Here is a 57,671-nt window from a genome sequence, read left to right on the forward strand (position 1 = left end):
TAATATGCTATTGGAGATGCAATTACAAATGCAACCAATACCAACTTTAAAAAATCTTTGGTTAATAATTGTACAACAGATTTTACACTGGCACCTAAAACTTTACGTATCCCAATTTCTTTCTTCTTTTGCTCTGCAACGTAAGACACTAAACCAAACAATCCTAAACAACTAATTAAGATGGCCAAAATACTAAAGGCTATAGATATTTTAGATAATTTTTGCTCTTCTGCGTATAACCTTTCTGTTTCTTTATCTACAAAAACATACTCAAACGGTGCATACGGATTCACCTTTTTCCAGTTGGCCTCTAAACCGCTCAAAACACTTTTTATGTTGCTGGTTTCTAACCTTGCAACGATCCAGTCTGGCTCTGTTTCACTATATATAAGCATAGGAGAAATTGCCTGTTTAAAATCTTCAAAATGAAAATTCTCTGTTACACCTACTACTTCATATTCTTCTGTTTCACTACCATAACTACTTATAATTTTTGCTGCTAAGGCGTTTTCTATATCAATATTAAAAGCCTTTAGCGTTGCCATATTTACTAATATACCTGTGGAGTCTGTTGCTCTAAGCTTACGACCTTTAATAATTTTAGTGCCAATTGTTTCTAAATAATTAGGAGTAATACCATTGTAATATACAGAAGTTAGGTTATCATCATCCTGACTAGGTAAACGCATTGCCAAATCGCCCATAATAGATCTAGATGGATAATTGTTACTCCCTGTAACAGAACTAACACCAGGTACTCCTTGTAACTGTGATTGTATGGCACTATAGTTTTGTTGTAATTCTTGGGTTCCTAAACGTATAGCTAACAAATTGTCTTTGTTAAAGCCTAAATCTTTTTGCTTGGCAAACTTTAGTTGTTGTGATACTATTATAACACTTACTGTTAAAACTATTGATACTACAAACTGAAAAACAACCAAACCACGCCTTAACAAACCATTATTAGACTGTAATTCTGTTGCCCCTTTTAGCACTTTAGATGGCTTAAAAGAAGACAATACCAATGCAGGGTAAATACCTGCTATTAAACCTGTTAACAAACCCATAGATCCCAACAATAATAAAATTTTAAGGTTTAGTATGTGTTCTGGCTCTATGTTGCCACCTGTTAATACATTAGCTACCGGAAGCAATAATAAAACTATAGGTATGCTAATAAATACTGCTAAAAATGCAATTAAAATAGACTCACTTAAAAATTGCTTTACCAAAGAACTTTTTTGCGCTCCAATGGCTTTTCTTACCCCTATTTCTTTTGCTCTTTTACTTGCCCTTGCAGTACTTAAATTAATAAAATTTACACAAGCAACTAGTTGTACTATAAAGGCTAAAAATAGCAACGCATACAAATACTCAATGTTAGAAACTTCTTCAATTTGCTTGTCTATTCCTTTAGAATGTAAATGAATATCTGTAACAGATTGTAGTAACAATTTTTTATCAAACCCCATATCTGCTAAATCGTTTCCTCCACGATCTAATATAAACTGCGGCAACTTTTTTTCTAAACTAGCCTTACTAACATTGGCACCAAGTTTAATATAAGTATATGCAAAGTTTTGTGTTGCAAAATTAGTTATGTTATTAGCATATTCACCAATACCAGGCGAGTTCATACACAGTATGTAATTAGGATTTAAGTGAGTTGGGTTAGCTGGTTCATTAAAAACTCCAGTAATGGTTGCGTTAAATTGATCTTCTCCTGCACCAATAACCAATGTTTTATTTATAATTTGATTTTCATCTTGAAATAATTTTGAAGCTAATTTTTTAGATAAAACAATACTATTTGGCTTTTCTAAGGCTGTGGCTAAATTACCTTCTGCAGCTGTATAATTAAAAAATTTAAAAAAAGTAGAATCGGCTACATACCCCTTACTCTCATAATAACTTTGGTTATTTTTAGGGTTACGAATAAGTGCTTCTTCTCCAGACCCAAAATAAACAACTCTACAAGCATCTACCACCTCAGGAAAATCTTCTTTTAAAGCAAAAGCTATTGGCGGACTACTTGTAGCTACGTCTGCATTTATACTGTTATTGCCTTTTGTTTTTATTTTAGTACGTATTCTGTATATAGAAGCTGCATCTTTATGTTGCGTATCATATCCAAATTGTGCATTAACATAGGATATTATAATTAAACAACATATTGTACCTACAGTAAGACTAAGAATATTTATACCTGTTTGTAACGGATTTTTTTTAAGACTACGCCACGCTATTTTTAATTGATTTTTAAACATAACTTTTTATTTTTTTGATTGATGATGTGTTACTCTGTACGCAAGCTTTTTACAGGGTTATTTACAGCTGCTTTTATTGCCTGAAAACTTACAGTTAACATAGCAATTGTAATGGCTCCTAAGCCTGCCAAAGCAAACATCCACCATTGTATGTTTATGCGGTAAGCATAACTTTGTAACCAGCTAGACATTGCCCACCAAGCCAACGGTATGGCTATAGCAATAGACAAGAGTACTAGCCTAATAAAATCTTTAGAAAGTAGGTTTACTATATTAGCTACGCTAGCTCCTAGAACTTTACGTACACCAATTTCTTTACTTCTTTGTTCTGATGTGTATGCGGCTAAGCCAAACAAACCTAAACAAGAGATAAGTATGGCCAATATTGCAAATAGTTTAGATAATGTGCCTACCAACATTTCGCTTTTAAACTTTTGGTTAAATGCATCGTCTACAAACTCATACTCAAACGGAAAAGCTGTATTGTTTTTTTGCATAACACCTGCCATTGCTGCTATTGCTTTTTTAGTATCTGCAGATTTAGCAATACGCACATACATATATTGTGCCTCTGTAGGTGCGTTAAGAAAAATTACAGGATCGCTCTTCCCGTACATATCACCATATAAAAAGTCTTTAACTACACCAACAACATTGTATTTGTCTTCTCCAAAATAGATGCTTTTACCTACTGCAGATACTGGGTCTATTAGTTTGGCAAACGACTCTGTTATTATAAAATTTACACTGTCTAGTTCTGGTTTTTGTTTAAAGTTTCTTCCATCAATAACCTCCATACCTGCAGTAGAAAGAAAATCTGAATTTATATACCTAAATGATATAAGCATTTCATTGTTTTCATCTGCCATACCAGACCAAGTTGCTCCAGACCCATTATTACCTATAGATAATGTGTTGTAACTGTTTAAACCTACATTACTTATTAAGCCAGAGGCAAGCATCTGTTGCTTTATAGCAGTATAATTTTTAACCATATCACCCCTTACACTCATTGTAACAAGGTTTGCTTTATTATACCCTAACTGTCTGTTTTTTACATGTTGTACTTGCTTATATACCACTATAGTGCATATTATTAATATTATTGATGCTGCAAATTGGGTTACCACAAGGCCTTTTCTAATAAAAACAGATCCTTTTTGGTTGCTACTAATACCTTTTAAAACTGTTACAGGTAAAAATGAAGACAAATAAAATGCTGGGTAGCAGCCTGCAAAAACACCACAAAAAACAGTTATACCAAGTAAAACTAACCAATGTATAGGGTTGGCTAACCCCATTACCAATTGTTTTTCTATAATGATATTAAATTGTGGCAATACTAAAAATATTAGTAATACGCTTACTAATGTAGCTATTGCAGAAATAACTAAAGATTCTGTTACAAACTGAAAAATTAAACGTTTGCGACCAGCTCCTAAAACTTTACGCACACCAACCTCATTAGCTCTTTTAGCACTACGTGCCGTAGAAAGATTCATAAAATTAATACAGGCAATTATTAAGATAATCCAAGCAATTACAGAGAATAAATTCACATACACTATTCTACCACCAACTTGCACTCCGCCTTCAAAATTATCACGTAAACGCCAGTCTAGCATACTATGCATAAAGGCATAAGTATCACTATCTTCTACTTTTGTTTGTAAAAACTTTTTTACAGCTGTATTTACAACTGCTGCATCTACTTTTTGGTCTAATTGTATATACGTGTCTACAGAGTTATTTCCCCAAGCATTTAAATAATCTTTGTCTTTAGCGTATGCATCAAAAGACGCTAGCCAATCAAAATTTACAGTAACATTTTTAGGAAAATCTACAACAACACCTGTAACGGTGTAACTGTATTTATTGTCTAGTTCTATGGTTCTACCAACCGCATTATTGCCAGCTCCAAATAATTGTGATGCTGTTTCATTGGTAAGTATTATGGCGTCTGTATCTTCCAATGCTGTGTTTGCATCTCCTTGTATAAATTCTAGACTAAAAATGTCTAAAAAATCTGAATCTACATAACTCCCTTTTTTATATAAAGATTTATCTCCTTGTTTAAAAAGGCGTTCTTCATCTCTATACCTAGTAGCATTTATAATTCCAGGAACTTCCTTTTTTAAAGCTTCTGCTAAAGGTCCGGGAGTAGAAGTAAATGTGCGCCACTCACCATTATATTGTTGGTTTGTTGGCAAGTAATACACCTGTTCTTTATTAGGAAAAACTGCGTCGTAGTTTACCTCATCTTCTACCCATAAAAAAATAAGACTGGCGCAGGTAATACCCATTGCTAATCCAAAAATATTGAGAAAACTATAGCCTTTATTTTTTAATAGACTCCTAAACGCAATTTTAAAATAATTTTTGAACATGGTGATTGGCTATTTTGATTGATTGATGATTTTGATTGATGATGAACTCTACTTATTTTGATGCCACTGCCTCAAAAGGTTTGTTGTGACTTTCGGTTACTATTTGGCCGTCAAAAAGGTTTACTACTCTGTGTGCGTAGTGCGAGTCTCTGTCTGAGTGTGTTACCATTACTATTGTTGTGCCTTCTTGGTTTAACTCGGTTAACAGGTTCATTACCTCTATTCCGTTTTTAGAGTCTAGGTTACCTGTTGGCTCATCTGCAAGTATTAGTTTTGGGTTTGTAACTACTGCTCTGGCAATGGCTACACGTTGTTGCTGACCACCAGATAATTGCTGCGGAAAGTGTTTTTCTCTGTGTGCAATTTTCATACGCTCTAAAACTTCTGTTACTTTTTGTTTGCGTTCTGCTTTGTTCATTTTTAAATAGATAAGTGGTAGCTCTACGTTTTCAAAAACGGTTAGTTCATCTATTAAATTAAAGCTCTGAAAAACAAAACCTAAGTTACCTTTACGCAAACCTGTACGTTGGTTTTCTTTTAAGCCTCCTACTTCATGGCCTGCAAATTGGTAACTACCTTCTGACGGATTGTCTAACATACCTATTATATTTAGTAAGGTAGATTTGCCACAACCTGATGGCCCCATTATAGCAACAAATTCTCCTTGACCCACATTTAGGTTTACACTGTTTAGTGCTAGGGTTTCTACTTCTTCTGTTCTAAAACTTTTTTTAAGGTCTTTAATTTGTATCATTTTGTTGATTGATTTTTTAATGTGATTATATCTTGTGTTAGGGATTGTAGTGTAAATCCTTTTTTATTTTTCTTAAAAAAGATTGCAACGTAAAGCCCGCCCGTAGGGAACACCCTATTTTAAAACTATTTTTTCTGCTTCACCAAAAGTGTCGTAATTAGAGGTTATTACTTTTTCACCAGCTTGCAGCCCTTCTAACACTTCGTAATATTTAGAGTTTTGTTTGCCTATTCTAATGTTACGTTTTAATGCCTCTGTACCATCTGGGTTTACTACAAAAATCCACTGGCCTCCTGTGCTCTGAAAAAAACTGCCTTTAGATACTAAAAGTGCATCTGATGAGGCTCCTAATTGTAGTTTTACATTAAAGCTTTGTCCTGCACGTATATTTTCTGGTTTTTCTGCTGTAAATACTAAGTCTACCTTAAACTTACCGCCACGAACCTCTGGGTACACTTTACGCAAACGCAGGTTGTATGTTTTACCGTTACGCTCAAAAGAGGCGTTTAAATCTCTTTTTACACGGTCTATATAATGCTCGTCTATTTCTGCTTCTATTTTATAGTCTGTTAGTACGTTTATTTGTCCTATACGCTGACCTTGGTTTATGCTTTGACCAATTTCTGCATCTAAAAACCCTAATTGACCATCTGCTGGCGCACGTACATTTAAATGGTCTAAACGCTCATAAACCATAGATAAAGTTTTTTGCATTCTGCTTAAATCTGTATCTAAACCTGCAAGTGATGTGTTACGCATTTTATCATCTTGCTCTGTTTGTATTTTTACAATGTTGTGCTGTTTTAAAGATAACTCGTAATTTTCTTTTGCGGTTAAAAATGCTTCTTTAGATATTAATCCGTCTTTATATAGCTCTTGGTTTTGCTCGTAATTACGTTTTAAACGTGTTAACTCGTATGATGCTGTTGCTAAAGACTTACGCCCTTCTACTTGCCTAGAGTCAAAGGTTAATTTGGTAGATCTTAAATCGTTTTGTTTTAGCGCTAAGTTACTTTCACTAGCTAAAATTTGTTCGTAAAGGTTACTGTTTTCTAGCTTTAGAATAATGTCGCCTTTTTTAACCATAGCGCCTTCTTCTATCAGCTTTTCGGTTACTCTACCACCTTCATAAGCATCCATATAAATAGTTGCTATTGGCGCTGCGCTACCGTTAATGGTTATGTAATCGTCAAACTTACCTTGTGTAACTGCACTTACAGATAGTTTGTCTTTTTCTGTTCTAAAGGTAGACACAGAACTGCTCCATATTATTTTATATGCTGCAAAAGCTACTACTAGCCCAATTGCAATATATGCGTAGTGTTTTGGGCGTAATCCTTTTTTCTTTTCTAGTTGAATATCCATCTATATTGTTCTTATTAGTTGATGTTAAATACTGGTAATCCGTTGTAAAAATCTAGTGTACTTTGGTTTACTTTTAATCTTATTTGCACTTGTAAATTCTCGTTTTGTGCTGTGGTATACAGTACTTTTGCTTGGTATAGCTCTACAGCAGAAATCATTTCTTTTTCGTACTTTTTTTGTGCTATAGAAAAACTTAGTTCTTGTGCTTTTAACTTTTTTAAGCTCTGTAAATTTTCTACTTCTAAAGCATTTTTTTCTTGTACCAATTGTTGTATTAATTTGTACAACTCTTGTTCCTGAATTTTTAAATTATTTTCTGCTTGTTGCAACGCTATTTTTTGTTGTTTAATTTCTGATCTGCCAGACCATTTATTGCTAATAGGAATGTTCATAGACAAACCTATAGACCTAGATGCGTTGTCTCTTATTTGGTTTTTAAATGATATTATTTCGTTAGTAATATCGTCTACATTGGTTTCATAATAACCTGTGCCATAGCCTGCAAATAAAGATAATGACGGGTACAAACCTCCTTTTGCAATAGCTACTTGCTTTTGAGCTGCCTTTACTTTTAATTGCCCTGCTTTTATACTTGGCAAAAATGTTTGCGCCTTACTATAAACTGTATTGGTTTGCAGCGTAGTATCTGCTACTTTTTTTAGGTCTAAAGCATCTGCTTTTAAGGTTATGGTAGACACATTTTCTAAATTCATTTCTTGTATTAAATTTAGTTTAGCTGCTGCCAATTGGTTTTCTGCTTGGGTTACGGCTAACTTATCTGTTAACAAAACAGATTCTGCCTCGTACATATCTGCCTGTGCAATTAAACCTAACTCTAATTGTTTTTTTACAAATGCATAATTTGTATCTGATATACTTACTTGCTCTTTAGCAATTTTTAAAGCGCCTTGAAAAAAACGAATATCATAAAAGGCAGACATTACTCTAAATGCCAACAAATACTTTTGCTGTTCTGCATCTTCTTGTACTGCTTTATAAATGTACTTTGTTGCTTTTATACTATTTATTCTCTGAAAACCTCTAAAAATATCTAAAGAAGAATTTAAATTGTAATTGTTAGAGAAAAAATCTGTGTCTATTATATTATTGTTATTTGGATCTACAGATCTACCATATCTAATATCATAACTTGCAGAACCGTTTATACTTGGCAGCAAATTACGCACAGCTTGCTTGTGGGTTTCTTTGCTTGACGCAACTGTATATTCCTGATTTTTTAATTCTAAATTATGCGTAACAGCATAACTTATACACTCATCTAAAGACCAACTTTGTTGTGCACTACTTGGCAAGCTTACCAACAGTACTAAAAATAGAATATGTTTAATTTTTACGTTCATAATTTTTATTGTGTGCCAAAACTAAAGCCATTGTTATGCCAAAAACACAATGTATTGATTTACAGTTGATTAAAAGTTTTTGAGTGATAAAACTAAAATACAAGTGTAAAATATATATACAAATAATGTCTAATTTTTTTACACTTATAAAATTGTAATGTATAACATTTGTAGTTTTAATGCATAAACCTTCCTCAACCCAAACAACTTTATAATGCAAAAAGGTAAAGTATTAATTGTAGATGATAACAAAAGTGTACTAAGTGCTTTAGAAATTTTATTACAGTTTGAATATGAAAAAGTAGATACCTTAGGAAATCCTAACTTATTATCTTCATTTGAAAATTTAGCTGATTACGACATTGTTCTTTTAGATATGAACTTTTCTGCCGGTGTTAACACTGGTAATGAAGGTTTGTATTGGAATAGAGAAATTAAAAAACGTGCTCCGCATATTTCTGTTATTATGATGACAGCGTATGGCGCAATAGACCTTGCGGTACAAGCATTAAAAGAAGGCGCTACAGATTTTATTTTAAAACCGTGGAATAATGACAAGCTACTAGCCACATTAAAATCTGCTTACCAATTACGTAAATCTCAAAAAGAAGTTTCTAAACTAAAAGAAAAAGAGAGTTCTTTAAAACAAGTTATTAATCAGAATAAAAACTACATTATTGGTAACTCTAAAGCATTAACTTCTGTATTAAACTTGGTGCAAAAAGTAGCTAAGACAGATGTAAATGTGCTAGTTACTGGTGAAAACGGTACAGGAAAAGAATTAATTGCAAGAGAATTACACAACCTATCTGACCGTAAAAATGAGGTTTTTATTGGGGTTGATATGGGCTCTATATCTGAAACCTTGTTTGAAAGCGAACTTTTTGGCCACACAAAGGGTGCTTTTACAGATGCCAAAGAAGATAGGGCTGGTAAGTTTGAAGCTGCAAATGGTGGAACTTTATTTTTAGATGAAATTGGTAATCTTAGCTTACAAACCCAGGCTAAATTATTATCTGCAATACAAAACCGTGTTGTAGTGCGTGTAGGCTCTAATAAACCAATACCCGTAGATATTAGGTTGGTTTGTGCTACAAATTGTAATTTAGAAAAAATGGTTGCAGATGGCTTGTTTAGAGAAGATTTACTTTACCGTATAAACACCATACACGTAAAAGTACCTGCACTTAGAGAACGAGATGGAGATATACTTATTTTAGCAGAATTCTACTTAAACAAATTTATGTCTAAATATGGTAAGCTTGGTTTGCGTATAAATAACCAAGCACAAGAAAAATTACTTGCTTATAGCTGGCCTGGTAATATTAGAGAGTTACAACATACTATGGAAAGAGCTGTTATTTTATGCGATGGAAATGTGCTTAAACCAACAGATTTTATTTTAAACGAAAAAGGAACTCCTACCTTAGACACCGCAAATGTTACTTTGTCTGAAATGGAATTATTACTTATTAACGATGCTTTAAAAAAGCACGATGGTAATTATAGTGCCGCTGCAAACCAATTGGGCATATCTAGGCAAACATTATATAACAAAATTAAAAAGACAGGAAATGGCGAGTAAAAGCTTCTATTTTCAATTAGTGTTAAGGGTTGTTTTTATTACACTTTCTGCTGTTGGACTAGCCTATTTTGGCTTACAAAAAAATTACATAGTTTCTGGTGCTTTTTTTATAGCATTGATTTTGCTTACCGTTTTTTTAATTAACTATGTAAACCATACCAACCGTAAAATTGCCTATTTTTTTCAGTCTATAAAAAATGAAGATTTTACACTACGTTTTCCTGAGTACGAAAATGTAAAATCTTTAAAAGAACTAAATCGTAGTCTTAATATGCTTAATGCTATGATACATAAGATACACGTAAAAAATCAGGTTCAGGAGAAATACTACCAGGAAATACTAAAACACGCAGACATTGGTATTTTAACTATAAATGATAAAGGACATATACTTTTTGCCAACCCTAGAGTAGAACATTTGCTAAACTACAAACCACTAAACCACATTAAGCAATTGCAACAGGTAGATACTAATTTGTATAATTTATTTGCCAAACTAGAGCCTTTTCAGCGTAAATTAATAGAGTTAACTAACGAAAGAGAAAAAATACAACTAACCTTAAAATCTACTACTGTTACACTAGACAATAAAAATTTATTACTAGTTGTAGTACAAGATATACAAAGAGAATTAGAAGAAAAAGAAGCAGATTCATGGGAAAAACTTATACGAGTTTTAACCCACGAAATTATGAATACTATTGCGCCCATAACATCAATATCTGAGTCTATTTTAAATTATTACAAAAAAGAAGACGGATTAATATCTCTTGAAGAATTAACCGAAAAACACATACAAAACACCTCTAAAGGCTTAGCTGTAGTAAAAGAACAAGGTAATAACCTAATGGACTTTGTACAGAGTTACCGTAGCTTTTTAAGTATTCCGGCTCCAGACAAAAGCTTGGTTAAAGCAGAACAATTAATACATAAAGTGTTTGTTTTAATTGATCAAGAAAACCAGAATACCAATATTAATTTTGCTTCTAATTTAACTACAGAAAACTTAGAGTTTTTTATAGATGAAAAACAAGTAACACAAGTACTTTTAAACTTATGTAAAAATGCAGTACAGTCTATAGGTGAGCAAAAAAACGGAAGCATAACGGTTACCGCTGGTATTACAGATGAAAAAGAAAAATTTATTACCGTTGCAGATAATGGCCCAGGTATACCACCAGAGTTAATAGATGAAATTTTTATTCCGTTTTTTACAACCAAAAATACAGGAACCGGAATTGGACTTAGCTTATCTAAACAGATCTTAAGATTACACGGCGGAAGCTTAAAATTAAGAAGTACTCCAAACCAAGAAACTGTTTTTACGCTGTTGTTTTAAGTAGGATATTACCCTCTTTTAAATAAGTAATTAGATGGTATAAATAATTTCTGTTTTAACCTCTTATAAGATTATCAATCATAATTATTTTTTTCTAGTTCATTAGTAAAGAAATCATCAAATTCTTTAAAATGTATTTGAAACACATTTTCTATTGTATACTTTAAACTTTCATCCGATTCACCACTATTTAATAGTTTAAATAGCCCTTCTTTACCATATTTACTATAAGCTAAATGACATAAAAAAGCACCTGCTGAATACATTATTGATGACTTTGAACCAATAATTGTATGCCTTTTATCTTCATCAAATAAATATTCTCCTATACTTATTTCTTTTGTAGATATATACTCTTGTAATAACTCTATATGCTTTTCATAATTTAACCCCATAGAGCCACCTTTATATGTAGCAAAGCCTTCGTCAATAACTGAATGAATTTTTGGAAATTTCTTATTTAAATAAATATGTGTTACCTCATGTGCATAAAATTCGGTGTCGTTTCCTGAGAAAAAAATATTTTGATAGGAATAAGCAAGACCTCCAATTTTTTTTGTATAAAACATCATATCAAGATAATCATAGCCTAAAAGGCTATATATCTCATTAGTATTTTTACAAATTATATATTTATAATTAATTTTTTCTTGCTCTAAAAATATAGATAAATCAGTTTCAAATTTTTTCTGTTTATCTATGTTTTCATAATTAAGAATTCGTTCTCCTGAATAATAATAAGTTATGTTGTCAATTTGTATTTTTTTCCACTTACTTAAATTATCTGATATTACATTTTTAAAAACGAAATCACCCTTATCATTTTTAATCGCATAAACATTATATACATAATCTAAAGAAAAAAAACCTTCTGGTTTGCCTATAACCGCTATTTTTATTTGATATTTATCTAATGCTATTTTTTGTAAACCAACTACCGTAGGTTTATATGCTGGATAATTATTATTTACAGTAGTATAAAGATCATGGTATGGATAATCAAATATTAATGTGTCATTTTTATCCCAAAATTTACGGTAATCGATAAATTCTTTTGAGTTTATACAATCTTCTAATTTCTTAATAATTATTTTATTTTCCTTCTGAATATCTGAAAATGCCATAACGCCATAATCAACATTAATTACCCTTCTAACTTCTTTGTTTTTTTCATTATTAGTTTTTGAAGAACAAGAGAGTAATAAAAACATAAAAATTACAGATAAATACTTCATGAAAATTAAGTTTGCGGTAATAAATATTGTTTCAATTTTTAAACTAGCAAATGAATTTATTATTCTAAACTTGGCTTTTTACGATTTGCTTTTTTTAAGGCCGATTTCTTTTTAGTGTTCAATCGTTTTTCAATAGCAGATCTAGATGGCTTTGTTTTTTTACGCTTTTTAGGGACAATTAAGGCCGACTTTACTAGCTCTAAAAAACGTTTTATAACCAAATCTTTGTTTTTATGCTGACTCCTAGAATCATCACACTGCAACAACAAAACATTTTCTTTTGTGAGCCTGTTACTTAATTTTAGTAACAGTCGTTCTTTTTCTTTATCTGTAACTGCCGTAGAGTTTTGCAAATCGTACGTAAGCTCTATTTTGGTAGAGACTTTATTTACGTGCTGGCCACCAGCACCACTACTACGCACTGCTTTAAACTGTAATTCTTGTATTATTTGTGCTGAATTCAAAATCTACTCTAGCCTTTTATTTATTATATCTAATGCAACATTTAAAAATATACTTTTACCAACCTCTATGCTGTTGTTGTGCGTAAAGAACAAGCTTTGCTCATCAGTTACACCTTCCATTAAATAATAAGCTCCCATTGCGTAGCAATTAATTACACGTACCTGTATTCCTGAAGTTTCAGACACTTTAAACTCATGTGCATATACAATAATGTCTTTTTTTACATCAGTGTGTTCTTTAATTGCTGAAACAGGTACAAGGTTTGCCTCTGCAAATAAACTAGCCACATATAATGACTTTGGATTGTTGTATAGGTCTTCTGTTTTTTGATTTGCTAAAACAACTTGATCTTTTACAACTAATATCCTATCTGCAAATGGCAACACTTCTTTTTCATCATGGGTAGCAACAATGCACGTAATTTTTTTACGCTTTAAGTAACTAAATAACCTTCTGCGTAAACTATTTTTTCTAAAATTATCTATGTGGCTAAAAGGTTCGTCTAACAATAACAACTCTGGTTCTTGTGCCAATACCCTAGCCAATGCCACACGCTGTTGTTGTCCACCACTTAATAACTTTACTTTTGTTTTTGCAAAGCTTGTCATTTCTACCATTTCTAAAAGCTCTTCTGTTCTAGCTTTTAATTCCTCTGGATAAAACACAGATAAATACTGACTCACATTTTCTTCTACCGTAATAAAAGGCATTAAATCAAAATCTTGAGACAAGTATTTCATATACTTTTCTCCCGGAATTAAATTGTAATCTGGACCTAAAACCTGGTTTTCTTTCCAAAAAATAGTCCCTTCTTTTAACTGAAGAAGTCCGTATATAATTTTTAAAAGTGTGCTTTTTCCACTGCCACTTTCTCCTAAAACTGCTAAGTATTCGCCTTCATTTACTGTAAAGTCTATGTTTTTTAGAACTGGCGTTGTATTATATGAAAATGATATATTGTTTACGTGTAACATAAATAGATAAAAAAATCCGTTTCTAGTAAGAAACGGATTTTTTTGAAATTAATAGTTCTTATTCTTTAAAATCTTTTAAAACTGCCTTATTTTGCAACTCTTTATATCCCATATTAAATAATGTAAATGCTTGCACATCTACTTGCTCATTAATTATAGCTTCGGTAGATTTACCAGCACCGTGACCAGCATTAATATCTATCCTAATTAATGTAGGGTTAGCGCCTGTTTGTTTTTCTTGCAATTCTGCCGCAAATTTAAAGCTATGCGCAGGCACTACACGATCATCATGATCTCCTGTAGTTATTAAAGTTGCAGGGTATGCCACTCCCTTTTTAACATTATGCACTGGTGAGTACCCTAATAAATAATTAAACATTTCTTTATTGTCTTCTGCCGTACCATAGTCATAAGCCCAACCAGCACCTGCTGTAAATGTATGGTAGCGCAACATATCTAAAACACCTACTGCAGGCAATGCTACTTTAGCTAAATCTGGACGCTGCGTCATTGTTGCACCAACCAACAAACCACCGTTAGAGCCACCTCTAAGCGCTAAATACTTTGGTGTAGTATATTTGTTTTCTATTAAGTATTCTGCAGCGGCTATAAAATCGTCAAAAACATTCTGCTTTTGTTGTTTTGTACCAGCATCATGCCATTTTTTACCATACTCGCCACCTCCTCTTAAGTTAGGAACAGCATATACACCACCTTGCTCCATCCAAACAGCATTACTAATACTAAAACTAGGGGTTAGGCTTACATTAAAGCCACCGTAACCATAAAGTATCGTTGGGTTTTTACCATTTAGTTCTATTCCTTTTTTATAGGTAATTATCATTGGTATTTTTGTGCCATCTTTAGAAGCATAAAATACTTGTTTAGACTCGTAATCATCCGAATTAAAATCTATGTTTGGACTCCAATATTGTTTGTATTTACCTGTTTCTACATTATAACTGTAAGATGATCCTGGTGTATTGTAGTTGGTAAAAGAAAAGTAAAACTCTTTTTCTTCTTTTTTACCTCCAAAACCAGCTGCTGTACCAACACCTGGAAGCTCTATAGTACGTACCAAATCTCCATTATAATTGTATTGTAATACTTTAGAAATGGCATTTACCATATAATTGGCAAAAAAGTAACCGCCACCAGTACCAGCTGTAAGCACATTATCTGTTTCTGGTATAAAATCTACCCAATTATCTGGTGTAGGATTACTAAAATCTGTAACAACTACTTTTTGGTTTGGTGCATTTAAATTGGTTACCAAATATAATTTAGAACCTACATTTTCTAACACATAAGTATCAGATTTTGTGTGTTCAACTACTGTTTTTACCTCATTAGTTTCTAAGTCTTTTAAATATAATTTATTACCAGATGTAGATACTGCTGCTGTAATTTGCAAATATTTACCATCCTCGGTAACACTACCGCCAACATACCTATGTCTTTCTTCTGGTGTGCCACCAAAAACCAGCTCATCTGTGCTTTGTGGTGTTTTTAGTTTGTGGTAGTATAGTTTGTGCTGGTCTGTTTTTGCAGACAACTCGCTCCCTTTTGGTTTGTCATAACTAGAGTAAAAGAAACCCTCATTACCTTTCCAAGATAGGCCGCTGAATTTTACGTCTACCAAAGTATCTTCTACAACGGTTTTTGTTTTTGCATCTAAAACAATAATTTTTCGCCAGTCGCTACCACCTTCAGATATTAAGTACGCTGCCAAAGAACCATCTTTAGAAAAACTTAAACCTGCTAATGAAGTTGTACCATCTTCTGAAAACTTATTAGGGTCTAAAAAAACTTCTTCTTCATTGTCTTTTTTTCTGTAAATAACAGCTTGGTTTTGCAGTCCGTTATTTTTTGAAAAATAAGTATAATCTCCTTCTTTAAAAGGTGCTCCTAGTTTTTCATAATTCCATAATTTTTCTAGCCTTTGCTTTATTTGCTCACGAAAAGGAATTTTATCTAAATACCCAAAGGTTGTTTTGTTTTGCTCTTTAACCCAAGATTCTGTTTCTGTACTACGGTCATCTTCTAACCAGCGGTATGGGTCTGCTACAGTTGTACCAAAATAATTGGTTACAGTGTCTACCTTATTGGTTGTTGGATATGTGATCATAATTGCTTCTTTTTTTGAAGGTGATTTACAGGCTACAAAGGTAATAGCAGTAAAAATAAATATGCTTATTTGTTTCATAAGAATTTGTTTATTTTTAGGTTGAAAAAACTTAACTGTATTGAATTTAGAGCTTTATGTTTTTAAAAATAATACAAAAAAACCTTTAAGAAGCATTCTTCTTAAAGGTTTCTATTTTTTTGTGTTAGGGATTGCAATGAAAAGCCCGCCCGTTAGGAACACCCAAAACTACAACTGCGTATTACAGTAGCTTATTATTGTTAAGGTATTCTGCAATTTGCACGGCATTTGTTGCTGCTCCTTTACGTAGGTTGTCTGCAACTATCCACATATTTAATGTGTTTGCTTGCGACTCATCTCTACGTATACGGCCTACAAAAACATCGTCTTTATTGTGTGCATACACTGGCATTGGGTAGGTGTTTGTATCTGGATTATCTTGTACAACTACACCTGCTGTTTTGCTTAATACTTGTCTTACCTCGCTAACATCTGCATCATTATAAAACTCTACGTTTACAGACTCTGAGTGGCCACCTGCTGTTGGTATACGCACTGCTGTTGCTGTTAATGAAAAAGTACGATCGTTAAATATTTTTTGTGGTTCACGAGATAGTTTCATCTCTTCTTTTGTGTAACCGTTATCCATAAAAACGTCACAATGTGGTAACGCATTTCTGCTAATTGGGTAAGGATATGCCATTTCTCCTTTTATACCAGCCGTCTCATTCTCTAATTGTTTTACTGCTTTAACGCCAGTACCAGAAACAGATTGGTAGGTAGAAACCACTACGCGTTTCATTTTATATTTTGCATGCAAAGGTGCCAAAACCATTACTAATTGTATGGTAGAGCAGTTTGGATTTGCTATAATTTTGTCTTCTTTGGTTAGTTCACTTGCATTAATTTCTGGAACTATTAATTTTTTGGTAGGATCCATACGCCAAGCAGAAGAATTGTCTACTACGGTTGTACCTACTTCTGCAAATTTTGGAGCCCATTCTAAAGACGTATCTCCGCCTGCAGAAAAAATAGCTAAATCTGGTTTAGCTGCTACTGCATCTGCCAAGCCAATAACGGTATGTTCTTTGCCGTTATAGGTCATTTTTTTACCTACAGAACGTTCTGAGGCAACTAATAATAACTCTGTTAATGGAAAATTACGTTCTTGTAATACGTTAAGCATTACTTCTCCTACCATTCCTGTGGCACCAACTACCGCTACTTTCATTTTTATAATATTTAGAATAACAAATGTAGTTTAATGTAGTTTAACCGCCAAGCAACAGTAAGAAGATTAAAATAAATATAACAAATTGTTTTATTTATAACATTATGAAATAAAGCATAAAAAAACCGCCAAGCTTAATGGTGAGCTTGGCGGCTTTATATAGTTAATAGGAAATTACTTTTTTAGTAAATCTCTAATTTGTGCTAATAACTCTTCTTGTGTTGGTCCTGCTGGTGCAGCTGGAGCTGGAGGAGTTTTTGTTTTGTTGTAAGCTTTTACGATTATGAACATTACAAAACCTACTATTAATAAGTTTATAATTGTGTTAATCCAAGCACCGTAAGCAATTACAGCACCACCTGCTTCTTTAGCTGCTGCTAAAGTTGCATATTCTTTACCGTCCATTGCTACGTGAAGGTCTTCAAAGTTCATACCTCCTGCAAAATAACCTACAAATGGCATTGCAATGTTGTTTACAAAACCATTAATAACTCCGCCTAAAGCCGTAGCCATAATAACCGCAACTGCAAAATCAATTACATTACCGGTCATAATAAAATTCTTAAATTCTTTTAACATGTTTAGTGTATTTATTTAGTTAATAGCTGCAAGATACTAAAAAATACAGTTTCTTAAAATTTTCTTAAAAAATAAAAACTCTGTTAACACGTTGAGATATACCCGTAACCAATTCATAAGAGATTGTACCTGCTGCTGTAGCTAGTGCATCTGCAGTGTGCTCTTCATTAAAAACTATAACCTCATCACCTTCTTTACAGTCTATGTTGGTTACGTCTATCATAATCATATCCATACAGGTATTGCCAACTATAGGTGCTTTTTTACCATTAATAAACACAAACCCTTTTTGGTTACCATAAATTCTATAAATGCCATCTGCGTGCCCCAAAGGTAAGGTTGCAGTTACCATTTTACGGGTGGCTTTGTATGCCATATTGTACCCAACACTTTGGTTTGGCTCTAAATTGTGCAACTGAGAAATTACTGTTTTTAAACTTGCTATTGGCTTTAAGTGTGTATCATATTTAGGATCATTACCAAAACCATACAACCCAATACCACTACGTACCATATTAAAGTGTGCCTCTGGATAATTTAAAATACCAGATGTATTACACATATGTTTTATAGGTGAATAGTCAAGCAAATTATCTAACTTAGAACTTATACTTTTAAATTTTTTTATTTGCTGTTCTGTAAATTCCTTTTCATTTATATCTTCTGATGCTGCTAAATGAGAAAAAGCCGAAGCTACCTTTATACTAGTTGCCTCTTTTATTTTTTTTATAATTAGATCTATATCACCCTCTAAAAAGCCTAACCTATTTAAACCTGTATTAAATTTTAAGTGTATTGGATAATTTTTTTTATTTATTGATGAAGCATAGTTTATAAACTGATTTAAAACTCGGTCTGAATAGATACTTGGTTCTAAATTATAAGCTACAATTTCTTCAAAATTTACTTCTTGCGGATGCAGTACTAATATAGGTGTTTGTATGCCTGCTTTGCGTATTGCAACACCCTCACTAGTATATGCAACGGCCAAATAATCTGCTCCTAATTCTGTTATTTTTTTAGCAATTTGCACTTGATCACTACCATAGGCAAATGCTTTAACTACAGCTAAAAACATAGTCTTTGGCTGCAATTTTGACTTTAGGTATTTGTAATTTTGCTCTAGGTATTTTAAGTTAATTTCTAGAACAGTTTCTGTTGCCTTAGGCATTACTATCTTTTTTAGGATCTTTTATCTGCTCTGCATCTACGTCTATAGTTTTTACCTTTTCTTTAAGCATAGCTTTGTAATAAGCAGCTCTACTTAATGGCTCATACTCTTCCGTTTCACCTAGCATTACCAAATTATCATTATTAGATTTTCTAAAACTATAATTGGCTAAGTTACCAGTGCGTGTACAAATTGCATGTACTTTAGTTACATACTCAGCTGTAGCCATTAATGCAGGCATTGGTCCAAATGGGTTTCCTTTAAAATCCATATCTAAACCAGCTACTAAAACACGAATTCCTTTGTTAGCCAAATCATTACAAACTGTAACAATTTCATCATCAAAAAACTGAGCTTCATCTATACCTACAACATCACAACCGTCTGCTAACAATCTAATATTTGCAGCAGCAGGTACAGGAGTAGACCTTATTTCGTTAGCATCATGAGACACTACCATTTCTTCGTGATAGCGCGTATCTACAATAGGCTTAAAAATTTCAACTTTTTGCTTGGCAAACTGCGCACGTTTAAGTCTTCTAATTAATTCTTCTGTCTTACCAGAGAACATAGATCCGCAAATAACCTCTATCCAGCCAAATTGTTCTTTGGGGTTCACCGTATTTTCAAGAAACATTTTGTATTTTTAGACGAAAATAAAGCGTTTTTCGTTCTTATTTGGTAGATCGATTAAAATTATTGAAAATTTTCGCCACACAAGGTTTTAAAATATTAGGGAGATGAAGGAAAAATTAAAACAAGAATTAATGAAAATGTCTACGGACATACTAACTTCCAATGAATTAGATAATGTTTCTGATTTATATGAAACTGCAAAAAATTTATACGAGAAATTAGCAGTGTTAAAATTTATTGAAGAGAAATTACACGATGTAGAAGTAGATGTTACTAAAAATATTATTGCAGAAAAGTTTGAAAAATTAGCGAACGCAGTAATTTATGAAAATACATCTGTGCCAGAAAGTAACCCTCACCAAGAAGATATTATAACTCCTGGCATAACCACTATTATGGATATGATGCCAGAAATGGAAGAGCCAAAAGCTACTGACGATATGCTTAACGAGTTTGCAAAAAAACCCGAGTATAGTAAAAACGACCAGGAACTTTTTGTACCCGAAACAGAAGTTAAAGCTGCAACTACTACAGAAAAAGTTGTGACTAATAGTGTTACTGGTGATATAAAAATTGGTTTAAATGACAGACTTGCATTTGTAAAGCACTTGTTTAACAATAGTAATGAGGATTACCAAAGAGTACTATCTCAACTAAGTACTATTGATACAGAAGAAAGATCTGTTTCTTTTATTGTAAATATGGTAAAGCCAGATTATAACAACTGGGTAGGAAAAGAAGAGTACGAAGAGCGTTTTATGGCAATTATTGAACGTAAATTTGCATAAAGCTCTTTTATGAACATAAACAACATACTTTATTATATTGGCACATTATTGCTTACTGCAATTATGTGCTTTTCTGTTTACAACTATTTCTTTAATTACGATGCAATTTCTGGGTACTTTACACATTTAGGCTATCCTATATATTTGGTTTACCCTTTAGCAATTTCAAAAATATTAGGCCTTATTACCATCTGGACTAATTTTTCTAAAACACTTAAAGAATGGGCTTACTTTGGCTTTTTCTTAAACACAACAATGGCTTTTGCCGCACATTATATAACTGATAATGGCGGTTACCTTTTTGCTGCTATTGCTTTTATAGGTGCAGCATTATCTTATTACTTTGGCAAAAACCAAAGACCTTAATTATTTTTTTATAATGGGAAAACTATATTTGGTACCAACACCAATAGGAAACTTAGAAGATATTACTTTTAGAGCTATAAGAGTTTTAAAAGAAGTAGATTTAATTTTAGCTGAAGACACACGTACTAGCGGAAAATTATTACATCATTTTGAAATAGACACGCAAATGCACAGTCACCATATGCACAATGAGCATAAAACGGTAGATAGTATTGTAAAACGTATACAAGCAGGTGAAAATATTGCTCTTATTTCTGATGCCGGAACTCCAGCTATTTCAGACCCTGGCTTTTTATTAACTCGCGCTTGTGTAGAAAATAACTTAGAAGTAGACTGCCTACCTGGTGCCACAGCTTTTGTGCCTGCTTTGGTAAATAGCGGTCTACCTAATGACAAGTTTGTTTTTGAAGGTTTTTTACCGGTTAAAAAAGGAAGACAAACACGTTTAAAATTATTGGCTGAGGAGACCAGAACTATTATTTTTTATGAGTCGCCACACAAGTTAATTAAAACATTAGGCCATTTTGTAGAATATTTTGGTGCAGACAGACCCGTTTCGGTTTCTAGAGAACTTACCAAAATGTTTGAAGAAACAATACGTGGTACTGCACAAGAGGTTTTAGAACACTACACAGCAAAACCTCCTAAAGGTGAAATTGTTATTATAGTTGGTGGTAAAAAATAAAACACTTCTCCTTAATTTCTAATTTTACTTAACAATTGCTAATTTCCCTAAATACAGGGATGTACGATAAGAATAACTATTATACTTTTACCAAATGACTTTAGATCAATTTAAAGAAAAACTAAAAAACAACCCAACTGCTATTGCTTTTACAGATACAATGCAGGTTATAGAAGATAATTACAGCTTTACACCAACTGCTTTTAAAAATGGTAGCTTAGAGAATAAAGAAGGTGAAAACTCTGGCTCTTGTAAATTATTTGCTTTTGCTTTAAAACAAGAATTATCCAAAGAAGAAACTTTAGCTTGTTTTGGAGACTACTACAGGGAAGATGTGTTACAGAATCCTAACGGAGACGGACACTTAAACATTAGAAATTTTATGAAAACTGGTTTTAGTGGCTTAGCTTTTAACACTGAAGCTTTAGTAAAAAAATAAAGATGAAAATCAATTTTAAAGCAATTACCCATACTATTTTACTTGCTTTTAGTGTAACTATATTAAGTTGTAAAAGCAATACACAAGAAAGTACTACCGAAAAAAGCTCGGTTTTACCAAATGGTATGCGATTAACTGTTTTAAAAACCAATAAAGACCAAACATCTATAGGCATATTAACAGGCACAAACTACGGAACTACGCACACCTACAAATACAATGTTTTACTACATGAACCAGATGTTAACTGGAGTTTTAGTAGCGGAGAACCTAAAAACTTTTTGTTTTGTAAAGACACTACTTATATACACTACGTAAATAAAAATAATTACCCTATAACTGTTACAGATTCTGTTACAAACACCACCACTACAGAAAATAATTATAAGATAGAAAGTATGTATCAAAAACACGTTGATAACAGGTACTTTTTTAATCTTTTTGGTGATGATTTCTGGTTAGACGTTACTCCTAAACGCTACAACGAAATTAAAAATTCTTGTGAAGAATATGCCATTCCTAATGATGGTGAACTTACTGTAGAAAACAAATAACACATCAACCTAAAACAATAAAACCCCACCAAAATAGCAGGGCTTATAAATAGTATACGAGTTGCTTTTTAGTAAGCGCTTCCGTTATGTTTACCTTCTTCCCAACCGTGTTTACCTAAATATTGGTTTCCGCTTTCTACAGCGCCTTCTTCTATAGAAGTGCCCATAGAGTCGTTCCATCTATTTAAGTATCCAAATAAAGAAATAACTCCAAGCATTTCTACAATTTCACCTTCGTTCCAATACTTGTATAAATTCTCTTTAATTTCTGCATTTACAGCATTTGGTACTTGAGATGCTGCTAAAGAAAAATCTAGTGCAGCACGTTCTGCATCAGAAAAAGCAGCATGTGTTTTGTATTCCCAAATATTATCTAATTGTTCTTGTTCTGCTCCGTAACGTTCTGCAGCTCTTATGGCGTGCGCTTGGCAGTACCTACAACCAGTAGCATTACTACTAACCCAGGCAATCATACGTTTTAGCGCAGAAGTTACATTACCGTCATTAGCCATTACTGCTTTATTTAAGTTTATAAAAGCTTTTGATATTGCTGGTCTGTGCTGCATTGTTAAAACCGAATTAGGACAAAAGCCTAAGGTCTCATTAAAAAATTCTGCCAATTCTTTTGTTTCAGAATCATGATTAGGGTCTAAAGGGTTTACTAAAGCCATAGTTATTTTTATATTTAGTTGTATTTTTGAATCTACAAGAAACGAAAAAATATTATGAGTACAACAAATCATATTACAACCAAATGGTTGGGCAACATGGCTTTTGAAAGTAACAACCCGTCTGGGAATAATCTAACTATAGATATTGCCAAAGAAGATGGTGGTGACGGACAAGGTTACAGGCCAAAAGCACTTATGCTTGCAGGTTTAGCAGGTTGCTCTGGCTTAGACGTTGCTTCTTTAATGAAAAAAATGAAGCTAGAGGTAGACGAGTTTACTATTGAAACTATAGCAAACCTTACAGACGAACATCCTAAGTATTATGATGCTGTTACTATAGAGTACCATTTCCACGGTAGTAATTTAGATGAAAAAAAATTACAACGTGCGGTAGATTTATCAGTTGAAAAATATTGTGGTGTTATGGAAATGTTTAGACGTTTTGCAACATTAGACATTAAAACTATTTTTCATCACGCTTAAATTAACTGTTGAGAACTAAAGGTTCTAGAAATAAGTTCTTGCTTAATTTTTTTATCTTGATTCTTTGAGCTTGAACTTTTCTTGATTCCTAAATATAAAAAAACACCACATGCGCTGGACCATAAAACCTAAACCTGATGCTGCTAAAGTAGCCGAACTACAAAATGCATTACAGGTTGATGAAATTGTGGCTAAACTTTTATTACAGCGCGGTATTACTACTTTTGAAGAGGCTAAAAAATACTTTAGACCACAACTATCAGATTTACACGACCCATATTTATTAAAAGATATGGATTTGGCTATTGCTCGCATAGAACAAGCTATTGCCAACGAAGAAAACATTATGGTTTTTGGCGATTATGATGTAGATGGCACAACTTCTGTAGCCCTAGTATCATCTTACTTGCAAAGTTACTACCCAAATGTTACTACTTATATTCCGGATAGATATAAAGAAGGTTATGGTGTGTCTTATGCAGGTATTGACTATGCAGATGATAACGATATTAGCTTAATTATTGCATTAGATTGTGGTGTAAAAGCAGTAGATAAAGTAGCATATGCAAAAGAAAAAGGTGTAGATTTTATTATTTGTGACCACCATAGACCTGGTGCTACACTACCAAATGCTGTTGCTGTTTTAGATGCTAAAAGGAGCGACTGTAATTATCCGTATGACGAGCTTTGTGGTTGTGGCGTTGGTTTTAAGTTGATACAAGCTTTAGGTAGTAAAAGAGGACAAACCATAGAGGACTTAGTGCCTTATTTAGATTTAGTTGCTACTGCAATTGGCGCAGACATTGTACCTATTACAGGTGAAAATAGGGTACTTGCCTATTTTGGGTTACAGGTTATTAATAGTACTCCTAGAGCGGGTTTTAAAGCTATAATTAATCAGATTAAAAAAGATGTACTTACCATTACAGATGTTGTTTTTGTAATTGCACCTCGTATAAATGCTGCAGGGCGAATGGTACACGGCTTGCACGCTGTTAATTTACTTACCGAAACAAATTTGGAACAGGCAGAAGAATTTGCTGCTGCCATAGAACAATACAATGCAGATAGGCGAGAACTAGACCAAGAAATTACCAAAGAAGCTTTAGTACAAATTACAGATAACAAAGAGGAAAAACGCTTTACATCTGTTGTGTATAGAGAAACGTGGCACAAAGGTGTTATTGGGATTGTAGCATCTAGACTTACTGAAACCTATTACAGACCTACTTTGGTTTTTACTAAAAGTGGAGAAAAACTAGCGGCATCTGCACGCTCTGTAAAAGGGTTTGATGTCTACAACGCCCTTGAAGCTTGCGCAGAACACATAGAACAGTTTGGAGGCCATAAATATGCTGCTGGTTTAACCTTATCTGAAGCACAGTATGATGGTTTTAAAACAGCGTTTGAGAAAGTAGTTGCAGAAACTATAGACCCTAATCTTTTAACTCCAGAAATTACTATAGATGCAGAGCTTAATTTTAATGAAATAAGTCCTAAATTAATGCGAATTATTAAACAAATGGAACCTTTTGGTCCTGGTAATATGTCGCCCGTATTTATGGCAGAAAACCTACAAGACACAGGTTATGCAAAAGGCGTAGGGCAAGAAGAAGCACACTTAAAATTAGCTGCTGTACAAAATGGTTCTAGCCAAATTGGAGCTATTGGTTTTAATTTAGGTGATAAATTGTCTTTAGTACAAAACAAAAAGCCTTTTAGCGCTGTTTTTTCTTTAGATGAAAATGAGTGGCAAGGGGTTGTTAGCTTGCAATTAAAACTTAGAGATATTAGATAAAAAAGCCCAAACACCAATTAGATGCCTGGACTTTTTAGAAAAAAACTAACTCAAAACTTAACTTTTATTTTTATTTTAATAATGAATACACAAACTCTGGATGTCCACGTTCTCCATCTGCATTTGTAAGTGCTAAAAACTTAATTTTGTATAGGTTTCCGTCGGTATCAGACATCACATAAAAAACATTATTATAGTGACCTACAGGATTGGGAGGGGCTACATTTCTCCAACTACTTCCTACACTTCTTTGATCATCAGTAAATTTAGAAGCATCAACATTTGCTAACGTAAAATTGTCATAATTTAAATCGGTTTCAACTTCTGTATCTATCATATATACTTGAGCATTGGTTTTTGCGTTATTAACCACAAAATCAGTGTACCCGTAAGAACCAGCCCCTTCTATTTCATTAGTAAAAACAGTAAAATTTAAGTCCCAATTTTCTCTTATAGGCTCAACCTTAATTTCTTTTTCTGTATCAAAACTAAAAAATGTAAAATTATAGTCGCCATCTTTAGAAATGGTTACCTCTTTATGTGTGGTATCATCTAAATCTGCATATTGTAAAACATAATCATCACCATTTCTTAGAATTCTAATTTTTTTCCAACCTCTAGACTCTCCACTAACAGCAACACTTCCTGTACTAGGAACTTCTGTACCAACTTTAAAACCTAAGTTTACTAGGTATACTGCGTTATTGGCATCTGTGCTAGAAATTTCATCTATAGCTGTTTCTAAAATGTTACCATTTGGGGCGTCTATAAATTCAGAATTTGCAGGATCAAAAGTGCCAATAGCTACCTGTGGTTGTAAATCTTGAATTTCTTGTGAAGTTGAGTTTATAGCATCAATATCTGTAACAGAAAGTTTAGCCGTTGCCATATATATTGATCCATTTAGCGCTACTCTAAAATTTTCACCTGAGAAAAATCCTAAATCCCACGTATCTCTTTGTACTACTGAAGATGTATTGGCACTTAAATCTACATACACTTGGTTTGGCTCATTAGGCCCTCCAACATTTGGACCTATTGACGCTCCTTCTATAACAATTTTAATAGCTTCGCCAGGCTCGTCATCCTTACTACAGCTAGTAAAAGCCATAACTGTAGCGCATAGTGTAATAGTTAATAATTTGTTTAACATAATTGTAATTTTAAAATTTAAGGTTATATAATAATTTTAAGTAATAAGATCGTCCGTAGCCTAGCAAAATACCATTACTGGCAGAAGAATGAGTTCCTTCTCCTACAGGGCCATTAACATCTACAGTTGTAACATCTAATAAGTTTCTGGCTCCTAGAGTAACCTGAAAGGATTCATCTAAAAAAGATTTTTTTAAAGAGGTATCTAACCAATTATAAGCATTGGTAGTTGTTTTGGAAAACGTTGGGTTTCCGTTGGCGTCAGTTCCTGTTGCGCTATAGTTTTGTTGTTCTCCCGTGTGTTTTAAAAGTACAGTTACTGCTGTATTCCATTTTTTTATTTGATAGGTACTACTTGTATTTAATTGAAATGAATACAGAAATTTATCATCTGAGTTTACCTCATCATTAGCAACTTGTGATATGCCTTGTAATGTAGCTCCAATATTAAACGTCCAGTTGTTTGTTTTTAAACTATTTTCTGATGTTACACCCCATAATTTATACTCATTAACATTTATGTACTGGTATTGTAAAGGTGTTTGGTTTACAATGGCTAAATCTATTTTATCTTTTACGTCTATGTAGGTAAGTTTTACAGCATTTAAAAGAGATACATCTTTGATCCAACTACGTTTTTTTAAATTTAAAAAAGACGTAAAACCGTTTTCTGGTTTCAAATTTTCATTACCTCTAACATCATGATTACTATCTACAAGATAATAGTACAATTCTTCAAAATTTGGTGTGCGGTAGGAGTTCCCAAGGTTTGTTCTTAACTCAAACCCATTTTTTATAAGATAACGTGCACTTAAAGAACCTAAAAGTTTAGAATTAAAAGTTGAGTTATATTCGTAACGCACACCTGGTCGCAAAAGAATTTTATCAGAAATAGTAACTTCTGATGATCCAAATATGGCATAATTACTTTGAGACTGTTCTTTATCTTGTGCTGTAACATCGCCCGAAGCCTGTGTATCAAAACCTTTAATAAAACGAGTTTCATAACCTAATTGAAAATTATAAAAATCGCTTTTAACTAGATTATTAATACTTCCTTTAGAGAAAAACACACTACTAGATTGGTACACTTCATCAGTTTCATTACTTCTCTGGTTTGTAATTATATAATTATTAAACTCATTTAGATTCCGCTTTTGCTTTTGATAAGATGCAGAAGCCTTATAATTTGCTCCAGAATTTAATCTTCCGTTTATGCTTAAATTATTAACAAATCTATTGGTTGTAAAAATCCTGTCAGTTGCAGATGGGTTACTAGTTTGCGATTGTGTATCTATATTAGCTCTAACAGCTGCATCATAGTAGTTAACCACTTCATTTAGGTACTCAAACTTATAAAAAAACTTAAAGTTATTTTTAGTATAATTTACTAATGCATTAGTGTTTATTTGTGTTTTAGGCAACCAATCATATCCTCTTAATCCATCATTTTTATAATAGTCTTCTCCTTGCCTACCATTATAAAAACCTGCGAACTGATTTCTATTTACTCCTAATCTAGTATACCAATTGTTGTTTATATTATGACCAATATTTAGTCCTTGTATGTGTTTCCCCTTATTAAACCAAGCATACTCATCACTAATTGTTTCCTCTTGTAAAATTGCTTGTACTTTCCAATCACTATCACTAGACTTTTTAGTGATTATATTAATAACTCCAGAAACAGCATTAGCTCCATACTCAACACCCATTGCTCCTTCAACAATTTCAATACGCTCTACATCATCAAGGTTTATTTGTGTTAAATCTATATTATTCCCTAGTCCGCTGTCACTAACAAGAGGAATATTATCAACCAAAATATTGAAGTATTGAGCATCTAAACCAAAAAAAGAAATTGTAGATTTTCCTGTCTGCCCATTTGGAACTACGGTTAGGTTTAAATTAAAATTTAATACATCTGCCAAATTATTGGCTGCCTGGTTTTCTATTTGCTCCCTGTTTATAACAATAACATTATGAACCGATTTTTTTATTGATTGCGGATTATACTGTCCCGTAACAACTACTTCTTCTAACTTATTTAAGTTTATTGAGTCCTTTTTTAACTCTTGTGAGAACACAAAAACAGAGAAAAAAAGCATAAAATAAATAGACAAATATTTACTATTTAGAATCATTCCTAATAATTTTCGGCAAATATATGTGTTATTTTTAATCAATCTAAATAAATTTAATATTTTTGTCAGAACAAAACAGACATTACATACAAATACACAATTATGAAAAAAGTACTTTTTTTAGCCATAGCAATAGTTGGCTTTAGTTTGCAAGGAGTTGCACAAGACAAAAAACAATTAGACAAAGAATCTATTAAAGATATGTGTGGTTGTTTTAAAGTAAATTTTAAGTACACAGAGACTTTTGCACCAGAAATTGATTATGAAAAGCATTTAGATTATACCTCTGGAGCTTTAGAATGGGCAGAGTTAATTGAAGATGAAAACAACAAACTGTCTATACAGCACCTATTGGTTATAAAAGATACTATGGTAATTAAGCATTGGAGACAAGATTGGTTATATGAGAACAATCGTGTTTTTCATTACGATAAAGACAACAAATGGGTATTTACAGAATTACCTAAAGATGAAGTAAAAGGACAATGGACACAGTTAGTTTACCAAGTAGATGACAGCCCTAGATACTCTGGATCTGCAACTTGGATACATGCAGATGGCAAAAATTATTGGGAAAACAAATCAGATTCTCCACTACCAAGAAGAGAATACTCTAAAAGAAGTGATTACAATGTTATGGCAAGAGGTAACCGCCAAGAAATTACAGATTACGGTTGGTTACACGAGCAAGACAATGATAAAATTATTAGAGAAACAGGTAGCAAAGACGTTTTACTTGCTCAAGAAAAAGGATACAACACCTATGTAAGAGTACCAGATGAACAATGTTTAGCTGCAAAAGACTGGTGGAAAAACAACAAGAAGTTTTGGGCAAAAGTAAGATCTGCTTGGAACAAGGTATATTCTAAAAATAGCGAAATAGAACTTGCTAAATCTGTTGATAAAAAACCTTTGTTTATGCATTTTTATGAGTTAGAAAAAAAGAATGCAAATGAAAAAGAAATCCTTGCTTTAATACAAAAATTTGCATCAACTAAAACAACAGAAAATGCACCTGGAAAATAAAAGAACCCTACTATTTATAACAGCATTTACATTTTTGTTACTGGCTTTTAATTCCCCCCAATTGCCAGAAAAATTACAAAAAAAAGTAAACGCAGCAATAAGCTATGCTTATGGTACAGAATCTTTTAAATTAAGCGGAATCACAAGTGATGTGATTCCGCCTAAAGATTATGTTTTTAAAATTAAAACTGATGACACAGTAACTGGCTATGCTTATGTTGGGCAAGCAAATAGTATGAAAAACGTATTTGACTATGTAGTGTTTATAAACAAAGACCTTAGTATTAAAAAAACAAAGGTTTTAATTTACAGAGAAGACCACGGCAGACAAATAGGCGCACAGCGTTGGCTAAAACAATTTATTGGTTTATCTATAAATAAAAAACCTGTGTATGGTGAAAATGTAGATGCTATTTCTGGTGCAACTATTTCTGCAAAAAGTATGACAATTGCAGTTAAAGATGTACTTGAAACTATACAGAAATTAAACAATAAAAAACTTCTTTAACCTATACAATTATGAGAGACATAGACGCTATTTATTATAATGATTTTGGAATTGCCTTTCATTGGAAAAAAGAACCTAAAAATTACCGTAGTAAAATACAAGTAGTATTTAGAGACACAGGTTTTTTACTTACACAAAAAGAATTACTACGTTTTGCAGAGCATATACAAAGCACTATGAATTCTAATGCTGTGTGTAATTGTTGCTCTAAAAAAAAGTCTTGCAGAGCATTACTGTTAGAGACACCTGTACCACAAGTTAGTTTGGCTGTTAGCGTTAATGAGTTAACAGCGATAAACGACTTAATAGAGGGCACTATTTTTCAGTTAAATATAGATGATTTTTTAAGTGATATCTGTAACAATTAAGTTTAGTAACTCTTTACTAATTGTAATACATTTACACTAACTAAACTGTTCTCAAATGGATCCGTACGCAGCACTACGTTACAAAGAATTTAATGTTTTTTTACTGGTTAGGTTTGCTATGGTATTTGCTTGGTCTATGCAGTTTATTGTTATAGAATGGCAAGTGTACTCCTTAACTAAAGATCCACTTTCTTTAGGTATAATTGGACTTATGGAGGTTATTCCTGCCGTGTCTATGGCACTATTTGCAGGGCATATTGTAGACCAAAAAGAAAAAAGAAATCTTTTAATTAAATGTATTTTAGGGTTTTCTGTAATTAGCTTTGGCTTGTTTGTTATTAGTATGCCAAGTGTTATAGCGCAAACTACAACTAAGACTATTTTATACATTACCTATTTTTTAGTTTTCTTAGGCGGCTTGGTACGTGCGTTTTTGGGTCCTACTATTTTTTCCTTAATTGCCCTAATTGTTCCTAAAAAGATATACCCAAATGCTGCTACTTGGAGTAGCACTACTTGGCAAATGGCATCTGTTTTAGGGCCTGCTTTAGCTGGCTTTTTTATAAGCTGGATTGGTGTACACTGGTCTATGTGTGTAATTTTTGGGTTTTCATTATTTGCCTTAATTACGTTATTACAAATTCCTAAAAAACCAATTCTTAATCCTAAAATTGGCGAGCCTGTTTTTAAAAGCTTAAAAGAAGGTTTAAACTTTGTATTTAAAACCAAGGCAGTATTAGGCGCATTAACTTTAGATATGATTGCTGTACTATTTGGCGGTGCTGTTGCTTTACTACCCATTTTTGCGCAAGATATTTTACAAGTAGGCTCACAAGGCTTTGGCATTTTAAGAGCTGCGCCTGCTGTTGGTGCAGCATTAATGATGTTAACCTCTACTCGTTTTCCGTTGCATAAATTTGCAGGTAAAAAACTATTGCTTGCTGTATTTGCCTTTGGTATTTGTATTATTGTTTTTGGGCTGTCTACCTATTTCTGGGTGTCTGTTGCTGCCTTATTTTTTAGTGGAGCCGTAGATGGTGTGTCTATGATTATAAGGCAAACTATTTTACAATTAAAAACACCAGACCATATGCGTGGTAGGGTAGCCTCTGTAAATTCTATGTTTGTAGGTTCTTCTAATGAGCTTGGTGCTTTTGAAAGCGGACTTACAGCCAAACTAATGGGAGCTGTAACAGCTGTGGTTTTTGGTGGCACAATGACGCTTATTACAGTTGGTGCCACTGCTATTTTTTCTCCTAGCTTTAGAAAATTAGACCTAAGTAAAGATGTACAAGAGCACGAAAAAGAAGAGTAATCAACTTTAAATATTCTAGCCTTTAAACAAAATAAATCCCTATATTTTTACGTTTAATACAGGATAAAAAACTGGCTAAATTTGCACTACAGCTCATAAAGAGGCAGTTATCAACCTATATAAAAAATGAGAATATTATTTACGGTATGTTTTGTAGTACTTGTTAGTGCAATTGGCTCTGCACAAAATTTGGTTAAAAACTCTAGCTTTGAAGATTATAAAAATTGCCCAAGTGACATCGGTAAATTTACAAACAATGTTAATGACTGGTCTATTTTACAAGGTACTACAGATTATTTAAACTCTTGCAGCAGAACCGTAGGTTTTTTAAATCATAACGGAAAACAAATAGCCCGCAGCGGTTTTGCTTACGCTGGCATTTTTACATACTCTAACAAAGATTATAGAGAATATGTACAAGGTACTCTAAGTGAAAAGCTAGAAAAAGACAAAAAGTATATTGTTACATTTTATGTGAGTTTAGCAGATTATGCTACTCTAGCTATTGAAGATTTTAGTATTTTATTTACCAACAAACCTATTGCTGGTTCTACAATAACAAACAGTAAAAAAACCTTAGTTACACATAAAACACTATCTAAAATTAATGGTTTAGTGTACGACCATTATATGCAGCTAGATCCTATTTTTTATAAAAGCAAACAAATTTGGATGCAGGTTTATATTCCTTTTACTGCAAAAGGATATGAAACAAATTTTACCATTGGAAATTTTGCTAGTAATAGTAGAACCCAAAAAATTAAAGTCTCTGAGGTAAACGAGAAAGATTTTTCATACTACTACATAGATGATGTTAGTGTTGAAGCAAAAGACCGAGAATTGCCTCCTTTGTATGCTGAAACTGTACCACAAAAAGCAGATGCCACACCAAAAATAGAACGCAATAAAGTATATACATTTAAAAACGTTTTATTTGAATTTAATAAAGCCGATTTACTAACTGTTTCTGAAGAAGAAATAAATGTATTAGCTACAATTTTACGCAACAACAACAAGCTTACTATAGAAATTTATGGGCATACTGATGCCGTTGGCTCTAAAGAACGAAACTTAGAACTTAGTAACCAACGTGCTAAAGCTGTGGCTAGCTATTTAATTGATAGCGGAATTGATGAAAACCGTGTAAAATGGATAGGATACGGCAGTAGCAAACCTATAGCAGATAACACTACAGAAGAGGGGCGTACACAAAACAGAAGGGTAGAGTTTAAAATGTTAGAAAATTAATTTTCTAGTTTTTCTAAACTTAATTTTTCATCATTAAAAACTGCGTAAGTATAGTAACCAATCCAGTCGCCAAGGTTAATGTAGGTAGATTTTCCGTTTAGGTCTATTGTCATTGGTAAATGACGATGTCCAAAAACAAAATAATCATAATGTTTAGTTTCTAATTTACGTTTTGCATATTGTACCAACCACTCTTTGTCTTCGCCTAAAAACTTAACATCATCATCACCTGAAATTGCTTTGTTTTTTACTGAAAAGTATTGAGCTAAAGATACACCTATGTCTGGGTGTAACCATCTGTAAAACCATTTAGAAACAGGGTTTGTAAACACCTTTTTCATTCTTTTATAACCTTTATCGTGTGGTCCTAAACCGTCCCCATGACCTATAAAAAATGAAGTATTGTTAAATAAAAATTGTTGTGGTGTGTGGTACACTGGTATGTTTAATTCTTCTTCAAAATAACCATCCATCCAAAGATCATGATTACCTACAAAATAATACACAGGTATACCCGCATCTGTTAGTTCTGCTAACTTACCTAAGGTTCTTGTAAATCCTTTAGGAACTACAGTTTTATACTCAAACCAAAAATCGAATAAATCTCCTAACAAAAAAATTGCAGCAGCATCTTCTTTAATTTCGTCTAACCAAGCAACAAACTTTTTTTCTCTTGGTTTACTCTCTGCCATAGTTGGCGCACCCAAGTGATTATCGCTTGCAAAGTATACTTTTTTACCTTTTGGAACTGTAATTTTTTTCATTTGCTAGTAAAGATACGTAAACAGAAATTTTTAATTAGTTGTCTGATGCGTACCACTCTGCAAAAGAAGAGTCTGTTTCTTGTAGTTTTAAAGAGTGTAAGCTAATATTTTGTGGTAGTCTTGCTTTAATTTTTTCAGCAAAATCTATTACCATATTTTCACTAGTTGGTTGGTAGTCTGCTAATATTACACTGTGCCCTCTTTTTGTTAACTCCTCTGCCAACTCTATATGTGGTGTGTTTTTATTAAAAACCGTAGCGTGGTCATACACATCTACAATTTCTTCTTTGACTATTTTTTTAAGATCACCAAAGTCTATAACCATACCCCATTTAACATTGTTAGTATCTGTAATAGGAGAACCAATTACGGTAACAGATAATTTATAACTATGTCCATGTACATTTCTACATTTACCATCATAGCCATATAATGCGTGACCGGTTTCAAAACTAAACTGCTTGGTTATTCTAATATTACTCATACTTACATATTTTGCGCTGCAAAGGTATTATTTTAAGGCAGATGTTTTTATCTATTAACAAATAAAATCTCTACCAAACAGCTAATAAGACTAAAACTATGGTCTTTTACCTGATGATAGAGATTTATGACTTTACTTTTTACCAGTTTACACCAGTAAAATTTAGTAACTATTGTGCTATAATTTATTCGTAAAAATTAACTGCACCAGAGTTAATATCATACATAGCACCAACAATTTTAATTTCGCCATTCTTTTGCATTTCTGCAAGAACACTACTCTCTTCTAAAATTTTGTCTATAGTAAGTTGTACGTTTTTAGCAGACACGTTATCTACAAACTCTAAGTTTTTAGAGTTACGCAAACTATCATCTTTTGGCTCTGCAACAGCATTTACAGCAGGCTTAATTTTAGCCAACATTGCTGTTAAGTTTCCTAATTCTGCATTGTCACAAGCTCCTTTAATTGCACCACAACTAGTGTGTCCTAAAACTACAATTAGTTTAGTACCTGCTAATTTGCAACCAAACTCCATACTACCTAAAATATCTTCGTTTACAAAGTTACCGGCAATACGTACGCTAAAAATATCTCCTAAACCCTGGTCAAAAACCAACTCGGCAGATACTCTAGAGTCTATACAGCTTAAAATAGTTGCAAAAGGAAACTGACCTTCACTAGTATCATTAACTTGTTCTAATAAGTTTCTGTTCGCTTTTAAGTTACTTTGAAACCTTTGGTTTCCTTCTTTTAAAAACTGTAAAGATTTTTCTGGAGTCATTGTAGACTGAGTCTCTTTAGTATGTGCTTTCATATATTTTTATTTTTTAAATTATTATAATTTTAATGTACTTACCAACTACTTATTGGTGTATAATAGTAATGATACATCTGCTTTGTTTATTACATTGCGCACACCTTTTGTTGCTCTGTTTACACAAAGTAAATTAATATTACTTTTTAATAGGTACTTAGATATGTAACTTATTTCATTACCTTCTTGCTCAGGAACAAAGTCTATAGCTTCTTTAGAAGCTAAAATTGCTTGCTCTTTATTTCCTTTTTCTGCAACTGTTAAAGGTGTTATTGTTTTTTGACTATTTTTTATTAAATCTTCAATAAACTTTAAATGAAAAAACTCTTTTTTTTCATTTAAAACACCTAAAGTTAAGCTATTAACAGGTGTAACCTCTCCATTTTTAGTAGTTATTAAAACTAAGCCTTTGTAATTTTTCAAAACAAAATCTGTAATATGATCACCAATAATGTTAATCATTTTAGATTTTCTTTTTCCTAAAACAATCACATCTGGTTGTTGTTCTTCAATTTGTTTTGCTATTTCATTCTTTACATTGCCAAAAGAAAAACTATGTTTAATTTTTGTATTGGATGCCTTAGAAATTGGCTTAATAATATTACTTATAATATGGTCTGTGCTATTGTATTGTTCATTAATAGAACGCATAGCAGACAGTTGGTTGTCTCTAACAACTACATCTGATGCCTTTTTTGCATAAAAGAAAGACACATCTCCATTTATCGTTTTAGCCAAGTTTACAGTACTCTGCAATGTAGCAACTGTAGTCTCTTTTAAATCTGATAAAACTAAAATTTTATATTTCTTTTTTAGCATACGACCTCTAATTTAAACTAACGTTAGATTTTGGTCTCAACTTAAAAAATTCTATAAAACTATCTGGATTCTCTACTACACCTCTTTCTGATATTAACTTAATATCTATATTACGCTCTTTTGCTTTAAAAGCAAAGTCTTCTAAAATTTCAATGATGTCATAATCTAAATATCTAGTTTTAGTAACATCAAACTCTAAATAGGTGTCTTTAGGTAAACTGTCTAACTCTTTTAAAATAGCTCCTTTGTTAAAGAAAGTAACTTCTTCTGCAAGTTCCATTTTAATTTTGTGCTTACCATTGCTATTATCCTCAATGTGTAAAAAGTGAGAGTTTTGGTAGCTTTTTAATAAAATAACAATAATACCTACTAACAAACCTAAACCAATTCCGTACAATAAGTTTATAAATACAATTCCTAAAACAGTAACTGTAAAAGGGATAAACTGTTTCCAGCCTAGTTTATACATTTTTTTAAACAATGCTGGTTTGGCTAATTTATAACCTACAATAAATAATATAGCTGCCAAGACAGATAAAGGTATTTTATTTAAAAGTGTAGGAATTAAAATAACAGAAATTAACAATAAAAAACCGTGAATAATTGCCGATAATTTTGTTTTCCCTCCAGATTGAATGTTTGCTGAACTCCTCACAATTACTTGCGTAATAGGCAAACCACCAATTAAACCAGAAACAATATTACCTGTTCCTTGCGCAAATAATTCTCTGTTTGTTGGAGTTACATTTTTGTCTGGATCTAACTTATCTGTTGCTTCTACACATAACAAAGTCTCTAAACTAGCTACTAAAGCAATAGTAAATGCTATAATCCATACCTCTGGATTTGTTATAGCTGAAAAATCAGGAAAATTAAACTGACCTATAAAACTGTCAAAGCCATCTGGTACTGGCACAGCAACAAGATGATCTACAGAAATATTTAAGCTTGAACCTTTTGTTAAAATATAAAAAACAATTCCAACTGCAACAGCCACTAGTGGACCTTGAACAATTTGAAAAATCTTTCCTTTTTTAGAAAGAACATTAGACCACAATAATAATATAAACATTGAAATTAATGCTACTACTGTTGCACCTACACTTACGTTACCACTAATTAATGCATTTATAGCTTTTAAAAGTTCTGTAAATGTATTTTCCCCATCAATTTGTAAAAAAGCAAAATCTCCCTGTGGATCTTTATCCATTCCAAAAAAGTGCGGAATTTGCTTTAAAATAATAATAATACCTATACCTGTAAGCATTCCTTTAATTACTGAAGATGGAAAGTAATAACCAATAACTCCTGCCTTTAAGGCTCCAAAAATTAATTGAATAACACCACCTAAAACAACGGCAACTAAAAAACTTTCATAACCTAAATCTTGTATTGCAGTAAAAACTATAGCTGCTAAACCTGCAGCAGGTCCACTAACACCTATTTTAGAGCCACTTAAAGCTCCTACTACTACACCACCAATTATACCTGCAATTAAACCAGAGAAAAGAGGCGCACCACTTGCTAATGCAATACCTAAACATAAAGGTAACGCTACGAAAAACACAACTACACTAGCTGGTAAATCGCTTTTTAAATTTTTAAACATATTAAATAGAATATTTTGCCTCTTGATTTTATTTTTTCAAGAGGAATTAAATAAATTAATGTGACCACACGCCAAAATGTGCAGTCTAAAAAGTCTAATTATAATATGTAAAAATCGGGAGGTGGAGAGACAAGGTTTATTAAAGGCCTTGGATACTTTTTAGAAGTATATGCTTGTTTGCTTTTTTCTTCAACGTAAGAAATATCTATTTCTGAAAAGTTATCAGAGTTTAAAAACTTTTTAGCATTGTGACCTTCTTCTTCTTCTGACATCGAATAAAAAGCAGAAATATCTACAGAATCATTCACCATAGTAATTATAGTTGGCGCAGATAAAAACGCCAAGAATAATACAGTGAAAAATATAGATATTATTTTTTTATACATTCTTTTTTTAAGTCAGAAGTTTACAAATATAGACCAAAACGTAAAATATAAAAATAGCTAATCCTAAAAAAAAATGCTTATGACAACATTTTTAAATAGTTAACTCTTTTTATAATTTAATTAGTTTATAATTGCAAAAACTGGTTGTAAATTTATTTTCTTTTATATTTTTTACTGTTTTTAACTCTATTAAAAACATAAACTGCTACTACAAATAATGCTAGTAATGGAAATACTAAATCTCCTCCCATAATCTTCTTATTTTTTAATTCTTCTTATTTTTAATGATAAAAGACACTATTGCAGCCGTTACCACTCCCATAGATAACGCAGTAAATATGCCTTGTCGTATATAATTATCTATATTAAAATATTCTACAGCCTTATCTTGCGTCATAGTTCCCATTTTTACAATGTATTTTGTTATGTTAGCAAAATACTCTGGTGATATGTAAACGTAAGTAATGTATTGCGTAGCCGGACTTAATATAGCTATTACAGCACTTAAAACTATACCGCTTATAAAACCTTCTTTCCACGTAATTTCTCCGTTGAAATCGGTTTGCTTTTTGTCTCGCAACGCCAAAACATATAGTATAATAGCTACTACACCAAATAAATTAGTAAGTATTAAGTGTTTACTAACTTGGTCTGTATGCCACCCCATTTGTTTTTCAAAATAAGCCCACAAAAGCGCACAAGCAGAAAAGATAAAACCCCATTTTATCTCTGTTTTAAACTTATTCATAAAAACTATTTTCTATATTTTGATAATGCATTTTTTGTAAAATCAGACAAAACCAATTTACCAGAAACAGTAGCTCGTTCTTGTAACAAACTATCCCAATTCTCTGTTCCTTCCCATAAAATTGATTTCATTTCTTGTAAAGCCTCTGGATTGTATGATGCTAATTTTTCTGCAAAAATTTCAATCTCTTTATCCATCTCTATAATAGATCCAAAAACTTTAGCAAACAAACCTTTATCTTTTGCCCAATAAGCACTTTGCCAATCTGTAGCCGCCAAAGAAAGTTCTGCTAAACCGCTTTTACCAACTTTACGTTCTACAGCTGGTGCAATTACAAAAGGACCAATACCTATAGATAACTCAGAGAGTTTTATAGATGCCGCTTCTGTAGCAAAAGCATAGTCACAAGCAGCTGCCAAACCAACGCCACCGCCAACTGTTTTGCCTTGTATACGACCCACAATTAGTTTTTTACACTTGCGCATTGCATTAATAACATTTGCAAAACCACTAAAAAATTGTTGTCCTTCTTCTAAATTAGTTACTTCCATTAACTCGTCAAAAGAAGCACCTGCACAAAAAGCTTTTTCACCTTCAGACTTTAAAATGATTACAGATACAGCCGTATCATCAGATAATTTCTGAATCTCTTTTGTTAATCTATCTAACAATTCTGCTACAAAAGAATTACTAGCCGGATGACCAAATTCTATTGTTGCCACTTTATTATCTATATTGGTATATAAACTACCGTTTGCTCTTGTTGTACCCATAAAAGTGTTTTATGTTGTGTAAAGTTCAAAATTACGTTTTTTGTAAGAGTGGACGAAACTTTGTGTTAAATTTAACCACCAGTGCACCGCCTCTTATTAACATCCAAACCACAAAAGACAGCCAAATTCCCGTAAAGCCCCAACCTAGCTCTTTACCTAGATATAACATAGGTACAAAACCTAAAAATGTAGCATCTAAAAGCGTATCTCTTAGGTATTTCATTTCCCCTAAGCCTTTAAAAAGTCCATCAAAAACAAATGCTATAGCATTAATTGGTAAGCTTAGTATTATGATATAAAAAACTGAATAAAATGTATCTAAAGCCACTTGCTCGTTAGAAAAAATTCTTCCTATAGGGCGATAAAAAACAAAGCCTAAAACCACCAAAGTTAAACTAACTGTTATCCCATATTGAAGAATTTTTTTAGCCAACAGCCAAAGGTTATTATAGTCTTTTGCACCTAATAATTTACCACCTAAAATATTACCAGCAGCGCCATAACCATCTATAAAAAAGGCAGAAAACAACCACACATTTATAGCTATTGTGTGGGCACCAATAAACCTATCTCCTAGATCTGTGGCCTCGCGCACGGCTAATATTAACGCTATGTTTAAAGACAATGCACGCACAAATAAATTTAAACTCATAACCACCAAACGCCCTAATTCTGGGTGCAACGGAAAGCGTAACTTTAAACTAATATCTGTTTTTAAAATAAGTAAAAAGAATGCTATTATTGCCATTACTGCTTGTGATAGTAAACTTGCCCAAGCCGCACCATCTAAATACATAGGGTCTAAAATACCTTCTATACCGTAAACAAAAATATAATCTAAAAAAATATTTAAAAAAGCACCTATTAAAGCTATTACCATTGGCCAGCTTGTGTTTTGCAAACCTCTAAAAATACCCATTACAGCAAACGTAAATAGTGTTAACGGAAAACCCCAAACCCTAATACCGTAGTAAGACACGCAAAACTCTAAAATTTTGCCCTTTGCCTTAAAAAACACAAATATTTCTTCTATTACAAAAACAGTAGAAAGTAGAATTACAACACTTAATAAAATATTAAAAAAAATAGCCTGCACTGGTAATGTTTTAACCTCTGCCAATTTACCAGCTCCTAAATATTGAGAAATTATGGCAGATATAGCACTTCTAGTTTGTCCTAAAACCCAAATAAGCATAGACAAAAAAGACCCCACAATACCTGCTGCCGCAAGAGATTCTAGTCCGTAGTTAGGAATATTACCTACTATAGCAGCGTCTGTAATAGAAAGTAATGGCTCAGATATACCTGCAATTGTAGCGGGTATTGCCAGTTTGTTTATATTTTTAAGATTTACAATTTTATTCAAAAAAAATAGCTTTATAAAACAAGTTCAAAACAATGAAAAGGGTGTTCACTTTGTTTAGGAAAAAATATATCTCCTAATTGTTTGTAACCTCTGGTTTGGTAAAAATTTACATTGCGTTTATTTACACTAAAAGTATCTAACCGTACAGATACAAAGTCATTATTTTTAGCATATTCCTCTGCAAAATTCATCATTTTTTGCGCATACCCTTTACCCTGTAGTTCTGGATGCACAGACAACCTATGTATGTATAAATTAGTATCATTTTTAGTGAGCCACTTAATAGGAACATATTCACTATCCATATGGGTAGACAATACAATGGTTCCCGCAATTTTTTCATCAACCTCTAAAACATATAATTCTTCTTGGGCAATATCATTTAAAAAAGCTTGTTTACTTGGGTAGTGCTCGTTCCACTGGTAAATGTCATTTTTAATCATAAAAGCAGCACAAGCCTTTGTAACAGTAAGAATTTTGTCTATTTCTGATTTTTTTGCGAGACGAATCATTGGAGGTATAAATTAAATTGTAAATTTAGAGTATAAAATACAACTGATAAAATGTGCTGGTATTTTTAATACGTCTTTAACCAAGACTAAATGCACATATAATAACCTAATTAAACTCAATATAAAAAATGAAGAATATATTGGTTCCCATAGGAACATCTACAGAAAGTCATGAAACATTACAATACGCCGTAGATTTTGCTAAAAATTTTGATGCAACCATTTATGTAATGGAAGTTTTTAATGTTATTTCTGCTGGCGCTGGTAGTTTGGCCAATGCTACAGATAAGATTGAAAAAAACAACAGAGAACAATTGTTAGATGTTGTTAATAAGGTTGATAAAAAAGGAACTGAAATTAAAATTGCAACTTACCAAGGGGATATTATTGCTGGTCTTAAAAAAATTGACAAGCAGTTTTTAGGAATAGATTTAATAATTATGGCTCCTAGAAGTAATGATGTTAACGAGGGTAATTACCTAGGCAACACTTCTGGTAAAATTATTAAAAAAACAGATATACCTACATTAATAGTACCTGTAGGCTATGTTTTTAAACCTGTAACATCTATACTTACGGCTTTTAAATCTGGTATTTTAAAGCGCAAAAGAATACTTAACCCATTAATTACTATTAAAAAACAGTTTAATAGTGCCGTTAACTTATTATTGGTTAAAACGCCTGGCTATACAGATGATGATTTAAAAGTAGATACCGCATTATTAGATATTAGTTCTAAAATGACACTTACAGAAAATGTAACTACTTACCACGGCGTATTAGAGCATTTTTTAACTAAACAACCAGATATGTTGTGTGTGTTTAGAAGAAAAAGAGGTTTTTTTAAGAAGTTATGGGAAAAGAATACCATTTCTAAATCAGAGTTTTTTGCCCCTGTACCTGTATTGGTTTTAAGCGTTAAAAAAGACTAAGGTTTTTTAAATAATTACATACAAAACCCCTTTACATTTAGTAAAGGGGTTTGTTGTTTTACATAAAATTGAATTGCTTCACCTAAAGTAAGAACCCACTAATGCTTAGTTATTAACTTCTGCTGGTCTCTAAAATAACTTGGCGTGTAGCCCATTTTACGTTTAAAGGTTCTATTAAAGTTAGATATGTTATTAAAACCACTATCAAAACAAATTTCGTTTATAGAGCGTTCTGTTTCTATAAGCAACCTTGCTGCATGGCCCAAGCGCAAATCACTAACATAGTCAGAGAATGATGAATTTGTACTTTTTTTAAAAAAATGACTAAAAGCAGACTCAGACATATTTACCAAACTTGCCACATCTTTTAATGGTATTTTTTGGTGCAAATTTTCTTTAATATAATTGTTTACTTTTTCTATTCTACGGCTCTTATGCATAGTGTAGTGGTCTACATAGGAGTGTGACGCTAACATTTTTGTACTGCGTGCAATAGACAAATCATACAAAATAGATAAAAAATTAAGAAGCGAATCAAAATCCTGAGACTCAGACAAACGCAATATTTTGGGCTTTAAAGCCGCAATAGTTTCTTTAGAAAATAAAATACCTCTTTTAGATTTTTCTAATAGGTCTCTAATAGGCAACATTAACTTTCTATTTAATGCCAACTCTGACAAAAACTTTTCATGAAATTGTACTGTTACCACATGTGCTTTTGTATTCTCGTCTACACCTGTCCATGCATGTGGTGTGTTAGGCCCTACCAAGACCAAATCATTATCTACATACTCCTGTATAGAATCTCCAATAATTCTTTTTCCTGATGAATTTAAAACTAAATTAAGTTCTAATTCTGGATGAAAATGTATAGGAAAATCAAACTTAGCAGAATGATGGTTTAATACAATGAAGAAATCATCTTCACATATAGGCACTAACTCCCTTAAAATACGCGCTTCTTTATTCATAATAGTATCATATTATATTTCCACAAAATAAAGCTTCAATAATAGTAAAATGTAAATAAATGACTACATTTTTTATCAAATTAAATAAAAATAACCCAATTTTCAATCATAAAAGTCAATAATAATTCATTGTATAACTACAATAACAACCTTAAATTCATATTAGTATCACTATTTAACATCATTTACAAAATTTAAGTTAATGTTATGTTATTATTTTGTAAACAACTTAATTACTAACTAAAAAATTCATGAACTAATGAAATATGAGTTTCAAAAAAGTATGATTTTTATTGTTTTCTTAATTTTTAGCTTCTATGGAGTTGCACAAATTAAGGTAACCGGAACAGTAAAATCTAACGACGGAGTTCCTTTACTTGGTGTTACCATAATGGAGCAGGGTTCTAGCACAAACGGAACCACTACAGATTTTGACGGAAACTTTGCTCTTGAAGTTGACAGTGCAAAAGACGTACTTGTAATTTCTTATATTGGCTTTGTTACTAAAACGATTTCGATACCAGAAAATAAAAATGTATCTGTTATATTAGAAGAGGATTTAGAGCAACTATCAGAGGTTGTTGTTGTAGGTTACGGCTCTGTTAAAAAGAGTGATGTTACTGGTTCTGTTACTTCGGTAGAAATGGACAACATACCTTCTAAACCAGCCAATTCTATTGATGGTTTATTACAAGGTCAGGTTGCAGGTGTGCAAGTAACTACACCATCAGACAATCCAGGCGCGGGCGCTGTTATTAGAATTAGAGGTGGCAGCTCTTTGCGCGGCGGTAACGATCCGCTTGTTGTTGTAGATGGCTTTCCTATTGGTTATGCAGGTGATTTAAAACAAATTTCTCCACAAGATATTGCCTCTATGGAGGTGCTTAAAGATGCTTCTGCTTCTGCAATTTATGGTTCTAGAGGTGCCAATGGTGTTATTATGATTACTACCAAAAAAGGCGCTAAACATACTACAGAGGTTACTGTTTCTCAGCAAAACACATATTCTAGTTTTACATCAGACCTTAACCTTTGGAGAGATCCTGTTTTAATGGCAGAGCTAAGTAACGAAAGCAGAACTAACGGTGGTTTTACTCCTATTTATATTGGTGCAAAAGATGCAAATGGTGTGTATTACCCATCTGTGAGCGAGCTTAAAAATGGAAGTTGGGCCTACAATACACGTTGGGATGATGTTGTTTTTCGTGATCCGGTATCTAATAACACAAATATTGCTGTACGTAGCCAAACAGATCGCACACAGTTTAGCTTAAGTACTACGTATTACACTAATGAAGGTGTTTACATTAATAATGATTATGAAAAACTAAACATTAATTTAAACGTAATTCATAAAATATATAATGACAAGGTAACTATTGGAGGTAATGTTATTTACTCTAAAGGAAACCAAAATAACAATAATGATTTAGCATACTGGCGTAATCCTATTTTCCCTATTTATGAAGATGGTAATCCTATTAACGACTATTTTTTAGCAGGCTCACAAGATTACTCACATCCTATTGCCTTAGTAGAAAATAGAACTAATAAAAACGAATTTTTAGATTTTATAGGTTCTGCATTTATAGAGATTGATTTTACAAAAACGTTAAAATTAAAAACTCAGGTTAACCATAAATACGGGCGCTCTATTACAGATTATTACAATCCTAAAATTTATACTCAAGACGGTACTTTTAACAATGGTTCTGGCGGTGTTAATAATTGGGAAAATACAGAAACTGTTGCAGAGACTTTTTTAACGTATAACAACACATATGGTAATAAGCACAATTTTACAGCAATGGGTGGTTTCTCTTACCAAGGGTATGAGGCCAGAACGTCTGACCTAAAAGCGTATGATTTTTTAAATGAATCTTTAGGCAATGGCAACCTTGCTGCTGGTAATCCAGAAAAACAGTCTGTAGCGAATGGCTTATCTGAAACTGTTATGTACTCTGGTATTGGTCGTTTAAACTATGGTTATGATGATAAATACCTTGCTACATTTACAGTACGTACAGATGGTTCTTCAAAATTTGGAGAAAACAACCAATGGGCATTATTCCCTTCTGGAGCATTAGGATGGAAAATACACAAAGAAGATTTTATTCGTAATCTAAATGTTTTTGATGAGTTTAAACTACGTGCTAGTTACGGTATCTCTGGTAACCAAGGCATTTCTCCTTACTTAATTAATAGTAGATACGGACAAGACCAATACTACGTTAATGGCCGTTGGCAAACAACAATTGGCCCTGGTTATGTAGTTGGACAAGATAGTCAAAGTGGTAAAAAAACCTGGGGCGGTATTCCTAATCCAGATTTAAAATGGGAAACTACAGAACAATTTAATATTGGTGCAGATGTTGCTTTTTTTAACAACAGATTAAAAATTACTGCAGATTACTACAAAAAACACACCTCAGATTTGTTACGTGAGCGTTTGCTTTCTCCTTCTTCTTCTTATGATAAAATGTGGGTTAACGATGGTGAAATAGAAAACCAAGGTGTAGAAGTTACTATAGATGGCACTATGGTTAACAAAGAAGATTGGGGACTAAACGGAATGTTTATTTTTTCTAGAAACAAAAACAAGGTTGTAAGCTTAGGAGATGCTGTGTCTTCTGGTTTAAATACTGATGCTTTAACTGGCATTAAATATGAGTTCTCTGGAAACCAAGTTGAAGCTTTCCGTGCTATACCAAATATTTTAGCCGTTGGGCAACCTATAAATGTTTTTTATGGCTACAAAGTAGATGGCATTGTACAGTCTAGAGCCCAAGGTTTGGCAGCTGGCTTAACAGGAGACCTAGCAGAACCAGGAGAATTTAAGTATGTAGATTTAAATGAAGACGGAGTTATAGATGAAAATGACCGTACCATAATTGGTAATCCTAATCCAGATTTTATAGCAAGTTTAAACCTTAATGGTCGCTATAAAAACTTTGATTTTTCTCTTTTCTTTAATGGTAGTTTTGGTCAAGATATTTTTAACACTAAAGCTTTTAGTGAACCCGGAAATACACCGTTACGCTGGACACAAGATAACACTACAAACAATTACCCTAGCTTAAGAGATGGTCGTACACTTTACATGTCAGATTATTTTATAGAAAAAGGAAGCTTTGTACGCTTACAAAACCTTTCTATTGGCTACAACATAACAAACTTAAATACGGCTTGGTTTAAAAAAGGTAGAATTTTTATGAACGGAACAAACCTATTCACCATAACAGATTTTAATGGTTATGATCCTGAACTAGGCGGAGATGGCATTTACTGGGGTGGCTACCCTAAGTTAAGAAACTGGACTTTAGGCGTAGAACTAACCTTTTAAATTCAGTTAAAAATGAAAACATTTACAATAATAAACGAATTGAAAATGAAGCACTTTAAAAAATTAATAGTAGGGTTGGCACTTGTTGCTGGTGTTACTTCTTGTGAGAGCTTAGATGTAGAGCCTACTGGTTTTTATTCTGATGAAAATTTCTATAAAACTATTGAAGATGCAGAGGCATCTATTTTATATGCTTACGATGCACTTACACTTGTTAGTTATGCACCTGTTACGTATTATTTTACAGAATTAGCATCAGACAATTGTGTTGTTAAGGCAGACGAGGGTGCAGATGCACAAGCATTCGTAAACTGGGAAGTTACTGCACAAAACCAATTACTAACACAGTACTACAGATCTATATATATTGCAGTAAACCGTGCAAATGCAGTAATAGAAAATATAGAAGGCAAAGGTTTTAATCCAGAAGATGAAAAACGCATACTTGGCGAAGCTTTATTTTTAAGAGCATACAACCACTTTAATGCTGTAAAAGCTTTTGGTTTAGCTCCATTACAAAAATCTTTGATAGATAAATTAGATGAAACCACAGCTACATTGCCTGCAGATATGCAAGAGGTATATGCCTTTTTAATAGACGATTTAACTAGAGCTATAGACAATTTAGAAGTAAACAGAGTTACTGGGCGTGCAGATAAGGTTGCCGCACAAGCACTACTTTCTAAAGTATACTTATTTGCTGCTTCTGCTAAAGAAAATGGAGTTCCTAAATACAATACTATTACAGAAAGTGTAGATAATTTATATGCAAAATCTGCAGAATACGCAGCTATGGTTTTAAACAACCAAGGAGAATATAGTCACGACACTGATCTTCAAAATATTTATAATGTTGACTCTCCTAACGGACCAGAACATATTTTTATATTATCGTTAGACAGGTCTGGTACAGAAGAAGGAGATTACTCTAAACTATCTAAATACTTTATTCCTTATATAGATGGAGCTACAGTTTATCTAAAAAACACAGACGATACTTTTTCTCCAACACATGACGGGTGGAGTGTTTTTCAGACTACAGATAAACTATTCACTTCTTATGAAGCTGAAGACAAACGTAAAACAGATTTATTTGTTTCAGAAATTTATAATCAAGATGGTGTCCCTATAGGCTCTGTTGCAGATGGCACTGTAATTTATCCGTTTACAAGAAAATACATAGACCCTTTATTTGAGGGTGATAAAACAAGTACAAGACCATACTTAATCCGTTACTCAGACATACAATTGGTTTATGCAGAAGCTACTGCTAATGCAGATGGTTTAGTACAATACAATCAAATTAGAAACAGAGCAAACGCTACAGAACTAGCTAGTATTGGTGGCTTATCTAAAGCAGATTTTAGAAAATTAGTTGTAGAAGAACGCCAAAGAGAACTTGCTTACGAAGGTGACCGTCTGTGGGACCTTAGGCGTACAAACACAGTACAAAGCAATGTAACCAATGCCGCTGGTTTATCCCCAGAAGCAGTTGCTTTTTATCCTATTCCACAACGTGAAATAGACTTAAACCCTAACATCAACTAAACTAAAGCGCAATGAAAAAATTAAATAACATATACTTTGTAGTGTTGGCACTATTTTTTGTAGCCTGTACAGATAATCCTCTAGAAGATGTAGAAGGTACAGATTGGCAAAAAGAACGCAATGTGGTTTCTATTTTACTAGAAGGTCAAATAGGAACAGCTATTATAGAACGTAATTTTGATGATGCAAAAATTAAAATTTACGCTAAAACCGAAAACATTGCAGATTTATCTAAGGTAGAGATTAAAAATATTGAGCTTTCTTACGGTGCAAGTTCTGCAAATGAAAAGGGTACAACATTAGATTTAAGTAGTGGCACAACTACCATCTCTGTTTCATCTGGAGCTGGAAATAGTTTAGATTGGGAGGTTACAATGCTTCCTTTTAAGTCCGACTTAGAAGGTACTTGGTACATTGGTGATGTGCGTATGTATTGCGATATGTTTACTTGGGAAAGCTGGGGCTGGGAAAAGAATGAAAGTATGTTTGGTTACTTAACAGAATTAAACCCAGAGCTAGACAACAAAATTACTTTTACTGTAGAAGGTGCAGATGCTAAAGGAAATCCTTTTGGTAATTATGAGCATAACGCTGGTAATGACGGTTCTTTTGGTAGTTACTCAGATGCCGGTAAAGGATGGGACTTTAATTCTAGATTCAGAAAAATACCAACTGGTAATGGTACTTGGTTAAGAGATTTTGAACGTAACAAAGTAATTATTACCGATGCAAACAAAGTAGAGCATGAACTAGATTTAGAGCTACTAACTGCAACTAACGAGGTTAATTTAAAAACTGAAGTTCCTTATTTAGCCGAAAATTTTAGCTGGACAGATACTGACTGGAGTTTTGAAGAACTAGCTCATATGTCTAAATTAACTTGGTATACACTAACAAAAGAACGTGTAATACAAACGGGCAATAGCATTACGGGCTTAACTGTTGCAAACCAAATAGGCGATACAGAAATAAATACAGATACTAAAGAAGTTACGGTTACCATTGCAGATAATGGCACAGATATTTCTGCTATAGAACTTACTAGCTTAAACGTATCTTATGCAGCTACATCAGACACTAATATTGGTAGCACTTTAAATTTCTCTACAGGTAATTCTACTACAATAAATGTTACTTCAGAAACAGGAGAAAGTGCTATGTGGACCATTAAATTAAAAATAGATTTTGATCCCGGAAGCGTATCTATTGCTGGCACATGGAACATTGGTGAAATTGGAGTTTACTGTGATATGTTTACCTGGGAAAGCTGGGGTTGGGAGAAAACGGAACTTTTAAATAATTACCTACCTAGTGCAGGTAAAGAGCTAGACAACACCATATCATTTATTGTAGAAGGCAAAAACGGAGACAACCCTTACGGAACGTTTGAAAATAACGCTGGTACTGATGGCGAGTACGGAGATTTTGTTTCTGATGATACTACTTGGCCAGAAACAGAATTTAATACTAGGTTTAGAAAAGTCCCTACTGGTACAGGAACTTGGGAACTTGTTGGTGACACAGTAACTATTACAGATAGCGCAGGAGCTGTATTTGTTTTAACACTAGAAATTAATTCTGAAACCGAAATTGCTATAAGCTCAGAAGTAGAGTATTTATCTGAGTTGTATAATTGGACAGACACAAACTATAATTACGAAGAAACAGCACATATGTCTAAAAAAATGTGGTACAACTTAAGTAAATAATAGATCATCAATTTGATTATAAAAATTAAGGAGATACAACAATACTAAAAATAAAAATATGAGACTTAAAAATATATTCGCCGCTGTGCTACCTATGCTACTTGTTGCTGCAAGTTGTGATGATGATGAACCTGCATTTACTTCCGTAGAAAAAAACAGAGAAGTTGTAATTACTGAAGAATTGGTTTCTACAAACTTTGTTGGTAACGGTGCACAATGGGGTGGTTATGATATGGTACCAACTTGGTTAGGTACAGAAACACTTAGTGATGCAGATTGGAACACTTTATTTAGTCGTATAGATTTTATGCGCCCTCCGTTTTTAAGAATTGTAACCAACTCTGGCTGGTCTTATGATAATGATGGTGTGTATGACGAGACCACAAAGACACTATCACTCTTTAAAATGCTAGACTATGCTAAAGATCGTAATATAGAAATTACGTATGGCGAATGGGGACACAGTTCCGTAGGCGACATTAGCACTATAGATATAGATTGGATTGAAAAATCTGTGAAATTCTTAAATCATTTAGTAAACGAAAAAGGGTATACCAATATTAAAACAATAAACATTATTAATGAGCCTAATGGCGACTGGTCTAGCACTAAAGGAGATTACAACATTTGGAAAAATGTACAGCTAGCTTATTTAGAAGAAATGAAAAACTACAGCTTGGCAGACATAAAAGTTATGGGACCAGATATTGCTGTTTTTAATACTGCTAGCCAAACAGATTGGTTAACAAAAACAGAAGCAGATTTGGGTGACAATGTTGGTTTGTATGACATTCACGTATACCCACAACAACAACTAATTCGCAATGGTGAATTTGCACAAATGCTTAGCGCTTACAAAAAAATAACTCCGGCAGACAAGCGTATTGTGTTGGGTGAAATTGGATTTAAATACACAGAGGTAGACGCAGAATTAAAATTACAAAACGAAGAAGCTATTGCTAACGACCCATATGCTGGTGAAGATTCTAATATGATGATTTATAAAGCTTTTTATGGCATAGATATGGCAGATGCTTTAATACAAGCAATGAGAGAAGGCTACTCTGGTTCTTTAGTATGGAATATGGACGATGCTATGTACAACAGTCCAGAAAACGGAGATTACCAGTCTGATAAATTAAAACGTTGGGGATTTTGGAACATTTTAGGCGAAGAGCACACTGGTAATGCTAGTGATGAAAACATTAGACCTTACTTTTACCCAGTTTCATTACTTACACGCTTTTTTCCTGCTGGCAGTGACATTTATAACGTAGAACTACCTAATAAAAAAGGATTACGCGCCGTAGTAGGCACATACAATGGCAAACAAACTGTTGCCATTGTAAACTCGCACTATTCTACATATGAGCTAAAATTAAAATCGGACTTTCTAGGTACTTTAACAGCTAATAAATACAGCTATAAATCTAATGCAGATGGCTCTTTTGTTGGTAAAGTAGATGAAAATGGCTTTGCTACCCCAATAGAAAACAACACAGAATTAAACTTTACAAGTGGTGTAAATATGACCTTAGAAGGAGAGTCTTTTATACTATTTACAAATATGGAGTAAGCCAAAAACTAAAGTTTAAAAAATCAATCAAAAATAATTTACAAATAAGGAAATAAAAATTAGTATGAATACTGTAGAACAAAAAAAAACAGGATTATTACGTCTTAAAAAACATCAAAACAACCCAGTTTTAAGTCCAAACCCAGAAAACGATTGGGAAAGCTTAGTAGTGTGTAACCCTGGTGTTTGGTATGAAGATGGTACATTTTATATGCTATACAGAGCCGCTGGTAATGACGTAGAACACCAAATACGTTTTGGTTTAGCTACCAGTACAGATGGCGTAAACTTTACACGTACCTCTAACCAGCCTGTTTTTAGTCCTAGCACAGACGGTCCAGATATGGGTGCAGTAGAAGATCCTAGAATTGTAAAATTTGGAGATGAATTTTATGTAACCTATGCCTACAGACCTCACCCTCCTGGACAATACTGGAACTTTGACCATGATGAAATTTTATTACCACAATGTGATGCCGATGCTCCGTTGGTTTTAAAAAATAACATTGCAAACTCTGGCTTACTTTTAACCAAAGATTTTAAAAACTACAGACGTTTAGGAAGAATTACACAAAGCAATTTAGATGACAGGGATGTTATTATTTTTCCTGAAAAAATAAACGGAAAATTTGCAATGTTGCATAGACCAAAAGAATGGATTGGTGAAGAATACGGTTGTGACAAACCATCTATTTGGCTTCGCTTTTCTGACGATTTAATGGTTTGGGAAGAACCAAGCACATTATTGTTAGCAGGAATAAATGGCACTTGGGAAGAAAAAATTGGCGGTAGCACACCTCCTTTAAAAACTAAAGATGGTTGGCTAATTATATACCATGGTGTAGAAAATGGCGGACTAGGATATTACCGTGTTGGGGCTGCTCTTTTAGACCTAGAAGATCCTACAATTGTAAAGTCTAGGCTAACAAATTGGATTATGGAGCCAGAGCATGATTATGAAATTGAAGGCTTTTACAAAGGCTGTGTTTTTCCAACAGGAAATATGATTATTGATGATACTTTATATGTATATTATGGTGCTGCAGACAGGTACGTTGGTCTTGCAACTTGTAATATTGATGAATTATTAAACGAATTAAAAAATGCTTAAAAAGCAACAATTTAATTACATTTTACTTCTCCTTTTTTTGCCGTTAGCATCTTGCCAAACGGTAAAAAAAGATGAGTTGGTTAAAATTGAAGCCGATAAAGTTATTTCTAATGAGTTTATTGGCAATGGTGTAGAGTGGTCTGCGTATCCACACGCAGATGCAGATGATGCAGAATGGGGCTTATTAATGACTAATAAAAAATGGGAAACTGTTTTTAAAAGGTTAGATTATATGAAGCCAAAAATTGTTAGGGTATTAGACCAAGCAAATTGGAGATACCTAGAGGGTATAGACAAAGATGGCAACCCAATTCTTAATTTTGAAAATCAAGAAATGCAAGCTTTATACAAGCTGCTAGACTATTGTGAAAAAAACGACATTAAAGTTATTCTAGGTGAATGGGGACAACCGTATAAAGTACATGACACCCATTTAAAAATGCAAGATGCATTTACCGGAGCCACAGACCCTAAGTGGCTAAATAGTATTGCAGAACACCTAAACTACCTTGTTAATACAAAAGGGTATACTTGTATTAACTATTACAATTTGGTGAATGAACCAAACGGTTATTGGTCTTCTGTAGATGGCAATTGGGACGAATGGAAACTTGGTGTTAAAAAACTAGACAGTGCTTTTTTATCAAAAAAACTAAAAACGCCAGTAAAAGTTATTGGTCCAGACGCTACTCCTTTTAATAATGAGAAATCTAAATACACGGGTGAAGAGTGGGCTAAAGAAGCGGTATTACAATTAAATGATGTTTTAGCTGCTTATGATGTTCATGATTACCCAACAAAAGAATTTGTACGCTCTGGTGATTTTGAAAAACACTACACTAAAATGATTTCTTTTGCCGATAGCGTTGCAAAAAAACCTTTTATTTTAGGTGAAATAGGTTTTGAAAAATATGTAGACGAAAATATAAAAAGATACGAGGCTGATGAGTTTGCTAGTCCAGATAGTCAATTATCTGTTTACGATTATGATTACGGTGTAGATATGGCAGATGTTTTAGTACAGTCTATGAACAGCGGTTTTGATGCTGTTATTGCATGGGGTTTAGATGATGCAATGCATACAAATGGTGATACAGGTGAAAAAAATCAGCTTAAAAAATGGGGAATGTGGAACATTCTTGGCAAAGAATTAACTGGTGATGCTAAAGAAGAAGCCATTAGACCTTGGTTTTATACCTGGGCTTTATTAACACGGTATTTTTCAAACGATATGAAAATTGTAAAAACTACTGGGTTAAAATTAGATAAAGTACGCATGGTTGCCGGCTGGTCTACTACTAATCATATTACATTTTCAATTGTAAATAATAGTAACAAAGAAGCTACATTTTCTTTAGATACTAAAAATCTTAAAAACAAAAGCTTTAAAAAGTATATCTATAGTGAAAACAACAGACCTGTAGACAATAATAACTTTCCTAAAGCCGTACAAACTAATTTAAGTTTTACTACAAATGCAGAGCAAATAACAATACCTGCAAAAAGCGTATTACTTTACACAACATACAACTATTAATTTATGAGTAATTTAAGTTATATAGACCTTACGGTTCTTGTTCTTTATATTGTTTTTATAATATGGTGGGCTTTAAAAAACGGTAAGAGTAACGATTCTGACGCTTATTTTTTGGCTGGCAGAAACTTAACTTGGCCAATGGTTGGGTTGTCTTTGTTTGCCGCAAGCGTATCTAGTTCTACTCTAATGGGGCATTCTGGTGAAGGCTTTATTAGTGGTATTGCAGTGTTTAACTACAACTGGATATCTGTATTAATAATGGTGTTTTTTGCCATGTTCTTTTTACCTTTCTACATAAAATCTGGAATTTTTACAATGCCAGAATTTTTAGAGCGCAGGTTTGATGGTAAATCAAGAACCTACTTTTCTTTTATTACAATTATTGGTAACGTTTTTTTAGATGCCGCTGCAACACTATATACAGGCGCCTTAATTATTAAAATGATTTTTCCGGAAGTAGAAATCATCTGGATTATTATAGGTATGGCTGCCGTAGCCGGTAGTTATACAATCATTGGTGGTTTATCTTCTGCAATAAACGCAGATATGATACAGGCTGCTGTGTTAATTATTGGTTCTTCAATTTTATCGTTTTACGCTATTAGCAGTATTGGTGGTTGGGAATCTTTTATAGATAAATTTAATGATGGTGTTTGGCTAAAATTAACCAGACCTTTAGACGACCCAACCGTACCTTGGTTAGGAATGTGGGTTGGGATACCTATACTTGGATTTTACTTTTGGGCCAACAACCAAGTTATGGTACAACGTGTTTTATCTGCAAAATCTATAGACCACGGTAGAAAAGGTGTTTTACTAGTAGGCTTTTTATACCTATTTACGTTATTTATATTTATTGTACCTGGATTAATTGCGCGTGGCATAAACCTATTTGGAGTAGAAAATTTACCGCATGAGTTAATTAGTGGTATAGATTTAAAAGAAAAATATGGCATTAATACAGACCAAGTATATCCTAGACTAATTGTAAAATTATTACCCGTTGGTTTAATTGGTATTATTTTATCTGCAATGATATCTGCCCTAACCTCTACCTTAAGTGCTACCTTAAGTTCTGTATCTACTCTTTTTACAATGGATTTTTACAGTAAAATTGATAAAAATGCAAGTAGCGCCAAAAAGGTAAAAGTTGGTAAAATTACAGCCGTAATCACATTAATAATTGCGGTTATTTGGGCACCTTATATTCAAAGTTTTGATTCACTTATTGCTTATTACCAAGAAATAGTTTCTTATTTAGCACCACCAATTGTTGGTACATTTTTTATAGGCTTGTTCTGGAAAAGAGCTAATGCAAAAGGTGCTTTTAGCGGTTTAATGGCTGGCTTAGTTGTTGCTGCAACAATTATGACACTAAAGTACATTTTAGACGTTAAAATAGATATACACTTTTTACTATTAGCGCCAGTATTACTACTTATTAGTTTAGTTGTATCTGTAGTTGTTAGTTTGGCTACTGCACCACCACCTGCAGATAAGGTTAAAGCAAACACATGGACTAAACAAATTTGGATAGATGAAACCAAGGAGTTAAAAGGTATAGTTTGGTATAAAAACTTTAGAGTACAAGCTATTTTGTTAGTTATAGCTTGCTTTGTTATGTATGGCTTATTTTATTAAGAAAGTCTAAGTTTAGTTAATTAAAAATCCCACATCATTACAATGTGGGATTTTTTTAGTTAGAAGAGAACCTTAACCTAAACTTCATAACTTTTATTTCCGTAGTGCATTCTAATCTGCGCTAACTGACCAACAATTTTAATAGAGTCTTTCATAGATAATTTAGAACCGTCTGCGTGTATCCACCTTTTTAATGGTTGTTCGCAAATTAACTGTTGCACATTATCTTTTCCGTATTTCTTTTTCATACGCATAAAGATCTCTACATCAAACAACCAACGTGTAATAAACTTTTTATTAAACATTGTAGTTGCTATTTCTCTATCCATTATTTTAGCACCACACTGTGTGTCTTTAAATGGCATTTTTAATATATTTTGAATAATAAGGTTTATTGTTTTACTTATTATTTTACGTGCAGATTCTTTTGTTATATCTGCTCCCATTCTGCTAATTCTAGATCCGCTTACAATTTTATAATCAGAGCTTTCAATTGTTTTTACTAAATCATCAAAATCTGTAAAATCTGTAGATAAATCTGCATCTAAATACCCTATATAATCAAACTGAGGATCTTTAGCTAAATGCAAAACTCCTTGACGAACAGCTTCAGCCTTTCCTCCGTTTTTTTCGCAATTATATACGCTTATAGTGTTTTCACTACCTTTTCTTAATTCTTCTAAAACTTCTAAAGTATTATCTGTACTACCATCGTTTACAAAACACAAATGGTATCCTAAGTTTTTCTGTGCAAAGTCTTTAAATTCTTTACTAGACAACCTATCTGCTTCATTGTAACAAGGTATAACAACACCTACGCAGTTTTTCTGAAGCATTTGTCCGCCTTCTACTTTTGCTACTGACTCAGCTTGTGTAGGAGCGCCAACAATACGTTTAACACGTGCAGCAACTTCTTCTAAACTTACTGGCTTCTTCATATAGTCATCTATACCAAGATTAAATCCATCTAAAATAATATCTTCGTCTGTATTACCAGACATTATCATTATGGCAGTTTTAGAATTATTTTTAATGTGTTTTACCACATCTAAACCACTCATATCTGGCATATTAATATCTACAATTACTAAATCTGGATTAAAAGAATTAAATACTTTTATACCATCAGCTCCAGAACTTGCAGTTTCTACTTGATATCCTAAATCAGTTAATTTCTTCTCTACAGAAAGTAAAATTAATTGTTGATCATCAATAGCTAAAATTTTCATAGGTTAAGGTTTTATGTTTGGGTAAAAAGTCATAGTTATTATTATAACTTCCTGGTACAAAGGTACATTACACATACAACTAAAAAACTGAAGAAGAGGTCAATAACCTATTGCTGTAGACGAATGGTTTTAAAAGTGAGATAACATACATTATTTATAATACAACATTATGTTTATCTTTATCTTGTTTTATATTCTTACAGGTTAAAATTTATGAAGAGAACCAATATTTTATTAATATTAGCTCTTATTGTTGGTGTTGCATTTCATGGGTCTAGTATTTTCTTTACGTTAGAGAATACCTATGACGCGTTAATTCACCTATTTTTTGCAGACCACTACGCTAATAGTTGGTTTGAGCCTTGGGATTTTAGATGGTATACTGGTTTTACAGTGCAAGCATACCCACCTTTAGTACACCAATTAATAGGTCTATTATCTTACATAGGTGGCTTAAAATTTGGGATGTTTACTGTTGCAATGTTAGCAATTATTTTATTTATTACAGGAGCCTATAGGTTTGGTTTACTTATTACTGCCAATAGAAGAGTTGCTGGTTACACTGCATTACTAGCTGTATTTTCTTCTACTTTTATTGAAACCCTACATATTTTTGGACAACTGCCCAGTATTATGGGGCTATCTATATTACTACACAGTATACCTGAGATATATTTATGGATTAAAGAAGGTAAAATAAGGTACCTGGTTACAAGTTTATCTTTAATTGCAGTTACTGTAACATCACACCATGTTACT

Annotated in this window: 51 protein-coding genes (1 of these 51 running past the window's edge); 23 read left to right on the forward strand and 28 right to left on the reverse strand. The window is 32.8% G+C overall.

Annotated elements, in window-relative coordinates:
- From ABJD66_RS00195 to ABJD66_RS00215, 5 genes are all read right to left on the reverse strand, one after another.
- On the reverse strand, positions 1-2,267 hold a 2,267-nt coding region (locus tag ABJD66_RS00195), incomplete at its 3' end, for an ABC transporter permease (protein WP_348126874.1).
- 29 nt (positions 2,268-2,296) lie between these two features.
- Complete coding sequence (locus tag ABJD66_RS00200; RefSeq protein WP_348126877.1) at positions 2,297-4,654, reverse strand: ABC transporter permease; 2,358 nt, start codon at positions 4,652-4,654, stop codon at positions 2,297-2,299.
- 52 nt (positions 4,655-4,706) lie between these two features.
- Positions 4,707-5,408, reverse strand: a complete 702-nt coding sequence (locus ABJD66_RS00205; RefSeq protein ID WP_013620748.1) for an ABC transporter ATP-binding protein — start codon at positions 5,406-5,408, stop codon at positions 4,707-4,709.
- 114 nt (positions 5,409-5,522) lie between these two features.
- Positions 5,523-6,773, reverse strand: a complete 1,251-nt coding sequence (locus ABJD66_RS00210) for an efflux RND transporter periplasmic adaptor subunit (protein ID WP_100894549.1) — start codon at positions 6,771-6,773, stop codon at positions 5,523-5,525.
- A gap of 14 nt (positions 6,774-6,787) precedes the next feature.
- Positions 6,788-8,134: a TolC family protein gene (locus tag ABJD66_RS00215; protein ID WP_348126882.1), complete on the reverse strand. Its 1,347-nt coding sequence runs from the start codon at positions 8,132-8,134 to the stop codon at positions 6,788-6,790.
- 214 nt (positions 8,135-8,348) lie between these two features.
- Between ABJD66_RS00215 and ABJD66_RS00220 the strand changes: the two genes are divergently transcribed.
- Both ABJD66_RS00220 and ABJD66_RS00225 read left to right on the forward strand, forming a co-directional pair.
- Positions 8,349-9,719, forward strand: coding sequence for a sigma-54 dependent transcriptional regulator (locus tag ABJD66_RS00220; RefSeq protein WP_348126885.1), 1,371 nt, complete (start codon positions 8,349-8,351; stop codon positions 9,717-9,719).
- Positions 9,709-11,058 carry an ATP-binding protein gene (locus ABJD66_RS00225; protein WP_348126888.1) on the forward strand — a complete coding sequence of 450 codons (1,350 nt, stop codon included), beginning with the start codon at positions 9,709-9,711 and terminating at the stop codon, positions 11,056-11,058. Before ABJD66_RS00220 ends, ABJD66_RS00225 begins: the two co-directional genes overlap by 11 nt.
- A 74-nt stretch (positions 11,059-11,132) precedes the next feature.
- On the opposite strand, the gene ABJD66_RS00230 is transcribed toward ABJD66_RS00225, so the two are convergent.
- The 8 genes from ABJD66_RS00230 to ABJD66_RS00265 form a co-directional block, all read right to left on the reverse strand.
- A complete protein-coding gene (locus ABJD66_RS00230) occupies positions 11,133-12,293 on the reverse strand; it encodes a hypothetical protein (RefSeq protein ID WP_348126891.1) in 1,161 nt (386 codons plus the stop codon).
- A gap of 59 nt (positions 12,294-12,352) precedes the next feature.
- On the reverse strand, positions 12,353-12,757 hold the full coding sequence (gene arfB / locus ABJD66_RS00235) for an alternative ribosome rescue aminoacyl-tRNA hydrolase ArfB (RefSeq protein WP_348126894.1): 405 nt from the start codon (positions 12,755-12,757) through the stop codon (positions 12,353-12,355).
- Between the two features lie 3 nt (positions 12,758-12,760).
- Positions 12,761-13,732 (reverse strand): ABC transporter ATP-binding protein, encoded by a 972-nt coding sequence (locus ABJD66_RS00240; protein ID WP_348126897.1) that lies wholly within the window; start codon positions 13,730-13,732, stop codon positions 12,761-12,763.
- Positions 13,733-13,790: 58 nt separating this feature from the next.
- Positions 13,791-15,938, reverse strand: a complete 2,148-nt coding sequence (locus ABJD66_RS00245; RefSeq protein WP_348126900.1) for a prolyl oligopeptidase family serine peptidase — start codon at positions 15,936-15,938, stop codon at positions 13,791-13,793.
- A gap of 181 nt (positions 15,939-16,119) precedes the next feature.
- Positions 16,120-17,109: an aspartate-semialdehyde dehydrogenase gene (locus tag ABJD66_RS00250; RefSeq protein WP_348126903.1), complete on the reverse strand. Its 990-nt coding sequence runs from the start codon at positions 17,107-17,109 to the stop codon at positions 16,120-16,122.
- Between the two features lie 174 nt (positions 17,110-17,283).
- Positions 17,284-17,688, reverse strand: coding sequence for a large conductance mechanosensitive channel protein MscL (mscL, locus tag ABJD66_RS00255; protein WP_348126906.1), 405 nt, complete (start codon positions 17,686-17,688; stop codon positions 17,284-17,286).
- A gap of 64 nt (positions 17,689-17,752) precedes the next feature.
- The gene (alr, locus tag ABJD66_RS00260; protein WP_348126909.1) at positions 17,753-18,859 is read right to left on the reverse strand and encodes an alanine racemase; all 1,107 of its coding nucleotides are present in this window, start codon (positions 18,857-18,859) and stop codon (positions 17,753-17,755) included.
- A complete protein-coding gene (locus ABJD66_RS00265) occupies positions 18,852-19,496 on the reverse strand; it encodes a thymidine kinase (RefSeq protein WP_013620760.1) in 645 nt (214 codons plus the stop codon). The genes alr and ABJD66_RS00265 overlap by 8 nt, the downstream gene beginning before the upstream one ends.
- 103 nt (positions 19,497-19,599) lie before the next feature.
- Between ABJD66_RS00265 and ABJD66_RS00270 the strand changes: the two genes are divergently transcribed.
- The 5 genes from ABJD66_RS00270 (at position 19,600) to ABJD66_RS00290 (ending at position 22,327) form a co-directional block, all read left to right on the forward strand.
- Positions 19,600-20,283: a hypothetical protein gene (locus ABJD66_RS00270; protein ID WP_348126912.1), complete on the forward strand. Its 684-nt coding sequence runs from the start codon at positions 19,600-19,602 to the stop codon at positions 20,281-20,283.
- Between the two features lie 9 nt (positions 20,284-20,292).
- A complete protein-coding gene (locus ABJD66_RS00275) occupies positions 20,293-20,649 on the forward strand; it encodes a DoxX family protein (protein ID WP_348126915.1) in 357 nt (118 codons plus the stop codon).
- A gap of 13 nt (positions 20,650-20,662) precedes the next feature.
- Positions 20,663-21,334 (forward strand): 16S rRNA (cytidine(1402)-2'-O)-methyltransferase, encoded by a 672-nt coding sequence (gene rsmI, locus ABJD66_RS00280; RefSeq protein ID WP_303542124.1) that lies wholly within the window; start codon positions 20,663-20,665, stop codon positions 21,332-21,334.
- Between the two features lie 94 nt (positions 21,335-21,428).
- Complete coding sequence (locus ABJD66_RS00285) at positions 21,429-21,773, forward strand: HopJ type III effector protein (RefSeq protein WP_348126919.1); 345 nt, start codon at positions 21,429-21,431, stop codon at positions 21,771-21,773.
- Between the two features lie 2 nt (positions 21,774-21,775).
- Entirely contained in the window at positions 21,776-22,327 is a 552-nt protein-coding gene (locus ABJD66_RS00290; protein WP_348126922.1) for a hypothetical protein, read from the forward strand.
- Between the two features lie 68 nt (positions 22,328-22,395).
- Here the strand turns inward: ABJD66_RS00290 and ABJD66_RS00295 are convergent, their stop codons facing one another.
- On the reverse strand, positions 22,396-22,998 hold the full coding sequence (locus tag ABJD66_RS00295) for a carboxymuconolactone decarboxylase family protein (RefSeq protein WP_348126925.1): 603 nt from the start codon (positions 22,996-22,998) through the stop codon (positions 22,396-22,398).
- 54 nt (positions 22,999-23,052) lie between these two features.
- On the opposite strand from ABJD66_RS00295, the gene ABJD66_RS00300 reads away from it, so the two are divergent.
- Both ABJD66_RS00300 and recJ read left to right on the forward strand, forming a co-directional pair.
- On the forward strand, positions 23,053-23,481 hold the full coding sequence (locus tag ABJD66_RS00300; protein WP_348126928.1) for an OsmC family protein: 429 nt from the start codon (positions 23,053-23,055) through the stop codon (positions 23,479-23,481).
- A 109-nt stretch (positions 23,482-23,590) separates the two neighbouring features.
- Positions 23,591-25,279, forward strand: a complete 1,689-nt coding sequence (gene recJ, locus ABJD66_RS00305) for a single-stranded-DNA-specific exonuclease RecJ (RefSeq protein ID WP_348126931.1) — start codon at positions 23,591-23,593, stop codon at positions 25,277-25,279.
- A gap of 70 nt (positions 25,280-25,349) precedes the next feature.
- Here the strand turns inward: recJ and ABJD66_RS00310 are convergent, their stop codons facing one another.
- Together ABJD66_RS00310 and ABJD66_RS00315 are read right to left on the reverse strand one after the other, a co-directional pair.
- The gene (locus tag ABJD66_RS00310; RefSeq protein ID WP_348126933.1) at positions 25,350-26,432 is read right to left on the reverse strand and encodes an HmuY family protein; all 1,083 of its coding nucleotides are present in this window, start codon (positions 26,430-26,432) and stop codon (positions 25,350-25,352) included.
- Between the two features lie 10 nt (positions 26,433-26,442).
- Positions 26,443-28,575: a TonB-dependent receptor gene (locus tag ABJD66_RS00315; protein ID WP_348126936.1), complete on the reverse strand. Its 2,133-nt coding sequence runs from the start codon at positions 28,573-28,575 to the stop codon at positions 26,443-26,445.
- Between the two features lie 102 nt (positions 28,576-28,677).
- Here ABJD66_RS00315 and ABJD66_RS00320 point away from each other — a divergent pair, with 102 nt between their 5' ends.
- The 5 genes from ABJD66_RS00320 (at position 28,678) to ABJD66_RS00340 (ending at position 33,040) form a co-directional block, all read left to right on the forward strand.
- Positions 28,678-29,601, forward strand: a complete 924-nt coding sequence (locus ABJD66_RS00320; RefSeq protein ID WP_348126939.1) for a DUF6607 family protein — start codon at positions 28,678-28,680, stop codon at positions 29,599-29,601.
- Positions 29,585-30,109 (forward strand): FMN-binding protein, encoded by a 525-nt coding sequence (locus ABJD66_RS00325; protein ID WP_348126942.1) that lies wholly within the window; start codon positions 29,585-29,587, stop codon positions 30,107-30,109. The genes ABJD66_RS00320 and ABJD66_RS00325 overlap by 17 nt, the downstream gene beginning before the upstream one ends.
- Positions 30,110-30,120: 11 nt before the next feature.
- Complete coding sequence (locus tag ABJD66_RS00330; RefSeq protein WP_100894529.1) at positions 30,121-30,477, forward strand: hypothetical protein; 357 nt, start codon at positions 30,121-30,123, stop codon at positions 30,475-30,477.
- Between the two features lie 55 nt (positions 30,478-30,532).
- Positions 30,533-31,792, forward strand: a complete 1,260-nt coding sequence (locus tag ABJD66_RS00335; RefSeq protein WP_303542143.1) for an MFS transporter — start codon at positions 30,533-30,535, stop codon at positions 31,790-31,792.
- 126 nt (positions 31,793-31,918) lie between these two features.
- Complete coding sequence (locus ABJD66_RS00340) at positions 31,919-33,040, forward strand: OmpA family protein (protein WP_348126947.1); 1,122 nt, start codon at positions 31,919-31,921, stop codon at positions 33,038-33,040.
- Here the strand turns inward: ABJD66_RS00340 and ABJD66_RS00345 are convergent.
- The 10 genes from ABJD66_RS00345 to ABJD66_RS00390 all read right to left on the reverse strand — a co-directional run bounded on the left by ABJD66_RS00345 (position 33,037) and on the right by ABJD66_RS00390 (position 41,315).
- Positions 33,037-33,804, reverse strand: a complete 768-nt coding sequence (locus tag ABJD66_RS00345) for a UDP-2,3-diacylglucosamine diphosphatase (protein ID WP_100894526.1) — start codon at positions 33,802-33,804, stop codon at positions 33,037-33,039. The genes ABJD66_RS00340 and ABJD66_RS00345 overlap by 4 nt on opposite strands.
- Before the next feature lie 34 nt (positions 33,805-33,838).
- Positions 33,839-34,288: a 6-carboxytetrahydropterin synthase gene (locus ABJD66_RS00350; protein ID WP_100894525.1), complete on the reverse strand. Its 450-nt coding sequence runs from the start codon at positions 34,286-34,288 to the stop codon at positions 33,839-33,841.
- Positions 34,289-34,472: 184 nt separating this feature from the next.
- Positions 34,473-35,102: a carbonic anhydrase family protein gene (locus ABJD66_RS00355; protein WP_100894524.1), complete on the reverse strand. Its 630-nt coding sequence runs from the start codon at positions 35,100-35,102 to the stop codon at positions 34,473-34,475.
- Positions 35,103-35,147: 45 nt separating this feature from the next.
- Positions 35,148-35,921, reverse strand: coding sequence for a universal stress protein (locus tag ABJD66_RS00360; RefSeq protein WP_348126952.1), 774 nt, complete (start codon positions 35,919-35,921; stop codon positions 35,148-35,150).
- Between the two features lie 7 nt (positions 35,922-35,928).
- Entirely contained in the window at positions 35,929-37,530 is a 1,602-nt protein-coding gene (locus tag ABJD66_RS00365; RefSeq protein WP_100894522.1) for a SulP family inorganic anion transporter, read from the reverse strand.
- Positions 37,531-37,628: 98 nt separating this feature from the next.
- Positions 37,629-37,841, reverse strand: coding sequence for a hypothetical protein (locus tag ABJD66_RS00370; protein WP_348126956.1), 213 nt, complete (start codon positions 37,839-37,841; stop codon positions 37,629-37,631).
- 340 nt (positions 37,842-38,181) lie between these two features.
- Positions 38,182-38,664: a DUF4199 domain-containing protein gene (locus ABJD66_RS00375; RefSeq protein ID WP_100894520.1), complete on the reverse strand. Its 483-nt coding sequence runs from the start codon at positions 38,662-38,664 to the stop codon at positions 38,182-38,184.
- A gap of 5 nt (positions 38,665-38,669) precedes the next feature.
- Positions 38,670-39,437, reverse strand: a complete 768-nt coding sequence (locus ABJD66_RS00380) for an enoyl-CoA hydratase/isomerase family protein (RefSeq protein ID WP_348126960.1) — start codon at positions 39,435-39,437, stop codon at positions 38,670-38,672.
- Between the two features lie 31 nt (positions 39,438-39,468).
- Positions 39,469-40,803: an MATE family efflux transporter gene (locus tag ABJD66_RS00385; RefSeq protein WP_348126963.1), complete on the reverse strand. Its 1,335-nt coding sequence runs from the start codon at positions 40,801-40,803 to the stop codon at positions 39,469-39,471.
- Positions 40,804-40,814: 11 nt separating this feature from the next.
- The gene (locus tag ABJD66_RS00390) at positions 40,815-41,315 is read right to left on the reverse strand and encodes a GNAT family N-acetyltransferase (protein ID WP_348126966.1); all 501 of its coding nucleotides are present in this window, start codon (positions 41,313-41,315) and stop codon (positions 40,815-40,817) included.
- 128 nt (positions 41,316-41,443) lie between these two features.
- Here ABJD66_RS00390 and ABJD66_RS00395 point away from each other — a divergent pair, with 128 nt between their 5' ends.
- Positions 41,444-42,247, forward strand: coding sequence for a universal stress protein (locus tag ABJD66_RS00395; protein ID WP_100894517.1), 804 nt, complete (start codon positions 41,444-41,446; stop codon positions 42,245-42,247).
- Between the two features lie 98 nt (positions 42,248-42,345).
- Here ABJD66_RS00395 and ABJD66_RS00400 read toward each other — a convergent pair whose 3' ends face one another.
- The gene (locus ABJD66_RS00400; RefSeq protein ID WP_303542161.1) at positions 42,346-43,218 is read right to left on the reverse strand and encodes an AraC family transcriptional regulator; all 873 of its coding nucleotides are present in this window, start codon (positions 43,216-43,218) and stop codon (positions 42,346-42,348) included.
- A 259-nt stretch (positions 43,219-43,477) separates the two neighbouring features.
- Between ABJD66_RS00400 and ABJD66_RS00405 the strand changes: the two genes are divergently transcribed.
- From ABJD66_RS00405 to ABJD66_RS00435, 7 genes are all read left to right on the forward strand, one after another.
- Complete coding sequence (locus tag ABJD66_RS00405; RefSeq protein ID WP_348126971.1) at positions 43,478-46,561, forward strand: TonB-dependent receptor; 3,084 nt, start codon at positions 43,478-43,480, stop codon at positions 46,559-46,561.
- A gap of 12 nt (positions 46,562-46,573) precedes the next feature.
- A complete protein-coding gene (locus ABJD66_RS00410; RefSeq protein WP_348126974.1) occupies positions 46,574-48,109 on the forward strand; it encodes a RagB/SusD family nutrient uptake outer membrane protein in 1,536 nt (511 codons plus the stop codon).
- 11 nt (positions 48,110-48,120) lie between these two features.
- Positions 48,121-49,818 (forward strand): hypothetical protein, encoded by a 1,698-nt coding sequence (locus ABJD66_RS00415; RefSeq protein WP_348126977.1) that lies wholly within the window; start codon positions 48,121-48,123, stop codon positions 49,816-49,818.
- 58 nt (positions 49,819-49,876) lie between these two features.
- Positions 49,877-51,394 carry a hypothetical protein gene (locus ABJD66_RS00420; protein ID WP_348126980.1) on the forward strand — a complete coding sequence of 506 codons (1,518 nt, stop codon included), beginning with the start codon at positions 49,877-49,879 and terminating at the stop codon, positions 51,392-51,394.
- A gap of 64 nt (positions 51,395-51,458) precedes the next feature.
- The gene (locus ABJD66_RS00425) at positions 51,459-52,505 is read left to right on the forward strand and encodes a glycosidase (RefSeq protein ID WP_348126983.1); all 1,047 of its coding nucleotides are present in this window, start codon (positions 51,459-51,461) and stop codon (positions 52,503-52,505) included.
- A complete protein-coding gene (locus ABJD66_RS00430) occupies positions 52,498-54,042 on the forward strand; it encodes a hypothetical protein (protein ID WP_348126986.1) in 1,545 nt (514 codons plus the stop codon). Before ABJD66_RS00425 ends, ABJD66_RS00430 begins: the two co-directional genes overlap by 8 nt.
- 3 nt (positions 54,043-54,045) lie before the next feature.
- The gene (locus ABJD66_RS00435) at positions 54,046-55,683 is read left to right on the forward strand and encodes a sodium:solute symporter (protein WP_348126989.1); all 1,638 of its coding nucleotides are present in this window, start codon (positions 54,046-54,048) and stop codon (positions 55,681-55,683) included.
- A gap of 77 nt (positions 55,684-55,760) precedes the next feature.
- On the opposite strand, the gene ABJD66_RS00440 is transcribed toward ABJD66_RS00435, so the two are convergent.
- Positions 55,761-56,912, reverse strand: coding sequence for a response regulator (locus ABJD66_RS00440; protein ID WP_348126992.1), 1,152 nt, complete (start codon positions 56,910-56,912; stop codon positions 55,761-55,763).
- Between the two features lie 213 nt (positions 56,913-57,125).
- Between ABJD66_RS00440 and ABJD66_RS00445 the strand changes: the two genes are divergently transcribed.
- Positions 57,126-57,671, forward strand: the start of a protein-coding gene (locus tag ABJD66_RS00445; protein ID WP_348126995.1) for a hypothetical protein. Its footprint extends 2,541 nt past the window's final position; the window shows 546 of its 3,087 coding nt (coding positions 1-546); the start codon lies at positions 57,126-57,128; its stop codon lies beyond the right edge, outside the window.

Source organism: Cellulophaga sp. (genome assembly GCF_039943695.1).
GTDB lineage: Bacteria > Bacteroidota > Bacteroidia > Flavobacteriales > Flavobacteriaceae > Cellulophaga.

What these genes read in the sequence shown, in the direction of transcription:
- ABJD66_RS00365 (WP_100894522.1), bottom strand. Translation starts at nt 37,530, where the DNA reads ATGTTTAAAAATTTAAAAAGCGATTTACCAGCTAGTGTAGTTGTGTTT.
- ABJD66_RS00390 (WP_348126966.1), bottom strand. Translation starts at nt 41,315, where the DNA reads ATGATTCGTCTCGCAAAAAAATCAGAAATAGACAAAATTCTTACTGTT.
- ABJD66_RS00230 (WP_348126891.1), bottom strand. Translation starts at nt 12,293, where the DNA reads ATGAAGTATTTATCTGTAATTTTTATGTTTTTATTACTCTCTTGTTCT.
- ABJD66_RS00410 (WP_348126974.1), top strand. Translation starts at nt 46,574, where the DNA reads ATGAAAACATTTACAATAATAAACGAATTGAAAATGAAGCACTTTAAA.
- ABJD66_RS00375 (WP_100894520.1), bottom strand. Translation starts at nt 38,664, where the DNA reads ATGAATAAGTTTAAAACAGAGATAAAATGGGGTTTTATCTTTTCTGCT.
- ABJD66_RS00360 (WP_348126952.1), bottom strand. Translation starts at nt 35,921, where the DNA reads ATGCTAAAAAAGAAATATAAAATTTTAGTTTTATCAGATTTAAAAGAG.
- ABJD66_RS00355 (WP_100894524.1), bottom strand. Translation starts at nt 35,102, where the DNA reads ATGAAAGCACATACTAAAGAGACTCAGTCTACAATGACTCCAGAAAAA.
- ABJD66_RS00200 (WP_348126877.1), bottom strand. Translation starts at nt 4,654, where the DNA reads ATGTTCAAAAATTATTTTAAAATTGCGTTTAGGAGTCTATTAAAAAAT.
- ABJD66_RS00310 (WP_348126933.1), bottom strand. Translation starts at nt 26,432, where the DNA reads ATGTTAAACAAATTATTAACTATTACACTATGCGCTACAGTTATGGCT.
- ABJD66_RS00220 (WP_348126885.1), top strand. Translation starts at nt 8,349, where the DNA reads ATGCAAAAAGGTAAAGTATTAATTGTAGATGATAACAAAAGTGTACTA.
- ABJD66_RS00370 (WP_348126956.1), bottom strand. Translation starts at nt 37,841, where the DNA reads ATGGTGAATGATTCTGTAGATATTTCTGCTTTTTATTCGATGTCAGAA.
- ABJD66_RS00405 (WP_348126971.1), top strand. Translation starts at nt 43,478, where the DNA reads ATGAAATATGAGTTTCAAAAAAGTATGATTTTTATTGTTTTCTTAATT.
- ABJD66_RS00295 (WP_348126925.1), bottom strand. Translation starts at nt 22,998, where the DNA reads ATGGCTTTAGTAAACCCTTTAGACCCTAATCATGATTCTGAAACAAAA.
- ABJD66_RS00420 (WP_348126980.1), top strand. Translation starts at nt 49,877, where the DNA reads ATGAGACTTAAAAATATATTCGCCGCTGTGCTACCTATGCTACTTGTT.
- ABJD66_RS00330 (WP_100894529.1), top strand. Translation starts at nt 30,121, where the DNA reads ATGAGAGACATAGACGCTATTTATTATAATGATTTTGGAATTGCCTTT.
- ABJD66_RS00250 (WP_348126903.1), bottom strand. Translation starts at nt 17,109, where the DNA reads ATGAAAGTAGCGGTAGTTGGTGCCACAGGAATGGTAGGAGAAGTAATG.
- ABJD66_RS00380 (WP_348126960.1), bottom strand. Translation starts at nt 39,437, where the DNA reads ATGGGTACAACAAGAGCAAACGGTAGTTTATATACCAATATAGATAAT.
- ABJD66_RS00245 (WP_348126900.1), bottom strand. Translation starts at nt 15,938, where the DNA reads ATGAAACAAATAAGCATATTTATTTTTACTGCTATTACCTTTGTAGCC.
- ABJD66_RS00435 (WP_348126989.1), top strand. Translation starts at nt 54,046, where the DNA reads ATGAGTAATTTAAGTTATATAGACCTTACGGTTCTTGTTCTTTATATT.
- ABJD66_RS00350 (WP_100894525.1), bottom strand. Translation starts at nt 34,288, where the DNA reads ATGAGTAATATTAGAATAACCAAGCAGTTTAGTTTTGAAACCGGTCAC.
- ABJD66_RS00225 (WP_348126888.1), top strand. Translation starts at nt 9,709, where the DNA reads ATGGCGAGTAAAAGCTTCTATTTTCAATTAGTGTTAAGGGTTGTTTTT.
- rsmI (WP_303542124.1), top strand. Translation starts at nt 20,663, where the DNA reads ATGGGAAAACTATATTTGGTACCAACACCAATAGGAAACTTAGAAGAT.
- ABJD66_RS00430 (WP_348126986.1), top strand. Translation starts at nt 52,498, where the DNA reads ATGCTTAAAAAGCAACAATTTAATTACATTTTACTTCTCCTTTTTTTG.
- ABJD66_RS00415 (WP_348126977.1), top strand. Translation starts at nt 48,121, where the DNA reads ATGAAAAAATTAAATAACATATACTTTGTAGTGTTGGCACTATTTTTT.
- ABJD66_RS00290 (WP_348126922.1), top strand. Translation starts at nt 21,776, where the DNA reads ATGAAAATCAATTTTAAAGCAATTACCCATACTATTTTACTTGCTTTT.
- ABJD66_RS00275 (WP_348126915.1), top strand. Translation starts at nt 20,293, where the DNA reads ATGAACATAAACAACATACTTTATTATATTGGCACATTATTGCTTACT.
- ABJD66_RS00210 (WP_100894549.1), bottom strand. Translation starts at nt 6,773, where the DNA reads ATGGATATTCAACTAGAAAAGAAAAAAGGATTACGCCCAAAACACTAC.
- ABJD66_RS00340 (WP_348126947.1), top strand. Translation starts at nt 31,919, where the DNA reads ATGAGAATATTATTTACGGTATGTTTTGTAGTACTTGTTAGTGCAATT.
- ABJD66_RS00240 (WP_348126897.1), bottom strand. Translation starts at nt 13,732, where the DNA reads ATGTTACACGTAAACAATATATCATTTTCATATAATACAACGCCAGTT.
- ABJD66_RS00320 (WP_348126939.1), top strand. Translation starts at nt 28,678, where the DNA reads ATGAAAAAAGTACTTTTTTTAGCCATAGCAATAGTTGGCTTTAGTTTG.
- recJ (WP_348126931.1), top strand. Translation starts at nt 23,591, where the DNA reads ATGCGCTGGACCATAAAACCTAAACCTGATGCTGCTAAAGTAGCCGAA.
- ABJD66_RS00270 (WP_348126912.1), top strand. Translation starts at nt 19,600, where the DNA reads ATGAAGGAAAAATTAAAACAAGAATTAATGAAAATGTCTACGGACATA.
- ABJD66_RS00300 (WP_348126928.1), top strand. Translation starts at nt 23,053, where the DNA reads ATGAGTACAACAAATCATATTACAACCAAATGGTTGGGCAACATGGCT.
- ABJD66_RS00325 (WP_348126942.1), top strand. Translation starts at nt 29,585, where the DNA reads ATGCACCTGGAAAATAAAAGAACCCTACTATTTATAACAGCATTTACA.
- ABJD66_RS00205 (WP_013620748.1), bottom strand. Translation starts at nt 5,408, where the DNA reads ATGATACAAATTAAAGACCTTAAAAAAAGTTTTAGAACAGAAGAAGTA.
- ABJD66_RS00315 (WP_348126936.1), bottom strand. Translation starts at nt 28,575, where the DNA reads ATGATTCTAAATAGTAAATATTTGTCTATTTATTTTATGCTTTTTTTC.
- ABJD66_RS00400 (WP_303542161.1), bottom strand. Translation starts at nt 43,218, where the DNA reads ATGAATAAAGAAGCGCGTATTTTAAGGGAGTTAGTGCCTATATGTGAA.
- ABJD66_RS00215 (WP_348126882.1), bottom strand. Translation starts at nt 8,134, where the DNA reads ATGAACGTAAAAATTAAACATATTCTATTTTTAGTACTGTTGGTAAGC.
- ABJD66_RS00440 (WP_348126992.1), bottom strand. Translation starts at nt 56,912, where the DNA reads ATGAAAATTTTAGCTATTGATGATCAACAATTAATTTTACTTTCTGTA.
- ABJD66_RS00265 (WP_013620760.1), bottom strand. Translation starts at nt 19,496, where the DNA reads ATGTTTCTTGAAAATACGGTGAACCCCAAAGAACAATTTGGCTGGATA.
- alr (WP_348126909.1), bottom strand. Translation starts at nt 18,859, where the DNA reads ATGCCTAAGGCAACAGAAACTGTTCTAGAAATTAACTTAAAATACCTA.
- ABJD66_RS00335 (WP_303542143.1), top strand. Translation starts at nt 30,533, where the DNA reads ATGGATCCGTACGCAGCACTACGTTACAAAGAATTTAATGTTTTTTTA.
- ABJD66_RS00285 (WP_348126919.1), top strand. Translation starts at nt 21,429, where the DNA reads ATGACTTTAGATCAATTTAAAGAAAAACTAAAAAACAACCCAACTGCT.
- ABJD66_RS00425 (WP_348126983.1), top strand. Translation starts at nt 51,459, where the DNA reads ATGAATACTGTAGAACAAAAAAAAACAGGATTATTACGTCTTAAAAAA.
- ABJD66_RS00345 (WP_100894526.1), bottom strand. Translation starts at nt 33,804, where the DNA reads ATGAAAAAAATTACAGTTCCAAAAGGTAAAAAAGTATACTTTGCAAGC.
- mscL (WP_348126906.1), bottom strand. Translation starts at nt 17,688, where the DNA reads ATGTTAAAAGAATTTAAGAATTTTATTATGACCGGTAATGTAATTGAT.
- ABJD66_RS00395 (WP_100894517.1), top strand. Translation starts at nt 41,444, where the DNA reads ATGAAGAATATATTGGTTCCCATAGGAACATCTACAGAAAGTCATGAA.